At 68.1% G+C, this 57,240-nt stretch carries 53 protein-coding genes, 4 tRNA genes and 1 riboswitch (1 of these 58 only partly in view); of the genes, 46 read left to right on the top strand and 11 right to left on the bottom strand.

Going from position 1 to position 57,240, the window contains the following annotated elements; translation table 11 throughout:
• The 3 genes from Q1K09_RS09105 to Q1K09_RS09095 form a co-directional block, all read left to right on the top strand.
• Positions 1-953, top strand: partial view of a heavy metal translocating P-type ATPase gene (locus tag Q1K09_RS09105; RefSeq protein WP_054682432.1) — the 3' portion only. Its footprint begins 1,006 nt before the window's first position; 953 of the gene's 1,959 nt are visible here — the last part of the coding sequence; its start codon lies beyond the left edge, outside the window; it ends in the stop codon at positions 951-953.
• 5 nt (positions 954-958) lie between these two features.
• Positions 959-1,687: a VIT family protein gene (locus Q1K09_RS09100; RefSeq protein ID WP_270106768.1), complete on the top strand. Its 729-nt coding sequence runs from the start codon at positions 959-961 to the stop codon at positions 1,685-1,687.
• 334 nt (positions 1,688-2,021) lie between these two features.
• Positions 2,022-3,164: a S41 family peptidase gene (locus tag Q1K09_RS09095; protein ID WP_300344926.1), complete on the top strand. Its 1,143-nt coding sequence runs from the start codon at positions 2,022-2,024 to the stop codon at positions 3,162-3,164.
• 36 nt (positions 3,165-3,200) lie between these two features.
• Here the strand turns inward: Q1K09_RS09095 and Q1K09_RS09090 are convergent, their stop codons facing one another.
• The 3 genes from Q1K09_RS09090 to Q1K09_RS09080 all read right to left on the bottom strand — a co-directional run bounded on the left by Q1K09_RS09090 (position 3,201) and on the right by Q1K09_RS09080 (position 4,768).
• Positions 3,201-3,530, bottom strand: a complete 330-nt coding sequence (locus tag Q1K09_RS09090; protein ID WP_300344924.1) for a type II toxin-antitoxin system HicB family antitoxin — start codon at positions 3,528-3,530, stop codon at positions 3,201-3,203.
• Positions 3,527-3,784 (bottom strand): toxin HicA, encoded by a 258-nt coding sequence (locus Q1K09_RS09085; protein ID WP_300344921.1) that lies wholly within the window; start codon positions 3,782-3,784, stop codon positions 3,527-3,529. The genes Q1K09_RS09090 and Q1K09_RS09085 overlap by 4 nt, the downstream gene beginning before the upstream one ends.
• A gap of 282 nt (positions 3,785-4,066) precedes the next feature.
• Positions 4,067-4,768 (bottom strand): lysophospholipid acyltransferase family protein, encoded by a 702-nt coding sequence (locus tag Q1K09_RS09080; protein ID WP_300344941.1) that lies wholly within the window; start codon positions 4,766-4,768, stop codon positions 4,067-4,069.
• A gap of 88 nt (positions 4,769-4,856) precedes the next feature.
• Between Q1K09_RS09080 and Q1K09_RS09075 the strand changes: the two genes are divergently transcribed.
• The 3 genes from Q1K09_RS09075 (at position 4,857) to Q1K09_RS09065 (ending at position 8,647) form a co-directional block, all read left to right on the top strand.
• Positions 4,857-5,216 carry a hypothetical protein gene (locus Q1K09_RS09075; protein WP_300344919.1) on the top strand — a complete coding sequence of 120 codons (360 nt, stop codon included), beginning with the start codon at positions 4,857-4,859 and terminating at the stop codon, positions 5,214-5,216.
• A gap of 119 nt (positions 5,217-5,335) precedes the next feature.
• Complete coding sequence (locus Q1K09_RS09070; RefSeq protein WP_300344916.1) at positions 5,336-7,168, top strand: long-chain fatty acid--CoA ligase; 1,833 nt, start codon at positions 5,336-5,338, stop codon at positions 7,166-7,168.
• A 78-nt stretch (positions 7,169-7,246) separates the two neighbouring features.
• Positions 7,247-8,647 carry a class II 3-deoxy-7-phosphoheptulonate synthase gene (locus tag Q1K09_RS09065; protein ID WP_300344939.1) on the top strand — a complete coding sequence of 467 codons (1,401 nt, stop codon included), beginning with the start codon at positions 7,247-7,249 and terminating at the stop codon, positions 8,645-8,647.
• Positions 8,648-8,686: 39 nt separating this feature from the next.
• Here Q1K09_RS09065 and Q1K09_RS09060 read toward each other — a convergent pair whose 3' ends face one another.
• Positions 8,687-10,228 (bottom strand): protein kinase, encoded by a 1,542-nt coding sequence (locus Q1K09_RS09060; protein ID WP_300344914.1) that lies wholly within the window; start codon positions 10,226-10,228, stop codon positions 8,687-8,689.
• A 58-nt stretch (positions 10,229-10,286) separates the two neighbouring features.
• Positions 10,287-11,387, bottom strand: coding sequence for a polyprenyl synthetase family protein (locus Q1K09_RS09055; RefSeq protein ID WP_300344912.1), 1,101 nt, complete (start codon positions 11,385-11,387; stop codon positions 10,287-10,289).
• 17 nt (positions 11,388-11,404) lie between these two features.
• Here Q1K09_RS09055 and dinB point away from each other — a divergent pair, with 17 nt between their 5' ends.
• The 25 genes from dinB (at position 11,405) to Q1K09_RS08930 (ending at position 42,156) form a co-directional block, all read left to right on the top strand.
• Positions 11,405-12,598: a DNA polymerase IV gene (gene dinB, locus Q1K09_RS09050; RefSeq protein WP_300344909.1), complete on the top strand. Its 1,194-nt coding sequence runs from the start codon at positions 11,405-11,407 to the stop codon at positions 12,596-12,598.
• Between the two features lie 156 nt (positions 12,599-12,754).
• Positions 12,755-13,162, top strand: a complete 408-nt coding sequence (locus Q1K09_RS09045) for a DUF3040 domain-containing protein (RefSeq protein WP_300344907.1) — start codon at positions 12,755-12,757, stop codon at positions 13,160-13,162.
• A 481-nt stretch (positions 13,163-13,643) separates the two neighbouring features.
• Positions 13,644-14,075, top strand: a complete 432-nt coding sequence (mraZ, locus tag Q1K09_RS09040; RefSeq protein ID WP_300344905.1) for a division/cell wall cluster transcriptional repressor MraZ — start codon at positions 13,644-13,646, stop codon at positions 14,073-14,075.
• A 152-nt stretch (positions 14,076-14,227) separates the two neighbouring features.
• A complete protein-coding gene (gene rsmH, locus Q1K09_RS09035; RefSeq protein ID WP_300344903.1) occupies positions 14,228-15,232 on the top strand; it encodes a 16S rRNA (cytosine(1402)-N(4))-methyltransferase RsmH in 1,005 nt (334 codons plus the stop codon).
• Complete coding sequence (locus Q1K09_RS09030) at positions 15,229-15,870, top strand: hypothetical protein (protein ID WP_300344901.1); 642 nt, start codon at positions 15,229-15,231, stop codon at positions 15,868-15,870. Before rsmH ends, Q1K09_RS09030 begins: the two co-directional genes overlap by 4 nt.
• Before the next feature lie 16 nt (positions 15,871-15,886).
• On the top strand, positions 15,887-17,653 hold the full coding sequence (locus tag Q1K09_RS09025) for a penicillin-binding protein 2 (RefSeq protein WP_300344900.1): 1,767 nt from the start codon (positions 15,887-15,889) through the stop codon (positions 17,651-17,653).
• Complete coding sequence (locus Q1K09_RS09020) at positions 17,647-19,305, top strand: UDP-N-acetylmuramoyl-L-alanyl-D-glutamate--2,6-diaminopimelate ligase (RefSeq protein ID WP_300344898.1); 1,659 nt, start codon at positions 17,647-17,649, stop codon at positions 19,303-19,305. The genes Q1K09_RS09025 and Q1K09_RS09020 overlap by 7 nt, the downstream gene beginning before the upstream one ends.
• Entirely contained in the window at positions 19,302-20,762 is a 1,461-nt protein-coding gene (gene murF / locus Q1K09_RS09015; RefSeq protein WP_300344896.1) for a UDP-N-acetylmuramoyl-tripeptide--D-alanyl-D-alanine ligase, read from the top strand. Before Q1K09_RS09020 ends, murF begins: the two co-directional genes overlap by 4 nt.
• Positions 20,759-21,865 (top strand): phospho-N-acetylmuramoyl-pentapeptide-transferase, encoded by a 1,107-nt coding sequence (gene mraY / locus Q1K09_RS09010; protein WP_300344894.1) that lies wholly within the window; start codon positions 20,759-20,761, stop codon positions 21,863-21,865. Before murF ends, mraY begins: the two co-directional genes overlap by 4 nt.
• A 91-nt stretch (positions 21,866-21,956) precedes the next feature.
• A complete protein-coding gene (murD, locus tag Q1K09_RS09005; protein WP_300344892.1) occupies positions 21,957-23,492 on the top strand; it encodes a UDP-N-acetylmuramoyl-L-alanine--D-glutamate ligase in 1,536 nt (511 codons plus the stop codon).
• Between the two features lie 11 nt (positions 23,493-23,503).
• Complete coding sequence (gene ftsW / locus Q1K09_RS09000) at positions 23,504-24,922, top strand: putative lipid II flippase FtsW (protein WP_300344891.1); 1,419 nt, start codon at positions 23,504-23,506, stop codon at positions 24,920-24,922.
• The gene (locus tag Q1K09_RS08995; RefSeq protein WP_300344890.1) at positions 24,919-26,013 is read left to right on the top strand and encodes a UDP-N-acetylglucosamine--N-acetylmuramyl-(pentapeptide) pyrophosphoryl-undecaprenol N-acetylglucosamine transferase; all 1,095 of its coding nucleotides are present in this window, start codon (positions 24,919-24,921) and stop codon (positions 26,011-26,013) included. Before ftsW ends, Q1K09_RS08995 begins: the two co-directional genes overlap by 4 nt.
• Positions 26,010-27,416 carry a UDP-N-acetylmuramate--L-alanine ligase gene (gene murC / locus Q1K09_RS08990; RefSeq protein WP_300344888.1) on the top strand — a complete coding sequence of 469 codons (1,407 nt, stop codon included), beginning with the start codon at positions 26,010-26,012 and terminating at the stop codon, positions 27,414-27,416. The genes Q1K09_RS08995 and murC overlap by 4 nt, the downstream gene beginning before the upstream one ends.
• Entirely contained in the window at positions 27,413-28,177 is a 765-nt protein-coding gene (locus Q1K09_RS08985; protein ID WP_300344885.1) for an FtsQ-type POTRA domain-containing protein, read from the top strand. Before murC ends, Q1K09_RS08985 begins: the two co-directional genes overlap by 4 nt.
• Positions 28,178-28,516: 339 nt before the next feature.
• The gene (gene ftsZ, locus Q1K09_RS08980) at positions 28,517-29,725 is read left to right on the top strand and encodes a cell division protein FtsZ (protein ID WP_300344883.1); all 1,209 of its coding nucleotides are present in this window, start codon (positions 28,517-28,519) and stop codon (positions 29,723-29,725) included.
• Between the two features lie 37 nt (positions 29,726-29,762).
• Positions 29,763-30,461, top strand: coding sequence for a polyphenol oxidase family protein (locus Q1K09_RS08975; protein ID WP_300344881.1), 699 nt, complete (start codon positions 29,763-29,765; stop codon positions 30,459-30,461).
• A complete protein-coding gene (locus tag Q1K09_RS08970; RefSeq protein ID WP_300344878.1) occupies positions 30,461-31,180 on the top strand; it encodes a YggS family pyridoxal phosphate-dependent enzyme in 720 nt (239 codons plus the stop codon). The genes Q1K09_RS08975 and Q1K09_RS08970 overlap by 1 nt, the downstream gene beginning before the upstream one ends.
• A gap of 49 nt (positions 31,181-31,229) precedes the next feature.
• Positions 31,230-31,856 carry a cell division protein SepF gene (gene sepF, locus Q1K09_RS08965; protein ID WP_300344875.1) on the top strand — a complete coding sequence of 209 codons (627 nt, stop codon included), beginning with the start codon at positions 31,230-31,232 and terminating at the stop codon, positions 31,854-31,856.
• Positions 31,857-32,187: 331 nt separating this feature from the next.
• Positions 32,188-32,484, top strand: a complete 297-nt coding sequence (locus Q1K09_RS08960) for a YggT family protein (RefSeq protein WP_300344872.1) — start codon at positions 32,188-32,190, stop codon at positions 32,482-32,484.
• Between the two features lie 138 nt (positions 32,485-32,622).
• Entirely contained in the window at positions 32,623-33,555 is a 933-nt protein-coding gene (locus Q1K09_RS08955) for a DivIVA domain-containing protein (protein ID WP_300344869.1), read from the top strand.
• A 23-nt stretch (positions 33,556-33,578) separates the two neighbouring features.
• Positions 33,579-34,136: a signal peptidase II gene (locus tag Q1K09_RS08950; RefSeq protein WP_300344867.1), complete on the top strand. Its 558-nt coding sequence runs from the start codon at positions 33,579-33,581 to the stop codon at positions 34,134-34,136.
• Positions 34,133-35,083 carry an RluA family pseudouridine synthase gene (locus Q1K09_RS08945; protein ID WP_300344864.1) on the top strand — a complete coding sequence of 317 codons (951 nt, stop codon included), beginning with the start codon at positions 34,133-34,135 and terminating at the stop codon, positions 35,081-35,083. The genes Q1K09_RS08950 and Q1K09_RS08945 overlap by 4 nt, the downstream gene beginning before the upstream one ends.
• Positions 35,080-38,607, top strand: coding sequence for a DNA polymerase III subunit alpha (gene dnaE, locus Q1K09_RS08940; RefSeq protein WP_300344862.1), 3,528 nt, complete (start codon positions 35,080-35,082; stop codon positions 38,605-38,607). Before Q1K09_RS08945 ends, dnaE begins: the two co-directional genes overlap by 4 nt.
• A 77-nt stretch (positions 38,608-38,684) precedes the next feature.
• On the top strand, positions 38,685-39,188 hold the full coding sequence (gene nrdR, locus Q1K09_RS08935) for a transcriptional regulator NrdR (RefSeq protein WP_300344860.1): 504 nt from the start codon (positions 38,685-38,687) through the stop codon (positions 39,186-39,188).
• A gap of 172 nt (positions 39,189-39,360) precedes the next feature.
• Positions 39,361-42,156, top strand: a complete 2,796-nt coding sequence (locus tag Q1K09_RS08930; protein ID WP_300344858.1) for a LuxR family transcriptional regulator — start codon at positions 39,361-39,363, stop codon at positions 42,154-42,156.
• Positions 42,157-42,165: 9 nt separating this feature from the next.
• Here Q1K09_RS08930 and rpe read toward each other — a convergent pair whose 3' ends face one another.
• The 6 genes from rpe to Q1K09_RS08900 form a co-directional block, all read right to left on the bottom strand.
• Entirely contained in the window at positions 42,166-42,846 is a 681-nt protein-coding gene (rpe, locus tag Q1K09_RS08925; protein WP_300344856.1) for a ribulose-phosphate 3-epimerase, read from the bottom strand.
• Positions 42,824-44,416, bottom strand: coding sequence for a transcription antitermination factor NusB (locus tag Q1K09_RS08920; protein WP_300344854.1), 1,593 nt, complete (start codon positions 44,414-44,416; stop codon positions 42,824-42,826). Before Q1K09_RS08920 ends, rpe begins: the two co-directional genes overlap by 23 nt.
• Positions 44,409-45,431: a methionyl-tRNA formyltransferase gene (fmt, locus tag Q1K09_RS08915; RefSeq protein ID WP_300344852.1), complete on the bottom strand. Its 1,023-nt coding sequence runs from the start codon at positions 45,429-45,431 to the stop codon at positions 44,409-44,411. Before fmt ends, Q1K09_RS08920 begins: the two co-directional genes overlap by 8 nt.
• Positions 45,432-45,438: 7 nt before the next feature.
• Positions 45,439-45,909, bottom strand: coding sequence for an NUDIX domain-containing protein (locus Q1K09_RS08910; protein WP_300344850.1), 471 nt, complete (start codon positions 45,907-45,909; stop codon positions 45,439-45,441).
• A complete protein-coding gene (gene def / locus Q1K09_RS08905; RefSeq protein WP_300344848.1) occupies positions 45,906-46,439 on the bottom strand; it encodes a peptide deformylase in 534 nt (177 codons plus the stop codon). Before def ends, Q1K09_RS08910 begins: the two co-directional genes overlap by 4 nt.
• Before the next feature lie 88 nt (positions 46,440-46,527).
• Entirely contained in the window at positions 46,528-47,391 is an 864-nt protein-coding gene (locus tag Q1K09_RS08900) for a cytochrome (RefSeq protein WP_300344845.1), read from the bottom strand.
• A 147-nt stretch (positions 47,392-47,538) separates the two neighbouring features.
• Here Q1K09_RS08900 and Q1K09_RS08895 point away from each other — a divergent pair.
• The 15 genes from Q1K09_RS08895 (at position 47,539) to Q1K09_RS08820 (ending at position 57,208) form a co-directional block, all read left to right on the top strand.
• A tRNA-Gly gene (locus Q1K09_RS08895) sits at positions 47,539-47,612 on the top strand.
• Between the two features lie 11 nt (positions 47,613-47,623).
• Positions 47,624-47,694: transfer RNA gene (locus tag Q1K09_RS08890), tRNA-Cys, on the top strand.
• A gap of 37 nt (positions 47,695-47,731) precedes the next feature.
• Positions 47,732-47,803 (top strand) — tRNA-Val (locus tag Q1K09_RS08885).
• A gap of 1 nt (position 47,804) precedes the next feature.
• Positions 47,805-47,881: transfer RNA gene (locus Q1K09_RS08880), tRNA-Gly, on the top strand.
• Positions 47,882-47,946: 65 nt separating this feature from the next.
• A riboswitch (FMN riboswitch) is annotated at positions 47,947-48,071 on the top strand.
• A gap of 11 nt (positions 48,072-48,082) precedes the next feature.
• Positions 48,083-49,168, top strand: coding sequence for a bifunctional diaminohydroxyphosphoribosylaminopyrimidine deaminase/5-amino-6-(5-phosphoribosylamino)uracil reductase RibD (ribD, locus tag Q1K09_RS08875; RefSeq protein ID WP_300344843.1), 1,086 nt, complete (start codon positions 48,083-48,085; stop codon positions 49,166-49,168).
• A gap of 1 nt (position 49,169) precedes the next feature.
• Complete coding sequence (ribB, locus tag Q1K09_RS13080) at positions 49,170-51,239, top strand: 3,4-dihydroxy-2-butanone-4-phosphate synthase (protein ID WP_366909247.1); 2,070 nt, start codon at positions 49,170-49,172, stop codon at positions 51,237-51,239.
• Positions 51,236-51,739, top strand: coding sequence for a 6,7-dimethyl-8-ribityllumazine synthase (gene ribH, locus Q1K09_RS08860; protein WP_300344841.1), 504 nt, complete (start codon positions 51,236-51,238; stop codon positions 51,737-51,739). Before ribB ends, ribH begins: the two co-directional genes overlap by 4 nt.
• 5 nt (positions 51,740-51,744) lie before the next feature.
• Positions 51,745-52,008, top strand: coding sequence for a phosphoribosyl-ATP diphosphatase (locus Q1K09_RS08855; RefSeq protein ID WP_300344838.1), 264 nt, complete (start codon positions 51,745-51,747; stop codon positions 52,006-52,008).
• Between the two features lie 26 nt (positions 52,009-52,034).
• Complete coding sequence (gene hisG / locus Q1K09_RS08850; protein ID WP_300344934.1) at positions 52,035-52,907, top strand: ATP phosphoribosyltransferase; 873 nt, start codon at positions 52,035-52,037, stop codon at positions 52,905-52,907.
• A gap of 28 nt (positions 52,908-52,935) precedes the next feature.
• On the top strand, positions 52,936-53,700 hold the full coding sequence (hisF, locus tag Q1K09_RS08845; protein ID WP_300344835.1) for an imidazole glycerol phosphate synthase subunit HisF: 765 nt from the start codon (positions 52,936-52,938) through the stop codon (positions 53,698-53,700).
• The gene (gene hisI, locus Q1K09_RS08840) at positions 53,697-54,020 is read left to right on the top strand and encodes a phosphoribosyl-AMP cyclohydrolase (RefSeq protein WP_300344833.1); all 324 of its coding nucleotides are present in this window, start codon (positions 53,697-53,699) and stop codon (positions 54,018-54,020) included. The genes hisF and hisI overlap by 4 nt, the downstream gene beginning before the upstream one ends.
• A gap of 2 nt (positions 54,021-54,022) precedes the next feature.
• Positions 54,023-55,678: an anthranilate synthase component I gene (trpE, locus tag Q1K09_RS08835; protein WP_300344831.1), complete on the top strand. Its 1,656-nt coding sequence runs from the start codon at positions 54,023-54,025 to the stop codon at positions 55,676-55,678.
• On the top strand, positions 55,666-56,145 hold the full coding sequence (locus tag Q1K09_RS08830; protein WP_300344828.1) for a Trp biosynthesis-associated membrane protein: 480 nt from the start codon (positions 55,666-55,668) through the stop codon (positions 56,143-56,145). The genes trpE and Q1K09_RS08830 overlap by 13 nt, the downstream gene beginning before the upstream one ends.
• Positions 56,142-56,768, top strand: coding sequence for a Trp biosynthesis-associated membrane protein (locus Q1K09_RS08825; protein WP_300344825.1), 627 nt, complete (start codon positions 56,142-56,144; stop codon positions 56,766-56,768). The genes Q1K09_RS08830 and Q1K09_RS08825 overlap by 4 nt, the downstream gene beginning before the upstream one ends.
• A gap of 107 nt (positions 56,769-56,875) precedes the next feature.
• A complete protein-coding gene (locus Q1K09_RS08820) occupies positions 56,876-57,208 on the top strand; it encodes a 2-dehydropantoate 2-reductase N-terminal domain-containing protein (RefSeq protein WP_300344822.1) in 333 nt (110 codons plus the stop codon).
• Positions 57,209-57,240: the final 32 nt, after the last annotated feature.

Here is a 57,240-nt window from a genome sequence, read left to right as displayed (position 1 = left end):
TCGAACGCCTTCTGCCCGCCGACCGCGCCAGCGAAGACGAGCTGCTGCGTTTCGCAGCCTCAGCGGAGGTGTACTCCTCTCACGTGCTTGCGGACTCCGTCGTGCAGGCCGCGAAACAGCACGGCTTGTCGCTCGTCGAAGCCGAACATGCCGAGGAGATCGCGACAAACGGAGTCGCGGCTGTGTTCCGCACTCCTGACGCACCTGAGGCAGTGACGGTTCGTGTCGGCAAGCCCTCCTGGGTGCGCCACTCCGCGCCGGACCTCGTGCTGGCAGACCTTGCTCCAGGGGAACTCGCAATCTACGTCTCAGTCGATGGCCGTTTCGCCGGAGCCATCGTCATGCGCGACCAAGTGCGCGAAGAAGCAGCCCAGGCTCTCCGTCAGCTGAGCGCACTCGGTATCGAGCGTACGCTCATGGTCACCGGAGACGTTGCAGCCACCGCCGAACCCATCGCGCGGCGCCTTGGAATCAGCGAGGTGCACGCGGAGTGCCGCCCCGGCGACAAAGTTCGCATTGTCAGTAGCGTGCAGCCCCGCCCGCTCATCATGGTCGGTGACGGCCTCAACGATGCCCCGGTGCTCGCTGCTGCGGATATTGGCTTCGCAATGGGGGCGCGCGGTGCAACCGCAGCATCGGAGTCTGCGGACATCGTGAACCGCTACGACACGCTCTCGGCCCTGCCGCGCGCGGTGAGCATCGGCAAGGACACCGTGCGGATCGCACTGCAAAGCATCTGGCTCGGCATCATCATCAGCGTCGGCCTCATGCTCATCGCCGCCTTCGGGTTCCTCCCAGCACTCCTCGGCGCGTGGCTGCAAGAAGTCGTTGACCTGGTGGCCATCCTCGGCGCACTCCGTGCAGTCGGCCCACGATCTGAGCGAATCACACGATCATCACCAGTCGCATCGACGGAACAACTTCACTTCAGCACGACCCAAGACAGGAAATGAACAATATGGCATCCGACTCAAGCACCACGCCGCATCCCGGCGAAGCCCACCTGCAGAACGTGGGCCAACGTTTGAACTGGCTACGTGCAGGGGTGCTCGGCGCAAACGACGGCATCGTCTCTACCGCGGGTGTCGTCGTCGGTGTCGCTGCCGCTACACCAAACAACGTACTGGCAATCGCGACGGCCGGTATCGCCGCCGTAGTTGCCGGGGCGTTCTCAATGGCTGGCGGAGAGTATGTTTCGGTGAGCACCCAACGCGACACAGAGAAAGCGCTCATCGCAAAAGAACGGTGGGAGCTCGAAACCATGCCCGAGGAGGAGCTTGAAGAACTCACCGAGCTCTATCGACAGCGGGGCCTCTCAGATGACCTCGCACATCAGGTCGCGGTGCAGCTTACCGAGACGGGCGCTCTCGCCGCTCACGCAGAGGTCGAACTCGGAATCGACCATGAAGAGTTCACAAGCCCGTGGGCAGCCGCCGTGTCATCGTTCATTGCGTTCGCCGTTGGAGCGCTGATCCCACTCATCATGATCTTGCTCCCCGTCGGCGGACACCGAGTTTGGATCGCAGCCATCGCAGTTGTGATCGGCCTCTTCCTCACCGGTTGGATCAGCGCTGCGCTCGGTGGCGCGCCGCGCGGTCGCGCAATTCTCCGGAACGTGGTCATGGGCTCAGCGACCATGATCGCCACATACGCCATTGGGGCACTCTTTGGCGTGGCCATCGGATAGGCCGCTTCTCGTGATCCGGCCCGCTTTCATGTGCTAACTCATGTGCTACCGACGCTGCTAGGTTGTGAATCGCGGTGCAGTTATCCACAGGTGGGCCTCGCAGAAACCGCGGAATCATGCGGCAGAACGCCGATTCACGATTTCGTGTGCGAGGGGGAACGGATCCGTTCAAATCCCCCCTCGCACACAGCCCTGACCTGGGGTTTATTCTCCAGGCAGGCCCCGAGGAAACACTCGGGGTGATACGCGTGGCTCAGAGCAGCAGATGAAGGTCCCGATCTTCACCGAGAGGTGAGGGCCGGGACCTTCGTCGTGTTCATCAGGCTTCCCCGCCGTGCCGGTGGGCCCTGCGCTGGTCAGCAGGGCGGGCCGGCCGGAGGACTTCAGCCTCACCCTGCAGCTGCTGCACACGCTGGCCCGCTCACCTGACACCACCCTCGCCTATGAGGAAGTCTCCGACTACGAGCAGGTCCTGGACCGCATTGACGAGGAAGTCATCCACACCTATCCGTACTGGCGGCTGCGCGGCCTGGGCCCCGAGGAGTTCCGCTCCTGCCGCCCGGAAGCCACTGCCAGCGGGCAGCCTTGGGTGTCCGAACAGTTTTGGTCTGCAGTGCAGCGCTGGGTCGCCGCGCTGGGCGACGCTCATACCGCAGTGATCGGACCGGGGGTTCGTCGTCCTCCCTACAGGGCTCTGATGACCGACGGCGGCGCCCGTCTGCTCAGCGTCCCAGAGGGCTCTGCCGCATACACGGCGGGAGTACGAGAGGGGTGGACCGTGGACTGCGGTGACCCCGGCCATTGGCTGAGCACAGTGGGCGCCTCCCCGCAGCACCACGCTCAGGTGGCAGCTCGCCGCTTCCTGGAAATGACGACGCCGCGGCGCCGCTTCACCGCCCGCAGCCCAGAGGGCGAGCAGGTTTCCTGGACGGAGGCGCCCCAGCAGCCGGAGCCTTTCGTGATCACGGAGGGGCCGCTGATCGCGATTTCCCGGTTCGACGGCGAGACTCCTGAGCTGTTTCGCGAGGCATTGCAGACCCGCCCCGGGGAGCCGGAGATCACAGTGGACCTGCGGGGCAATGCGGGCGGCAGCCTGGTGGCCGCCGACCAGTGCCGGCGGATGCTGCTGCGTGAGACTGGTGTCTACGGCAGTCTGCGCTACTCGGACGGCTGCTGCGGGCTCTCTGAACCGTACCCGCTGCGGGTGGAGGCCACCGATGCAGGCTTCTGCGGTCAGTTGCGGGTGCTGGTGGATGAGATGACCTATTCGGCGGCTGAGGACTTCCTGCAGCCGCTGGTGGGTCTGGACTGGGTGCGGCTCGAGGGCGGGCCTACCGGCGGGGGAGCAGGTCGGCCCCGTACCATCCCCCTGATGGAGGGATACACCCTGCGGTCAGCAGTGCCGTCACCTACACAGCAGCCGGGCACCCCATCGACTTCCACGGGATCAGGGGAGGTTGAGCCTGAAGTGCGCTGAATCCAAGCGTGCACACTCTGCTGGTGGAGCCTCGTCTTAGGTTCCGACGAGGCGCTTTGAAGCGAGTCGGTTCAGGGAGACGTTCTGCTCCGCTGCTTCCAACGCCAGTTGCCGGTGCAGCTCAGGAGGAATCCTGACTTGGAACTTGCCGGAGAAGGTGCGCTCTGCGATGGGCTCAGGAGGAGTTTCCCCCGATTCCTGCATGTCGACAAGGACATCGGCCACCAACTGCCGGATGCCACGGAAAGCGGCTTCCTGGTCGGTATCCAGCCATGACAGGCTGGGCATCTCAGCCACGGTGCCCACATACTCCTGATCCTCTGGGGACCAGCTGACACGGTACGTATAGTGTTCGGCTTTGCTCACGAGTCCTCCTTCAGCTTCTCGATCGCTTGCAGGACTTGCCTGACCTGGTACGGCTTGGCTTTGTCCTTAGTGGGCTGGATGTTCACACGGGGATCACCCCGCCACGGGGTTCGGTAAACCCGGTGTGAGGTTCCGGACTGCCGCGGTTCCCCGAAGTAGTGATCACACACCTTCGTGAGATCAGCAAAACGCACACCGGCTGGATTCCGCCGCATCGCGGCCAGCAGTTTAGCGATCTTGGCATCACTCGCCATGGAATAACAGTATCACTAGTGACACTATTCCGGTTTGGGCAGTGTTGCCGCATGAAAAGTTTGGACACGTGGACGCGCGGAGTGCCTAAGCAGTCGACGCCGTGGGAGCCACTGGCTCTCGGGCCAGAGCTGTCCCTGGGTCGGTCATATGACGAACGCGGACAAGCCCCGCTTCGGCGGATCGTCGAGCCCACGGAGGCGAGCATCGACTAAGTTCGCGTCCTCGCATGATGGCGTTGGGCGCCAGTGGTGAGCATCGCCTCTCGGGCGATTCTCGGCGGCTCAGCCGCGCTCGCGCTCAGCCTGCTGCGCCATCCGGCGCTTCGCCTCGGAGGCATAGGTGTCCACGTACTCCTGCCCGGAGAGCCGCATGATCTGGGACATGATCTCATCGGTGACCGCGCGCTGAGCGAACCGGTCCTCGGCATTGGCGTAGTAGGAGTCGAAGGACATCGGCTCGCCGATGATCATGCCCACCCTGCGCACCCGCGGCACCATCTTGTCGATCGGCTGGACCTTATCGGTGCCGATCAGCGCGATCGGAATCACCGGCACCTGGGCGCGCAGCGCCAGCTTCGCCACTCCGAGCTTGCCGCGGTGGAGCCGACCGTCCGGGCTGCGGGTGCCCTCCGGGTAGATCCCCAGCAGGTGGCCGTCGCGCAGCGCCTGCAGCCCGGCGTCGAGGGAGTCCGCTGAAGCTCGTCCGCCGGAGCGGTCCATGGGGATCTGGCCGGTGATGTCGAAGAACCAGCGGCTCCACATCCCGGAGATCCCCCGGCCCTTCCAGTAGTCGTTCTTCGCCAGGAACCGCACCTGACGGGGCACCACCACGGGGATGAAGACAGAGTCGGAGAAGGACAGGTGATTGGAGGCCAGGATGGCCGCGCCCTGCTGGGGAATATTGTCCAGCCCTTTCACCCAGGGGCGGAAAGCCGTGTTCACCACCGGCCCGACCACGAACCGTTTGGCGGTGCTGTAGAACAACGACGAGGCCACGTGCAGCTTCTCCCTCTTCTGATGGGGCGGACAACCGGTACTACTGTAGGCCACAGCGGCCCGCTAAGCTGGTGTTATGAGCAGACGACGCGACGACGGCGCCGGCTACCGCAGAACCTCCCAGCCTCAGCCAGGCCGCCCCATACCCAAGAACCTGGGTCAGCGCGGCCCCCGGGACTATACCCTGGCGGAGGAGGACGACTTCCGCCCACCGAACCCGAAGAACCCGCTGGCCGGAGCCAAGCCCGCAGTGGTGATCGGGGCGGCGCTGGTGCTGCTGGGCATCCTGGCGCTGATCATCTTCCCGTTCCTGCCGGTGAGCTTCCCCAGCTGGACCACACCGGCGCTGATCGCAGTGGTGCTGCTGGGCATCGTCATCCTCTTCCTGCAGATGCCCTCCAAGCGCAGGGGTGCTGGGGACGGCGCACAAGTCTGAACCGACCCTGGACGCTCGGTGGACAACCTTTGGCGGCGCTGGATAGTGTGAACTGAACCACAAGCGACTGGCTCGCCGGGCCGCCGGCGCCCGCGACGACGACCTGAGGAGTTGGACCTTTGAAGGAGTACGCTGTCCCCGCCGCCGTCGAGGTTGAGCCCGATCTCAACATCACCGATCTGCTGGAGCGGCAGGTCAAGCAGGACCCGCAGAACGCCCTGTTCGGACGTCAGCTGAGCCCTGGAACCTGGACTGACGTGACGGCATCCGAGTTTCGTGACGACGTCGTCGCTCTGGCCAAAGGCCTCATCGCCAAAGGTGTGGAGACAGGCGACCGGGTCGCGATCATGGCCGCCACCCGCTACGAGTGGACGCTGCTGGACTTCGCCATCTGGTACGCCGGAGCCGTGACGGTGCCCATCTATGAGACCTCCTCGCCCTCCCAGATCGCCTGGATTGTGGAGGACTCCCAGGTCAAGGTCGTCTTCGCCGAATCCGAGCCGCACATCAAGGCTGTGGACCGGGCCGTGGCCCAGGAGAAGCTGGACGTGGTGGAGCATCTGCTGCAGATCGAGGGCGAGGACCTCGACGAGCTGCGCAGCGCAGGAGCACAGATCGACGACGCCGAGGTGGAGTCCCGCCGCAGCGCCGCCGGCCTGAGGGACCTGGCCACCATCATCTACACCTCCGGCACCACCGGGCGCCCCAAGGGCTGCGAGCTGACCCACGGCAACTTCGCCGAGCTCAGCCTCAATTCGATGGCCTCGCTGGGAACAGTGATCAACCGCGACTCCTCCACTGTGCTGTTCATCCCGCTGGCTCACGTCTTCGCCCGGTTCATCTCAGTGCTCTGCGTAGCCTCCGGCGCCCGGGTGGGCCACACCTCCGACATCAAGCAGCTGGTGGACGACCTGGGCACGTTCCAGCCGACCTTCCTGCTGGCCGTGCCGCGGGTGTTCGAGAAGATCTACAACGCCGCCATGATGAAGGCCGAGGCAGACGGCAAGGGCGCAATCTTCGCCAAAGCCGCACAGACCGCGATCGACTACTCTGCCGCCAAGCAGGACGGATCCGTCGGCTTCGGGCTGAAGCTCAAGCACGCAGTCTTCGACAAACTGGTCTACTCCAAGCTGCGCGAGCGGATGGGCGGCCAGGTCACCAACGCCGTCTCCGGCGGCTCGCCGCTGGGCCGCCGACTGGGCCACTTCTTCAACGGCATCGGCGTCCACGTCATGGAGGGCTACGGCCTCACCGAGACCACTGCGCCGCTGACGGTCAACACCCCGGAGAACTCCAAGATCGGCACCGTGGGCCAGCCGCTTGCCGGCTGCGCGGTGAAGATCGCCGACGACGGCGAAGTGCTCGGAAAGGGCGTGTGCGTCTTCACCGGATACCACAACCGTCCTGAGCTGGCTGAGGAGACCTTCACCGAGGACGGCTGGTTCCGCACCGGCGACATCGGCACTCTTGATGAGGACGGCTTCCTCACCATCACCGGCCGGAAGAAGGAGATCCTGGTCACCGCTGCCGGCAAGAATGTCTCCCCGGCTCAGCTGGAGGACCAGATCCGGGCCGACGCCATCGTCTCCCAAGTGGTGGTCGTCGGCGACGGCAGACCGTTCGTCGCCGCCCTGATCACCCTGGATCCGGAGACGCTGCCGGCGTGGCTGGAGCGCAAGGGCATTCCCACCGATACTCCGATGGCTGAGCTGATCAAGCACCCGGAGATCGTCCAGCACGTCCAGTCGGTGGTGGACAAGGCCAATCAATCAGTCTCCCGGGCCGAGTCCATCCGCGAGTTCCGGCTGCTGGAGGAGGACTTCACCATCGAGTCCGGGCACCTGACCCCCTCGATGAAGATCCGGCGCGCCGATGTGATGAAGGACTACGCCGAGGTGGTCGACCAGCTCTACGCCGAAGCTGCCGAGGCGCGCTCCGGCGGGACGGAGTGACCGGCTCTCAGCATCTGGAACGGCGCTGGAACGCATTAGGCGGCCGGTCGGCCGGACGCTTACGCTAATGACGTGACTATCGCTGACGAGCACCGTGCTGAGACCCCGCTGCCGGCCCCCGGAGAGATCCTCCACTCGGGCGCGGCTGAGTATCCGGGTCTGGACCAGTGGCGCAGCCTGCCGCTGAAGCAGCAGCCTGACTGGCGCTCGCACCCGGACTTCGACGCCGCCTACCAGGAGCTGTCCTCGAATCCGCCGCTGGTCTTCGCCGGCGAGGTGGACAAGCTGAAGGCCCGGCTGGCCAAGGTGGCCGCCGGCGAGGCGTTCCTGCTGCAGGGCGGGGACTGCGCAGAGACCTTCGACGGAGTCACCGCCGATAAGATCAGCGCTCGGGTGAAGACCATCCTGCAGATGGCCGTGGTGCTCACCTACGGGGCCTCGCTCCCAGTGGTGAAGATGGGCCGCATGGCCGGCCAGTACGCCAAGCCGCGCAGCTCCGACACTGAGACCCGCGGCGGAGTGACCCTGCCCAGCTTCCGCGGCGAGATCGTCAACGGGTTCGACTTCACCGAGGAGTCCCGGATCCCGGACCCGAAGCGGATGGTGACCGCCTACCACAAGTCGGCCTCCACGCTGAACCTGGTGCGCGCCTTCACCGAGGGCGGATTCGCCGACCTGCGTGCAGTACAGCAGTGGAACAAGGGCTTCATGGAGAACCCCGCCCATGCCAAATACGAGCAGATCGCCGGCGAGATTGACCGCGCCGTACGGTTCATGGACGCCTGCGGAGTGGAGTTCGACGGCCTGAAGCGCACCGAGTTCTACGCCGCTCACGAGGCGCTGCTGCTGGACTACGAGCGCGCTCTGACCCGCATCGACTCCCGCACCGGACAGCCCTACGTCACCAGCGGTCACTTCGTGTGGATCGGCGAACGCACCAGAGACCTCGACGGCGCTCACGTGGACTACCTCTCCCGGGTGCGCAACCCGCTGGGAGTGAAGCTGGGCCCCACCACCACCCCGGAAACGGCGCTGGCGCTGATCGACAAGCTCGATCCGCAGCGCGAGCCGGGGCGGCTGACCTTCATCTCCCGCATGGGAGCCGCCAATGTGCGTGAGAAGCTTCCCCCGCTGGTCGAAGCGGTGCGCGACGCCGGCGCCCAGGTGGTGTGGGTGACCGACCCGATGCACGGCAACACCATCACCGCCAAGAACGGGTACAAGACCCGGCGCTTCGACGACGTGATGGACGAGGTGCGCGGCTTCTTCGAAGTGCACCGTGCCGCGGGCACCTACCCGGGCGGCCTGCATGTGGAGATGACCGGAGACGACGTGGCTGAATGCCTGGGCGGATCCGATGTGATCGACGAGTCGGCCTTCGACGCCCGCTACGAATCACTGGTGGACCCGCGGCTGAATCACAAGCAGTCCCTGGAGATGGCCTTCCTGGTGGCGGAGGCGCTCACCCAGGTGACCTAGTGCCCTGCATCAGGCCGCCGGGCGGGCTGTCTGCAGTACCTATTCGGCAGTGTCGCCCAGCGCAGGGATGATCGCATCATTGATGCCCAGCTGGTAGGCGATCAGCATCACCACAGCCAGCACAATCATCACCAGCGCGAGGGCCACGCCCTGGCGAGCAGGGGCCGGAGTGGCCAGCTGATGCAGCGGACGCTGGCGCTCACGCTTGTCCGCCCGCGGGTCATAGCTGCGCTGCGGCGCTGAGGCCGCCGGCTGAACGGCGGTGTCCGGATCCTGGACGCTCAGCCGCGAAGGCAGCGGCACTTCGGCCACCGTCTGCCGGTCCTCCACGGAGAGCGTGGCCCACTGCTGGGTCTCCGGTGCGCGCGGACGCGGCGGGGAAGCGGCCGTCTGATCCAGCGCGGTGGTGACGTCCTCCTCCCAGTCGCCGTCGTCGGCAGTGGGGAAATCCTCCCCGCCCAGAGCCGCAGTGGCATCTGGGTCGGTCTCCTCCGGGCCGGCTGCACCGGCTTCCGTGCCCGGTTCGGCGTCGTCCCCTGCTGGGTGAGAGTCAGCAGCCTGCCCATCGTCCGGCAGATCCTGCGGGTGCATCGCCTCGGTGGGGCCGCCGTCGGCATCAGCAGCGGCGTCCGCGGCAGGGTCAGCCGCAGAGGCCGGCATGACCGCCGTGGCCGAATCGGCCTCCTGAGCAGCCTCCGGGTGGTGCCCGCGGTGCTTGGCAGCCGCGCCGTCGAAGTCCAGCTGCTCCTCGGTCAGCTGCGCGCGGGTGGTCTCCAGAAGCTCCAGCAGCTCATCGGCGTTCTTCGGCCGCTCATCCGGGTCCGTGCGGGTGGCCTGACGCACCAGATCATCCAGCGGCTCCGCCAGGCCCGGCACATAGGCCGAGGGGGCAGGCACTGTGGAGTTGACGTGCTGGAAGGCCACGCGCACCGGAGAGTCCCCGGTATAGGGCTGGACGCCGGTGAGCATCTCATAGAGCAGGATCCCCACCGCGTAGATGTCGGCACGCTCGTCGGCGCCCTCCCCGGAGAGCAGCTCGGGGGAGATATAGGCCACCGTCCCCATCAGCGTGGAGGTCCCCGAATGGTGAGTGGCAGCCCGCGCCAGGCCGAAGTCTGCCAGCTTGATCCGCCCTGCCGGAGACACCAGCACATTCTCCGGCTTGATGTCCCGGTGCACCAGACCGGCCCGGTGGGCGGCGCTGAGTCCGGAGAGAATGGCCTGGGCGTAGGCCAAGGTGAGCCGGGGGGTCATCGGCCCGCGCTTCAGCAGGGTGCGCAGGGTGGCCCCGGGTACGTACTCCATGACCATATAGGCGGTCTCGCGGGTCTGACCCTGGTCGAGGACCTGGACCACGTTCGGGTGGGAGATCAGCGCGGAGTTCCGGGCCTCCTGCTCGAAGCGCTGCACCACCTTCCGGTCCTCTGCCAGATGAGGGAACAGAACCTTGATCGCAACCTCCCGGTGCAGCCGAAGATCGCGGGCCAGATACACCGTGGACATGCCGCCGCGGGCCACGCGCTTGTCGATCGCGTAGCGCCCATCGATCACGGAGCCGATCCAGCTCTCCTCGGTGCTCATTGCATCAGGGTACCGAAGCCGCCGCCGTGCCCGCCGCTGCGACGTGCAGCCGGCAGGCCTAGGTGGTGCGGCTCACCAGGCGTTCGGCGATCTCATGGAAGTCTGAGATCACGTCCGGATCCACCCCGGCCGCAGAGAGCTGACGAATCTGCGCCATGCCGGACTCGCGCAGCTGGGCGATCGACTCTTCCACCGCCCGTACCGCCCCCGAGTCGGTGAGGATCCGCCGTGCGGCGGCCACCTGCTGCTCTGTCAGGTCGGCTCGGCCCAGCAGAGACGCCAGCTGCTGAGACTGGTCCGCTGGAGCGCGGAAGAGGCCGTAGGCGATCAGCTCGGTGCGCTTTCCCTCGCGCAGATCGTCACCGACCGGCTTTCCGGTCTGGGCAGGATCGCCGAAGACTCCCAGAAGGTCATCGCGCAGCTGAAACGCCTCACCCAGCGGCAGCGCTGCGGCGGCAAGCTGCTGAGACAGCTGAGTGCCGCCTCCGGCCAGTGCGCAGCCCAGAAGCACCGGATACTCGCTGGAGTACTTGGCCGCCTTGTAGCGCAGCACATTGCGGGCTCTGCGCACGGCCTCCTCCTCCGATTCGGCCGGCCGGCTGACCTCGGCCAGCACATCCAGGTACTGGCCGGTGATCACCTCGGTATGCATCCGCCCGAACAGGCCCCGGGCCTGACTGTCCGGAGTGGTGCCGGCCCGCTCTGCAGCGGTCAATGCTTCGGAGAACGCCTCCGAGGCCCAGGCTAGGGCCAGATCGCCGGAGAGGATCGCTCCGGTGGTGCCGAAGTGCGCGGCATCGCCGCCGAGGTGCTGGCGGGCGTGCAGCTGCTCAAAGCGTCGATGGGTGCTCGGCTGCCCCCGGCGAGTGGCTGAGCGGTCGATGACGTCGTCGTGGATCAGGGCGGCGGCTTGGAAGAGCTCCAGCGCCACACCGAGCAGCTCGGCTGCGTCCTCCCCGGCGCCCCGGGAGGAGCTGCTGCTGCGCCAACCGATCCAGCCCAGCAGCGGACGAAGCTTCTTGCCTCCCGCAGTCAGGCTGAGCAGGGCGTCGGCCAGCGGCGCGGCCTCCTCAGAGACCTCCCGGACCTCCGCCCGGCGCTGGGTCAGGAAGTCCTCACAGCGGTCATTGACCCTGCGCACGAAGTCTTGTCCGATCACGGGACTACCCTATCCGTATGGGCCGAGCGCCGATCATCGCGCACGCAGATATGGACGCCTTCTATGTGGAGGCTGAGCTGCTGGACAAGCCCGAGCTGCGCGGCCGCAAAGTCATCGTCGCGGGGGAGGGCCGCTCCGTGGTGCTCTCTGCCTCCTACCAGGCCCGGCAGGACGGGGTCCGTTCGGCCATGCCCCTGAGACGTGCCGTTCAGCTGAGTCCCGAATCGGTGGTCATACCGCCCCAGATGCACCGGTACCGCAGCCTCTCGGCGCAGATCATGGAGTACTTCGACACCCTCACCGACCGCAAAGAGCAGGTCAGCGTGGACGAAGCGTTCCTGGACCTCACCGGAGCGGTGCGTCGGCTCGGGACGCCGGAACAGATGGGGCAGATGATCCGGGCCGATATTCGCCAGCGCTTCGGCCTGCCGGTGACCGTCGGGATCGCAGACCGGAAGTTCATCGCCAAGATCGCCTCCACCCGCGCCAAGCCCGACGGACTGCTGCTGGTCCCGCCCGACCAGCGGCTCAGCTTCCTGCACAGCCTGCCGGTCACCGCACTGTGGGGGGTCGGCGGCCGCACTGCCGAAGCCCTGCACCAGATGGGTCTGCGCACCGTAGAAGACCTGGCCGTGACTCCGCGTGAGACGCTGCAGCGCAGATTCGGGGCCACCGGGGAGCAGCTGCATGATCTTGCGTGGGGACACGACCCGCGCCAGGTGGAGCCGGAGCGGACGGAGAAGAGCATCGGCGCTGAGGAGACCTTCGCCGAGGACATCTCCTCCACCGATCAGCTGAGCGTCGAGCTGCTGCGGCTCAGCCATAAGGTCGCCTCCCGGCTGCGCGCCGCCGGTCTCCGCGCCGGCACCGTCAGCCTGAAGCTGCGCTGGCGCGACTTCACCGCGCTGAGCCGGTCCCACGCGCTGCAGCACCCCACCCAGTCCGCCGCCGAGCTGCACAGCACGGCGCGCTCTCTGCTGCTCGGCCTGGGGCAGCGCCCTCAGCCGGTGCGGCTGATCGGGGTGCGGGCCGAGAAGCTCACCGACGACGACGGCGCCGTCCAGCTCTCCCTGACCGAGACCGGCCAGGACGCCCACGCCGGGGAGCGCCTGGCTGCCGAACGGGCCCTGGACGCGGTGGCCGGCCGCTTTCCGACCGTCAAGGCAGGTCCGGCGTCGCTGCTGCGGTCCCAGGATCGGCGGAGCAGCTGACCAGCAGCCGGCAGACCAGGCGCAGGCTGGAGACCCGCTGGGTGTTGCGTGACACTTTGATCACAGCTTGCGGGCGCGACTATGCCGGTGCAGGGGAGAACGGATAGACTGGACTTCCAAAGAAATCTCAGGATGACCTGACCAAGGAGCGTCACGATGCCACTGTCGGAGCGTGAGCAGCGCATGCTCAGGGAGCTGGAGGAGCAGCTTCAGTCGGAGGATCCCAGCTTCGCCAGCTCGCTGCGGGATGCCCCCGTGGGGAAGTTCAACGTGCGGCATCTGGTGCTCGGCCTGCTGGTGGCGGTTGCCGGCGTCGGCGTGCTGATTCTGGGGATCTACCAGCAGTGGATCCCCGTGGGCATCATCGGCTTCCTCATCATGGGAGCCGGCGTCTACTTCGCCACCACCGGCGGTGCCACCAGCTCGGGCGGCGGCAGCGGAAACGGCAATGGCGGCGGCGGTTCCGGAGGCAGCGGCCCCCGCACATCGGCACCCAGCCCCTCGGGAGGCACTTTCATGACCTCCCTGGAGCAGAAGTGGGAGCAGCGCCGCCAACAGCCCTGAATGCCCTGAGATGAACCGGCGCTGAATCATCAGGCCCCAGAGAGCAGAACCCTGCAGAAACCCCCGCCCCGGCGGGGGTTTTTCTGTGCCGCACGCAGACCGTCACCTCTGAGAGGGACCGGGCTGCGGCAGCGCCTCTCCTCGAGGCCCCTCCACATCCCACCACTCACCCCGCAGCCCCTCAGTCCACGTGTCTGCGCCCCGCCGCCTCAGTCCCTCCACTTCCCTCCACCTGTGCCCCGCACGCCCGCAGAAAGCAAGTCTGCGCTCCGGCCGAGCCGCTTTCGGGGCTGCGTGACCCGGAGGCCACCCCACATGCCCCCACTGCCCACCCCTTGCCAAAACCCCAGGTCAGAGCGCTGAGAGTCCCTCTCGTGCGGGACGAAGTGGCGACCCAGAGGATCTGTTGGTTGGAAAGTGGGGGGAAGTGGAGTAAAGTGGAGCGCGATGGGAGACCGGCTGAGCGAGGAGGTCACGTGCCATGTTCCTCGGCACTTACACGCCTCGCTTGGACGACAAGGGTCGCCTGATCCTTCCGGCGAAGTACCGGGACGAGCTCTCTGAAGGGCTCGTTCTGACTCGCGGGCAGGAACGTTGCATCTACGTGTTCAGCACTGATCAGTTCGCGGCAGTGCATGAGCAGATGCGCCAGGCGCCCCTGACATCCCGTCAAGCACGTGACTACATCCGCGTGTTCCTCTCCGGGGCCTCCGACGAGACCCCGGATAAGCAGGGCCGGATCACCATCCCCCCGGGCCTGCGGGAGTACGCCGGACTGGACCGTGATGTCACGGTGATCGGCGCGGGAGACCGTGCCGAGATCTGGGATACCGCGGCCTGGAACGCCTACCTGGAGGAGAAGGAATCGGAGTTCTCGTCCACCGACGAAGACGCCATCCCCGGACTCTTCTGACAACCGCATACGGGCCCCTGAGGTGCGCCTCCTTACCGCTGCGGGCGTCCTGACTTCACTTCCCCGATGTCAGGCCGCACCAGCGGTGGGGGAGCAGGCTTCAGGGTCCTTTACAGCTGGCGAACCAGTACCACTGCGAGGAGAGACAGTCCATGGGCGAGCGTGCAGCCGCAGACCGGCACATCCCGGTCATGCGCGATCGCTGCACCGCCCTGCTGGCAGAGGCCTGCACCCAGGTCGCCGCCTCCGGCGCGCAGCCGGTGGTCTTCGACGCGACCCTCGGCCTGGGCGGCCACACCGAAGCGCTGCTGAAGGCCCACGCAGACTGCCGGGTCATCGGCGTAGACCGGGACCCCCAGGCGCTGCAGATCGCAGCCGACCGGCTGCACAGCTATGGCCCACGCTTCCAGGCCGTGCGGGCGGTCTACGACGAGATCGTCGAGCTCACACAGGACCTGGCCGAGGGCCAGGCGCCGGCAGGCGTGCTGTTCGACCTCGGCGTCTCCTCCCTGCAGCTGGATGAACCAGAACGCGGATTCGCCTACTCCTACGATGCGCCCCTGGATATGCGCATGGACGCGGGCCCAGACTCCCAGGATGAAACAGCGGCGCAGCTGCTGGCCCGGGCCGATGAGCAGGAACTGCGCCGCATCCTCTCCGAATACGGCGAGGAGCGTTTCGCCGGCCGCATCGCCCGGCGCATCGTCGAGGCCCGGCGCCAGCAGCCGGTGACCACCACACAGCAGCTGGCCCAACTGGTCGATTCCGCCATTCCGGCCGCCGCCAAACGCAGAGGCGGCCACCCGGCCAAGCGCACCTTCCAGGCGCTGCGCATCGCGGTCAACCGGGAGCTGGAGGTCCTCACACGCGCCGTCGACGCCGCACTGGATGCGGTAGCGGTAGGGGGACGCGTGGTGGTGCTCAGCTACCACTCCCTGGAGGACCGGATCGTCAAACAGGCCATCGCCGCACGCACAAAATCTTCGGCCCCACCGGGCCTGCCGGTGGAGCTGGAGGAGCACCGCCCCACCTTCACCAGCCTCACCAGAGGCGCCGAACCCCCCGGCGCTGAGGAGATCGCCGCCAACCCCCGGGCCGCCTCGGCCAAGCTGCGGGCGGCAGAAAAGATCAGACCAACATCAAGGAGCAGAGCATGAGCGTTCTCCCGGTCACCGAGCTTCGCCCCGCTCGCACACAGGAGGGTTCAGCTCGCCCCAGTCAGGACGACCGCCCGGCGCTGAAAGCGCTGCCGCGCGTTCGGGGCCGCCAGAAGGGCCTGATCGCCGCCGTGCTGGCTCTGCTGCTGGCGGCTCTGGCCGCCGTGCTGGTGGTCAACATCCACGTGGCCAATACCCAGTACCGAGTCGTGCAGATGCAGAACGAGCACCAGTCCCTGGTCCATGAGAATGAGATGCTCACCCAGCAGGTGCAGCACCGGGAGTCGCCGCAGTCGCTCTCCAACGCCGCCGCCACGCTCGGGATGGTCATGCCCGCCGCAGCCGGGACCTTCGATCTGGAGACCTCGGAGCTGGTCAACGGGGCAGAGGAAGCCTCCTCCCACAACCGGCCCACCAACTTCGTCTCCACCCCGGCCGCTCCTGGAGCCGAGGCGATCGCACCGGTGGATATCAGCGACCAGGTCGACGGCGCCCCCACCGGACTGCTCGGCGCGGGCGCGTTGCACACGCTCAACGCCTTCGACGGCGGGCAGAATGGAGCAGGCGTCGAGACCGCAGAGTCCGGCGGCGCAGCAGACACCGGCGGAGGCACCATCCCCGCCCCGCGGCTGAACTGAGAAAGAAGGAGGACCCATGAACCGGATCCTCTCCTTCCGCATGCGGATCGGCCTGGCCATCGTCCTGGCCATGCTCATGGTGCTCAGCGGACGGCTGTTCCACCTGCAGGGGCTTGATCCGGCAGGCTATGCCCAGGAAGCAGTCTCCGCCCGTCTGCACACCGTGGAGGTGCCCGGGACCCGCGGGGACATTCTCGACGCCCAGAACCGCGTGATGGCCACCGCAGTGGAGCACTATGACATCGTTGCGGATCCGCGGATCACCGGTGACTACACCATCTATGACGAGCAGATGGACCTGCAGCGCCCCGTGACGGTCGAAGAGACCGCCGCCGAGCTGGCCGAGCTTCTGAGCGAGGACCGCCAGGAGATCCTGGAGAAGCTCACCGACGATGACACCCACTATTCGGTCATCGCCCGCTCCGTCACCCCCGAGACCCGGCGCAAAATCATGGAGCTGCAGGCCCCCGGCATCTATGCCGAGCCCGTCTCCCAACGGACCTATCCCTCCGGGGCGGTGGCCGGCTCCATCATCGGATTCATGGGCGCCGACGGCCCGCTGGAAGGCCTGGAGAGGGCCGCGGACGACCGGCTCAGCGGCGAGCCGGGGCAACGCATCTACGAAGTCGGGGCCGACGGGGTGCGGATCCCCACCGCCACCTACGAGGAGATCCCCGCCCAGGACGGGCAGGACATCCGCCTCACCCTGAACCAGGATCTACAATGGTTCGCCCAAGAGGCCATTGCGGAGAAGACCGCCGAATACAACGCCCAGTGGGGCAATGCCACCGTGGCCGATCTGCGGACCGGGGAGATCTTGGCCATGGCGGACTCCGAAACCGTTGACCCAGCCCAGCCGGGGCAGTCTGATGAGCTCTTCCGCCGTCCGCTGGCGCTGACCCAGGCCTTCGAACCCGGCTCCGGCGGCAAGTCCATCACCTTCGCCATGGCCCTGGAGGAGGGCGTCGTCGAGCCCGAGGACGCCTTCGACGTGCCGGACCGCTACACCGTCGACGGCGAAACCATCCAGGACGCCCGGCCCCATGAAGAGTTTCCGATGACCGCCGCCGGCATCTACGCACGTTCCTACAACACCGGCACGGTGATGATCGGCAACCAGGTCGACGAGCAGACCCGATACGAGTATCTGCGCAGAGTCGGTTTCGGCGAACCCCTCGACATCGGTATGGGCATCGAGGCGCCATCGCGTCTGCGCAGCCCGGAGGAGTGGGACAACCGGCAGCCGTTCACCACTCAGTTCGGTCAGGGGTACACCGGCTCGGTCCTGCACATGGTGCAGCTGTACCAGATGATCGCCAACGACGGGGTGAAGAAGCCGCTGTCCATCATCGACGCCTACATCGACCCCGACGGCACCGAGCACCCGGTGCAGACTGAGCAGGAGCGCATCTTCTCCTCCGAGACCTCCGAGGAGATGCTGCGGCTGATGGAGGGCGTGGTCGACTACGGCAGCGGCCGCGGCGCAGCGATCGAAGGCTACCGGGTCGGCGGCAAGACCGGCACCGCCCAGGCGGCGGGGGAGTCCGGCGGGTTCGACGGCTTCACCGTCAATTTCATCGGCGTCGCGCCCTTGGACGATCCGCAGTACCTGGTCTCGGTGACCGTGCACCGCCCCGAGGGGCGATTCGGTGACTGGGACGTGACCGACACCTTCTCAGAGATCATGGGCTACACACTCGCCAGCTACGACGTCCCGCCCTCGGGAGCCGAATCAGAGTCCTATGATGGATTCGTGGGAGACAGGCAGGAGTACCCGTGGTGATCGGCGAGATCACCGGCCCGGGGTCACATGTCGGCGAACTGACGGACCAGCTGCGAGCCGCAGGCTATGACCCCATCCTGACTCCGGTCGCTGAGTCGGCCGACCGCACCTTCGTCACCGGCGCAGCCATGGCCCCCCACCTCGTGAAGTCCGGCGACCTCTTCGTCGCGGTCACCGGGGCGCGAGCGCATGGTGCAGATTTCATCGACGACGTCGTCGCCCGCGGTGCCGCCGCCGTTCTCACCGACGCCGCAGGGGTGGCCAAAGTCCGTGAGGCACTCGGCTACCGGCTGCCGGTGATCGAGGTCTCCCACGTCCGCGCGGCCGCCGGCCCGGCGGCAGCGGTCATCTACGGAACCACCGCGCACTCCGACCCCGCGCTGTTCGGGGTCACCGGCACCAACGGCAAGACCACCACCACCTACTTCCTGCGCAGCCTGCTGGCCACACTGCTCACCCCGCGCGGGCGCAGCACAGGGCTGATCGGCACTATTGAGATCGCCGCCGGCGCAGAACGCATCGCCTCAGAGATGACCACTCCGGAAGCGGTCCAGCTGCACGGGCTGATGCATCAGTTCCGCACCAAGAACGTCGCCGCGGCGGCCATGGAGGTCTCCAGCCACTCCATCAGCTACCAGCGGATCTCCGGGCTGTACTACGACGTCGCCGGATTCACCAATCTCACCCAGGACCACCTGGACCTCCACGGCACCATGGAGGACTACTTCGCCGCCAAAGCCGAGCTGTTCCGGCGCAGCCGGACCCGCACCTCCGTGATCACAGTGGACGACGCCTGGGGCCACCGCATGGCCGCCGAGGCCACCGGACACGTGGTCACCCTGGCCACCGCCGCACAAGCCGCAGCCCCGATGGGTGTCAAAGCCCACTGGCAGGTCGCCGACGTCACCGCGCAGGGACTCGGCAGCGCCTTCACACTGGTCAACCAGCGCACCGGGGAGCAGATCCGCACCTCCACCGCCCTGCCGGGAGAGTTCAACGTCTCCAATGCGGCACTGGCCGCGGTGATGGTGCTGGAGGCCGCCTCCAGCACCGACCGCCCCCAGGAGTTCACGCGCCAAGAGGTGGTGGAGGCCCTGCACAGCGCTGCACCCTTCCATATCCAGGTGCCCGGCCGTATGCAGGTCATTGCCGAACGGCCGGCCGCCATCGTGGACTTCGCGCACAATCCCGACGCGATGATCCGCACCCTGCAGGCCGTCCGTCGGCCCATGGCAGAGCAGGGTCGCGGCAAGCTCATTCTGGTCATCGGCGCGGCCGGCGAACGCGATGTGAGCAAGCGTCCCACCATGGGAGGGATCGCAGTGCGCATGGCCGACCACGTGATCATCAGCGATGACGACCCGCACGGCGAGGATCCGGCGGAGATCCGCGCCGGGCTGCTGGCCGGTGCCCGGGACGCCATCGCCACCGGAGAGCTGACCACCCGACTGGAGGAGATCTCCCCGCGCGCCGAGGCCATCCGCGCCGCCGTGGCCGCCGCGGGTGAGCAGGACACCGTGCTGCTGGCCGGTCGCGGACACGAGGACCACCAAGACGTGGCAGGATCCCGGGTGGACATCGACGACCGTGTGGAGCTGGCCCGCGCCCTGCGCGCCCGCGGCTTCACCACCATCAGTGAGGACACCGCATGATCGCTCTGACCGCCGCTGAGATCGCCGAGGCCGTCGGAGGCACCCTGCGCGGAGTCGACCACCCCGAACGGCTGAGGGTCAGCCACGCCGACACCGACTCTCGGAATATGGCTCCCGCAGCCCTGTTCATCGCCAAGCCCGGTGAGACCACCGACGGCCACCGGTTCATCGATGATGCCCGCGCATCCGGCGCCGAGCTGGTGCTGGCCGAGCGCGCCACCGATGATCCCTCCGGCGCCCCGCACCCGGCAGTGATCGTCGACGACGTCGTCGTCGCCATGGGGCGCCTGGCCGCTGAGATCGTCCGCAGGATCCGCGCCCACTCGCCGACCACCGTCATCGGGATCACCGGCTCCTCCGGCAAGACCACCACCAAGGACCTGCTGGCCGCAGTGCTGGGACCGTCCGGGCCCACGGTCGCGCCCCAGGGCTCCTACAACTCGGAGGTCGGGGTGCCGCTGACAATCTTCGGCGCCGAGCTGCAGACCCGCTACCTGGTCATTGAAATGGGCGCCGACGCACCGGGCAATATCGCCGAGCTGTGCCAGATCGTCCGGCCGGACATCGGTGTGGTGCTGATGGTCGGCTCCGCCCACGCCGAACGCTTCGGCGGGGCGGACAAGATCGCCCAGACCAAAGGTGAGCTGGCCGAAGCGGTGCCGGCCGACGGAGATGTGGTTCTCAACGCCGACGACGCCCAGGTGGCAGCCATGGCGCTGCGGGCCTCCGCCGGCATCACCTGGTTCGCCGTGGAGCCGGCCGCCGGCGGGCGCGGTGACGTCACCGCGCATCAGGTCCAGCAGCTGTCCGACGGCCGTACTGAGCTGATCCTGAGATTCGACCAGCCGGGCCGCACCGACTGGCGAATCACCACCGGGCTCATCGGCACCCACCACGTCACCAATGTCCTCGCCGCCGCCGCCGCGGCCTGGCGGGCCGGCGTCCCCGCTGAGCAGATCGCCGCGCGGCTGGAGGGGCTGGGGGCCGCCAGCCGGTGGCGGATGGAGCGCACCGAGATCGACTGGGACGGACAGCCGAACGCCATCACGCTGATCAACGACGCCTACAACGCCAACCCGGAATCCATGCGGGAGGCGCTGCGCACCCTGGCCAGCATCGCCCGCACCAGCGGTCGGCGCAGCGTGGCGGTGCTCGGCGGCATGCTGCAGCTCGGGGACGCCTCCACCATGGCGCACCACCAGGTGGGGGAGACTGTGGTGCGGCTGAACATCGAGCTGACCCTGGTGGTGGGGGAGACCGCCTATCCGCTCTACCGGGGCGCTGTCGCCGAGGGATCCTGGGGCTCGGAGGTCCATTGGGTAGAGACCGCCGAGGAGGCCGAGGCCTGGCTGCGCACCGCGCTGCGACCCGGGGACGTCGTGTTGTTCAAGTCCTCGCACGACGCCGGGCTTAGACTTCTGGGAGATACTTTCGCCGCAGAGGAAGGAACTGAGTGATCGCCGTCGTCATCGGTGCTGCCCTCGGGCTGATCCTCACCCTCCTCGGCACCCCAGTATTCATCCGTTTCCTCGTCAGACGCGGATACGGCCAGTTCGTCCGCGATGACGGACCCACCAGCCACCACGTCAAGCGCGGCACCCCCACTATGGGTGGGGCAGTGATCATCCTTGCGGTCATCCTCGCCTACGGAGCCACCCACGGGGTGCTGATGCTCACCAGCGACGTCGCCCGCGGCCCCACCGCCTCCGGCCTGCTGCTTCTGCTGCTGATGGCAGGCATGGGCGTGGTCGGCTTCTTCGACGACGCCGCCAAGATCACCAAGAAGCAGTCGCTGGGGCTGACCCCGTGGGCCAAGATCCTCGGTCAGGGCACCGTCGGAGTGCTCTTCGCCGTGCTGGCCCTGCAGTTCCCCGACAGCCGCGGCATCACCCCGGCCTCCACGGCCGTGAGCTTTGTGCGGGAGACCGCCCTGGACTTCGCGGTCTTCGGCACCGTCATCGGGGCCATCTGCTTTGTGATCTGGGCGAACCTGATCAACACCGCGGCCACCAACGCCGTCAACCTCACCGACGGGCTCGACGGACTGGCCGCTGCGGCCACCGCCATGGTGACTGCCGCCTATACGATCATCTCCATCTGGCAGTACAACCAGACCTGCGGCGGCCTGCGCGCGGTGGAGTCAGTCTGCTACAGCGTGCGCGACCCGATGGACATGGCCACCGTGGCTGCCATCATCACCGGCGCACTCATCGGATTCCTCTGGTGGAACACCTCCCCGGCGAAGATCTTCATGGGTGACACCGGATCACTGGCGCTGGGCGGGGCCCTGGCCGGATTCGCGATCCTCACCCACACCCAGCTGCTCTTCGTGATCCTCGGCGGACTGTTCGTGATCATCACCTGCTCGGTGATCCTCCAGGTGGCCTACTTCAAACTCACCGGCGGCAGGCGGATCTTCCTGATGGCGCCGCTGCAGCACCACTTCGAACTCAAAGGCTGGGCCGAAGTCACCGTGGTGGTCCGGTTCTGGATCATCGGCGCGCTGGCCGTGGGCCTGGGCCTGGCGATCTTCTACGGCGAGTGGGTGCTGACACAATGACGTTGTCAGGACCCACGAGTAAGCGATGCTGCCGGGCCCCGCGCCGCGCCCTGCGCGGACGCGGGACGCAGCTGAGCGGGGTGCTGACACAATGACGATGACCAGCCTTCCTGAGCTGCACGGCTGGGACGGCCCCTGGGCTGGCCTGCGCGTGGCCGTCACCGGCCTGGGAGTCACCGGATTCTCCGCCGCCGATACGCTCGTCGAGCTGGGCTGCCGGGTGGTGGTGGTCGACGGCGAAGCCACCGAGCAGAAGCAGATGGACGCCGAAACTCTGCGGATCGTCGGCGTGGCCGATATCCGTTTCGGCGACGACGCGGCCTCCACGCTGCCGCTGATCGACGGGAAGGCCCCAGAGCTCATCGTCACCTCCCCAGGATGGCGCCCGGACTCAGCGCTGATCTCCTCCGCCGCGCAGGCGTCTATCCCGGTGTGGTCCGATATTCAGCTCGCCCGCCGTCTCGGGCCCCGGCCCGGGGCGCGCAGCCCCGAGTGGCTCACCCTCACCGGAACCAACGGCAAGACCACCACTGTGACCCTGCTGGAGGCTATGCTGCGGGCCGACGGCCGCCGGGCCGCAGCCTGCGGCAATATCGGCCTGCCCATCCTGGACGCCATCCGGGACCCTGAAGGATTCGACGTGCTCGCCGTCGAGCTCTCCAGCTTCCAGCTGCACTACACCGAACCGCTGGGCGCGGCCGCGGCAGCGGTGCTCAACATCGCCGAGGATCACGTGGACTGGCACGGCGGCTTCGAAGCGTATGCGGCCGACAAGGCCCGGATCTACGAGGGGACCCGCATCGCCTGCGTCTACAACGCTGAGGACCCGGTCACCGAGCAGATGGTGGCCGGCGCGGATGTGGTCGAGGGCTGCCGGGCCATCGGGTTCACCACAGACACCCCCGAGGTCTCCATGGTCGGGCTGGTCGACGACATTCTGGTGGACCGGGCGTTCCTGGCTGAACGCCGCCACCAAGCCCTGGAACTGGCCACCCGCGCCGACTTCGGGCCGCTGGCGCCCAAACACCTTGTGGCCAATGCCTTGGCCGCCGCTGCGCTGGCACGGGCAATCGGCGTCGCACCGGAATCGGTGCAGCGGGCCATCGCGGAGCACCAGCCCGGTGAGCACCGGATCCAGCCGGTGGCCAAGGCCGACGACGTGCTGTGGATCAACGACACCAAAGCCACCAACCCGCATGCGGCGGCCGCCTCGCTGGCCAGCTTCACGCAGGTGGTGTGGATCGCCGGGGGCCTGCCCAAAGGCGTGGACTACGAGCCGCTGGTGCGCAGCGTCGCCGACCGGTTGGCCGCTGTGATCCTGATCGGCACAGACTCCTCCCAGCTGCGCTCCAGCCTTGAGCGACACGCCCCCGCAGTGCCGGTGATCGGCTCCGGCGTGCAGGAAGATGAGACGCAGGCAGAATCAGTCCTGCGCTCCGCCGACGGACGGACCGCCATGCGCGCAGCAGTGGCCGAAGCCGCACGCATCGCCCGCCCCGGGCAGACGGTGCTGCTGGCGCCGGCGGCAGCGTCCATGGACCAATTCGCCTCCTACGCTGACCGCGGGGAGGCCTTCATCGAGGCGGTGGCAGAGCTGATGGAGCGCAAAGGATTCAGCACCGACTAGGGAGGACCCGCATGGCGAAGCGACCACCGCGGCTACCGTCGAACCCCTCGCCGCCGAAGGCCTCCGCAGTGCTGACTCCACCGAGCGCGGACTCACCGGCCGAGCCCACCGGGCCGATCAGCCGCGAGCACCTGCAGCTGGTGGAGTCCGACGGCTCGGCAGGACGGGCGTGGAAGGCCGAACGTGCCCAGCGCCGCACCGAGCGCATCCGGAAGATCTGGGACTTCTTTGAAGGCGGCAATCCCTACACCAACTACTGGCTGGTGCTGGGAGCCACGCTTGCGCTCGCCGCCGTCGGCCTGACCATGGTGCTGTCCTCCACCTCCGTCGACGCCGACGGGCAGGCCTTCACCACTGCCACCAGGCAGGCGGTGTGGGCGATGATCGGGTTGGTGGGCATGGTGACCATCACCTATGTGCCCACCCGCTGGCTGGGCACGATCGGGTGGATCCTCATGCTGGTCTCCGGGGTGCTGCTGATCCTGGTGGCCTTGTCGCCGCTGGGACACACCGCCGGCGGCTCCACCAACTGGATCCGGATCGGACCGGTCCAGGGCCAGCCCTCCGAGCTGGCCAAGCTCGCGCTGGTGCTGTGGGGTGCGGCTGTGCTGGCGCGCAAAGGCTCCCTGATCAAGCATTTCACCCACTGGATGATGCCGTTCGTGGCCCCCGGTGCGCTGGCCGTGCTGGTGCTGGTTCTGGCCGGCGGCGACCTGGGCACCAGCATCATCATCATTGTGCTGGTCGGCGCCATGCTCTTCGCAGCCGGTGTGGCCATGCGCTACTTCCTGGCCGCGGCGGCCTTTGCCGCCGTGGCAGTGGCCGCACTGATGTGGATCACGCCCTACCGGATGATGCGTGTCTACGCCTGGCTGGGCCTGAACTGCGACCTGCCGGAGGAGCCCTGCTACCAGACCCAGCAGGGGTTCTACGCCCTGGCCTCCGGCGGGTTCTGGGGTGTGGGGCTGGGACAGTCCCGGCAGAAGTGGGCCTACATCCCGGAGGTGGAGAACGACTTCATCTTCACCATCATCGGTGAGGAGCTGGGCCTGCTGGGCACCTGCCTGGTGCTGGGCCTGTTCGCAGTGCTGGTGGTGGGAGTCTTCCGCATCGCCGCCGCCAGCAGCGACCGGTTCGTGAAGTTCGTCTGCATGGGCATCGTCGCCTGGCTGGTCGGACAAGCCTTCATCAACATCGCCATGGTCACCGGGATCATCCCCGTGGTGGGCGTTCCGCTTCCATTCATCTCCTACGGCGGCTCAGCCCTGACCTGCGCCATGATCGCCGTCGGCGTGGTGCTCAACTTCGCCCGCCGGCAGCGGATCGAGGCCACCGCCGGAACACGCGGCAAGCGCGGGTCCGCCAAGCGCTCTACACTGACAGCGCCGAAGAAGTCCGCGCAGCGATCCCGAAGGACACCCACTCAATGACAGTACTCTCCGTCGTGCACGCCGGCGGTGGCACGGCAGGCCACGTCAGCCCCATGCTCGCCATCGCCGCCGCAGTACAGCGCCTCCACCCGGAGGCCGAGCAGGCGATGATCGGCACCGCCGAAGGCCTGGAGACCCGGCTGGTCCCACAGACCGGCTACGAGCTGGACCTGATTCCCAAAGTCCCGATGCCGCGCCGCCCCAGCCGGGACCTGCTGCGCTTCCCCGCACGGTTCCGGGCCGCAGTGGACTCCGCGGCCGATATCCTGCGCCGACGCCAGGCAGATGTGGTCATCGGAGTGGGCGGATACGTCTGCCCGCCGGTCTATCTGGCCGCCGGGAAGCTCAGCATCCCGGTGGTGATCCATGAGGCCAACGCCCGCCCCGGACTGGCCAACCGGCTCGGAGCCCGCAAAGCCGCCTTCGTCGGCTGCGCCTTCGAGGGCACCCCGCTGAAGGGCGCCGAATGGGTGGGCATGCCCATGTCCCGGCAGATCTCCCAGCTGGACCGGGCCGCCGAGCAGGCCCAGGCGCGCCGGGAGCTGGGTCTTGACCCGGAGCGCACCACACTGGTGGTCACCGGCGGATCCTCCGGGGCGCTGCGGCTGAACCAGGCAGTGGCCTCGGCGCTGGAGGACCTGCTGAGCACCGGCGCCCAGGTGCTGCACCTGACAGGACGGGACAAAGCCGTGCGCGGACCGGACGGCGCGGTGCTGCACCGCGAGGGCTACCACCAGCGCGAGTACTTGGACGGCATGCACTTCGCCTATGCCGCCGCCGATCTGATCATCGCCCGCTCGGGTGCCGCCACCGTCAGCGAAGTGGCCGCCGTCGGGCTTCCCGCAGTGTTCGTACCGCTGCCGGTGGGCAATGGCGAGCAGGAGCTCAACGCCCGGGGCCTGGTCGACGCCGGGGGAGCGCTGCTGGTCAAGGACGAGCACTTCACCCGCCCGTGGATCCGCCGCAACATCCTGCCGCTGCTTGAGGATCCGCGGCTGCTGCAGACCATGCAGCGCCAGTCGGCCGAACGCGGCATCACCGACGCCGACGAGCGGATGGCCCGCGCGGCGATCCGGGTGGGCCGCCGATGAGCGAGGGACCGCTTCACCAGCTGGGGCACGTCCACTTCCTGGGTCTGGCCGGCGTGGGCGTCTCCGCTGTGGCCCGGCTGATGCATGCCGCCGGGGTGTCCATCTCTGGGACCGATGCCAAGGATCTTCCGGTGCTGGAGGAGTTCCGCGCCGCGGGAGTGCCGGTGCGGGTCGGATACAGCGCAGCCAATCTGGAGTCCATCGCAGCCGAGGCCGGTCACCCGATCGGCACGGTGGTCGCCTCCTCCGTGGCCACTGCGGGAAACCCCGAGTACGACGCCGCGGCGGCCGCCGGCTGCCGTCTGCTGCACCGCTCCGAGGGACTGGCCGCCTGCATGGCGGACAAACGCGCGGTGGCCGTGGCCGGCACGCACGGCAAGACCACCACCTCCTCGATGACCGCGGTGATGCTGCATGCCGCCGGCCAGCAGCCCAGCTTCGCCATCGGGGCAGTGGTGGCCGGCTTCGGCACCAACGCGCAGGCCGGGGCAGGGGACTGGTTCGTGGCCGAGGCCGACGAATCCGACGGCTCCCTGCTGAACTATTCCCCGGAGATCGCAGTGGTCACCAATGTGGAGCCCGACCACCTGGACCACTACGGCAGCGCTGAGGCGGTCGACCAGGTCTTCACCGACTTCACCGAACGGATCCGCGACGGCGGGGCACTGATCCTCTGCGCCGACGACGACGGCGCCCGCGACCTGCACCAGCGCACCGCGGCTGCCTTGGCGGCACGAGGAGTGCGCATTCTGACCTACGGCACCGCTGAGGACGCCGATCTGCGGCTGAGTCAGGTCCAGCCGGACGGGTTCGGCCAGGCGGCGGTGCTTCATCACGGCCAGCACCGGGCTGCTCTCCAGCTGGACGTGCCGGGACTGCACAATGCGCTCAATGCCGCGGCCGCGGTGGCCGTGGGAACCGCCGCGGGTCTGCCGCTTCAGCGGTGCGCCGAGGCAGTAGCGGCCTTCCGCGGCAGTTCGCGCCGGTTCGAGCTGCGCGGGGAGGTCGCCGGGGTGCGCGTCTACGACGACTACGCCCACCACCCCACAGAGGTGACCGCTGTGCTCAGCGCAGCTCGCAGCGCCGCCGGGTCCGGCAGAGTCCACGCAGTCTTCCAGCCGCACCTGTTCAGCCGCACCCGCGACTTCGCCGCCGAGTTCGGCGCGGCCCTCGACGCCGCAGACACCGCCGTCGTGCTGCCAATCTATCCGGCACGCGAAGAGCCCATCGCCGGGGTGAGTTCCGAACTGCTGGGACATCCGGTGCTCGAACCCCGGGAAGCGGTGGTGCAGGTGGCAGCCGCCGCGCAGCCCGGAGACGTCGTCCTGACCCTCGGAGCCGGTGACGTGACCCAGCTGGCCGGAGACATCACCGCAGCCCTGGAAGGGCCCCGCGCTGCATGAGCCGGCAGAACCCCGACTCTCCGCTGGAGTTCCCGGAACCGGAGAACGTCACCGCGCGCCGACGCCGCAGACGCTCGCTCATCGCCCTGGCCGCCGCGCTGGTGGCTCTGCTGGGTGCGGTCGCAGTGCTCTACTTCTCCCCGCTGCTGCCGGTGCGGCAGATCGAGGTCAGCGGCAATGAGCTGCTCACCGACGCCCGCGCCGAAGAGCTGCTGGGAGATCTCTACGGCCAGCCGATGCCGCAGGTCGGCACCGGGGATGTGCGCCAGCGGCTGGCCGGGGAGAACGCCGTCTCCGAGGTCACCGCGCGCTTAGAGCTGCCGGCCACAGTGCACGTAGAGATCACCGAGTACCCGCCGGTGGCCGAGGTGCACGCCGGCGACGATGTGGAGCTCTACAACGAGCACGGCGAGGTCATCCGCATCTTCAGCGGCGCTGAGCAGCTGGAGGCCGGCGACTACGCCACCCCGGAGATCTCCGCCCAGGCGGCGCTGGATGACCAGACGGTCTTCGAAGCCATCGTGGCCGTGCTGGGGCAGCTGCCTGAGGACGCTCGCCGGGAGATGGAATCTGCCACCGCCGAATCCATCGACTCGGTGCAGCTGCAGCTCAGCGACGGCCGCACCATCGTCTGGGGCAGCCAGGAGCGCGGAGAGCAGAAGGCGGCGGTGCTGCAGGCCATCCTCGCCTCCGAGGAGGAGGACTTCCTCACCGCGGAGGTCATTGACATATCCACGCCGTCCACACCGGTTACCCGCTAAACCCAGGCACTGCGGGTAGGGTGGGCGCCAGTGCAGATGCACCGCAGACAGCGGCGGCTCAGGTTCAAGTTCAACTTGAACCTTGCTGGTCGATAGGACAGAACAGAAGAATGAACCGTGTCACGAAGGCTCCGGCTGGCATCAGGCGGACTGTGCGACGTCTCCGGTGGCAGGCCAACCCCTGCTGCTGCAGCGCTGGCGAGGCATCCGCGAACTGCCTCGGCTCCCGCGGCAGCGCACTGGAGACGGGCAGAGACAGTGAGGAGTCGCGCACGCCGCTCACGCCGGCTGGGGTCTTCGTGCATGATGCGACTCTCGAGAGCTAAGGGACATACTCACGTGGCAACACCGAACAACTACCTGGCCGTGATCAAGGTCGTCGGCATCGGAGGCGGCGGCGTCAACGCCGTCAACCGCATGATCGAGGTGGGCCTGCGCGGTGTGGAGTTCATCGCCATCAACACCGATGCCCAAGCCCTGCTGATGTCGGATGCCGACGTGAAGCTCGACGTCGGCCGTGAGCTGACCCGAGGACTCGGCGCCGGCGCCAACCCTGAGGTCGGCCGGCAGGCCGCCGAGGACCACTCCGAGGAGATCGAGGAGGTGCTGCGGGGGGCCGATATGGTCTTCGTCACCGCCGGAGAGGGCGGCGGCACCGGCACCGGCGGCGCGCCCGTGGTGGCTCGCATCGCCCGCAGCCTGGGGGCCCTGACCATCGGCGTGGTCACCCGTCCCTTCACCTTCGAGGGCCGCCGCCGCGCCACCAGCGCCGAGGCCGGCATCGAGGCGCTGCGCGATGAGGTCGACACGCTCATCGTCATCCCCAACGACCGGCTGCTGTCCATCTCGGACAAGAACGTCTCCGTGCTCGACGCCTTCCGCTCCGCCGACCAGGTGCTGCTCTCCGGTGTGCAGGGGATCACCGACCTGATCACCACTCCGGGGCTGATCAACCTGGACTTCGCCGATGTGAAGTCGGTGATGCAGGGAGCCGGCTCCGCGCTGATGGGCATCGGATCGGCCAATGGCGAGGACCGCGCGGTCAAAGCCGCCGAACTGGCCATCGCCTCCCCGCTGCTGGAGGCCAGCATCGACGGCGCCCACGGCGTGCTGCTCTCCATCCAGGGCGGCTCGGATCTGGGCCTGTTCGAGATCAACGAGGCGGCCCGCCTGGTGCAGGAGGTCGCCCACCCGGAGGCCAACATCATCTTCGGCGCGGTCATCGACGACGCCCTCGGCGACGAGGCCCGGGTCACCGTCATCGCTGCCGGCTTCGACCAGGCCGATGCGACGTCCAAGCCGGCCCCCGCAGCTCCGGCCGTCGGGGCTTCCCCGGCCCAGCCGCAGCGTCCGGTCGCCCCGGTGGCAGGAGCCACCTCCGGCGCCGCCGCAGTGCCGCCCTCGGCATCCTCCCAGGACACTGCGCCCCAGCAGCGCGTCTCCCCGGCCTCGGCCCCGGAGACCGAGGAGGAGCTGCCGGAGGTCGTCGAATCCGACTACACCGGAAAGAACGACGACGACCTCGACGTCCCCGACTTCCTCAAATAAGACTTCCGGCGAGAACCTTCCCATCGCAGGAGGCGACGTGGGCTCACCCTTCTGGTGGGGCGAGACCGCCGGTGAGCTCCACGTCGCCTTCACGTCTGCGGCCGCCGGGAACCTGGGCAGCCACGTGGGCTCCGACGCCGAGGAGAACCGCCTCCGGCTTCAGAAACAGATGGGGATAGCGCCCGGATCACTGCGGTTTCTGAACCAGGTGCACTCTGCCGATGTGGTCGACGCAGAAGTGCCGGGAGTCCCCACCGGGGACGCATGGATCAGCCGTGAGGCACACCCCGCCCTGGCCGTGCTGGTGGCCGACTGCCTGCCGGTGCTCTTCAGCGCCGTCACCTCCTCAGGCGGCAGGCTCACCGGGGCGGCCCACGCAGGACGCCCCGGTCTGGTCGCCGGCATCCTGGAGAACACCCTGGAGGCGCTGCGCCGGGAAGGTGCCGAGCAGCTCACCGCCTGGATCGGTCCCGGAGCCTGCGGCAGCTGCTACGAGGTGCCCGCGGAGATGCATCGGGAGCTCACTGCTGACCGGCCCGCCCTGAGCTCGCAGACCAGCTGGGGAACCCCTGCCCTGAACCTGCGGGCCGAAGCCGTCCGAGTCCTGAACGCAGCAGGAGCCGAGGTGGTCGACGTCGCCGGCTGCACCATCGAAGATCCCCAGCTCTTCTCCCACCGGCGCAGTCAGCGCACCGGGGAGCCGGCCGGACGCATCGCCGGTGTAATTTGGAGCTGATGGACTCCCGAACTGAGCAGCTGCAGCAGAACCTGGCCGCCGTCGTCGAACGCATCCAGCGAGCCTGCGAAAGTGCCGGCCGCACCGAGCAGCCAGAGCTGATTGTGGTCACCAAATACTTCCCGGCCGCCGACGTCCGACGCCTGCACAGCCTGGGGGTGACCCAGCTGGGGGAGAACAAGGATCAGGAGGCCGCTGAGAAGGCCGCAGAGACCGCCGACCTTCAGCTCGACTGGCATTTCATCGGCCAGCTGCAGAGCAATAAGGCCAAATCTGTGGCCCGCTACGCCTCCGCAGTGCATTCGGTGGACCGGTTGAAGCTGGTCGGCGCCTTGGAGAAGGCGGTGACCCGGGCCCAGGCGGAGGGGCACCGCAGCGGGGAGCTGGACTGTCTGGTGCAGGTGGACCTGCGCACCCCGACGCCGGAGGACGCGCGGGGCGGAGCGGCGCCGGGTCAGGTTCCGGCCATCGCCGAGGCGATCGCCGCAGCTGACGGGCTGCATCTGGCCGGACTGATGGCCGTCGCGCCGCTGGAGGAGAACCCGGAAGCAGCCTTCCAACGGCTGGTCGAACTCTCCGAGCAGCTGCGCACCGAGCACCCGGAGGCCACTGCCCTCTCTGCCGGTATGAGCCAGGATCTGGAGCAGGCGGTGGCATGTGGAGCGACACACCTGCGGATCGGCCGCGATGTCCTCGGGGAAAGACCCTATGCCAGGTAGTCTCAATCACGCGCAGTGACAATGACCCAACCTTCCCCAGGAGAATCTCATGGCCGGTGCACTGAAGAAGACCATGATCTACCTCGGCTTGGCCGATGGTGACGACTACCAGGAGGAGAGCTTCGGCAGCGAGACGGGCGCTTCCTCCGCTGCGGAGAAGCCGCGCAGCAGTGCGGCGGCCGCTCCGCGCAGCTCCGTGCAGGCCGCCGCGCCGGCAGCTCAGCAGCCCAGCGGCTCTGTGGTCTCGCTGGCTGACCGTACCGCGCCTGCGGCTGAGGAGAAGCCGCAGAACAGCTACAACAGCACCAACCTGGCCGTGGATCCGGATTACCGGGCGCCGGTGACCCCCATCAAGCGTGCACCTTCCTCCCGCGACGAGAGCTCCCCTATGCGAAAGATCACCACAGTCCACCCCCGGTCCTACAACGACGCCAAGATCATCGGTGAGTCCTTCCGCGAGGACATTCCGGTGATCATGAATGTCACCGAAATGGGGGAGGCCGAGGCCAAGCGGCTGGTGGACTTCGCCGCAGGGCTGGTCTTCGGACTCGGCGGCTCGATCGAGCGAGTCACCAATAAGGTCTTCCTGCTGACTCCGAAGAACGTGGAGGTCCTGGCCGAGGAGAAGGCCGCCGCCGAGCCGGAGAAGAGCTCCACCTTCTTCAACCAGAGCTGATCTGCGTCGGCTCCTACAGCACCGGGTGCCCGATCCTGCGCGCCACGGGGCCGGTCCCGGGTCTCAGAGGCCTGCAAGGCTGCCCGCCGCCGGGAGCAGCGCCGTCGGGTGTGAAGCTCGGCGCCAGCCGAGCCAGAAGCAAGCGGGATCTCTCCGCCGCCGGGACCAGCGCTTCAGGTGTGAAGCTCGGCGCCAGCCGAGCCAGAAGCAAGCGGGATCTCTCCGCCGCCGGGACCAGCGCTTCAGGTGTGAAGCTCGGCGTCAGCCGAGCGAGAGGCGAGCGGGGTTTCCCCGCCGCCGGGACCAACACTGTCGGGTAGGCTAGTCGCCCGTGGACCTCATCACTGCACCGATCTACATCCTGCTGACCATCTATCAGTACGCCCTGATCATCCGGATCATCTTCAACGTCACCGAGTCATTTGCGCGGCACTGGCGGCCCAAGGGTCTGGTCCTCGTCCTGGCAGTGGGCATCTACACGGTCACCGATCCGCCGGTGCGCTGGCTGCAGCGGCGCATCCCCCCGCTGAACCTGGGCGGGGTTGCGCTCGACGTCGGGTTCATCATCCTGTTCCTGGCGGTTATCATCGCCAAAGTCATTGTCGCCTCCATCGGTGGGGCAGGCTGAGCCGCCGCTGACGGTTCAGTCTGACTCGTGAACCCTCACTTGAAGGTTCAGGTCGAGACCTGCGCCGCCGGGTAGGTATTCTGAGGCGCGAGACTGCAAGCAGCCCGCACGGCCACTGATGATGAGGTGACGCTTTCTATGGCTCTGACGCCAGAAGACCTCCTGAACAAGGAGTTCCCGGAGACCAAGTTCCGCCCCGGCTACGACAAGGACGAGGTGGACGACTTCCTCGACGAGGTCGTCGTCGAATGGCGTCGCCTGATCCAGGAGAATGAGAACCTGGCCGCCGAAGTCGCGTCCCTGCAGGAGCAGCTGGACAATGCGCCGGGATATGTGGAGCCCGATGAGCTCAACGACGCCGGACTCTCCGGCTACGCCGGCACCTCTGCGGAGGTGACCGGCACCATCGAGGCGCAGGAGGACGAGGAGTCCGAAGAGCAGCCGGCCGGGGATCCGGAGGTCACTGCCTACCCCGAATACGCTCTGGGCACCCGTCCCGCCCAGGAGCGTCCCGCCGCCGAGGCTGCGGCCGAGCAGCCGCAGACCGACGCTGCCGAGACTCAGGCCGGTGCTGGCACCGATCAGCCGGCCGCCGAGGCGGCAGGTGTGCTGGCCATGGCTCAGAAGCTCCACGACCAGTACGTCGCTGAAGGTGAGCAGACCCGGGCGCGCTACATCGCCGAGGGTGAGGCCAAGCGCTCCGAGCTGATCGCTGAGGGCGAGTCCAAGCGCGAGGAGCTCATCAACGAGGGCACTACCAAGCGCGATGAGCTGGTGGCCGAGGGGGAGCGTACCCGCGAGGAGTACATCACCGAGGCCGAGCGCCGGCGCAGCGAGATCGTCACCGAGGCCGAGACTCGCGCGGAGAACATGATCGAGGAGGCCGAGCTGACCTCCACCCGCACGCTGAATGCGCTGGAGAAGAAGAAGTCCGATCTGGAGGCCCGCGTCAGCGAGCTGACCAGCTTCGAGCGCGACTACCGCGCCCGACTGAAGGACTACATCGAGTCCCAGCTCAACGAGCTCAACGCCAAGGGGTCCATCGAGAAGGAAGCCACCGGCGCAGAGTAGAGCCGCAGAGTAGACTGGAGGAGATGTCCTCCTCCCAGACCACGCCGAGCCGCAGGACCGCGACCCTCCTCTTCGCAGGGGTCGCGGTCCTGGCTTTTGTCCTGGACCAGGCCACCAAACGGTGGGTGGAGACCAGTATGACCCTCGGCGAGCAGATAGATGTCCTTCCGCCGGTGCTGTTCTGGCGCTACCACCTGAATCCGGGGGCGGCCTTCTCCATCGGTACCGACCACACCTGGATCTTCACCCTGGTGCAGCTGGCTGTGCTGTGCCTGGCGCTGTGGTACGCCCGCCGGCTCGGCGGGTCCTGGCTGTGGGCGCTGGGCCTGGGCGGACTCGCCGGCGGCGTGACGGGGAATCTGACCGACCGGCTGCTGCGTCCGCCGTCGCTGGTGGAGGGCCGCTTGGAACAGTTCGGTCAGGGCCATGTGGTGGACTTCATCTCCGTTCCGCACTTCGCCATCTTCAACATTGCCGACTCCTTCATCGTCTGCTCCATCATTGGTCTGTGCGCTCTGATGCTCTTCGGCGTGGGAATGGACGGTCGCCGTCATACCGCCGAGCAGAAGGAGGCGGAGTGAGCGAGCAGCTGCAGGTTCCTGAGCACCTGGCCGGCAAGCGGGCCGACGCCGTGCTGGCTGCGCTGCTCGGGGTCTCCCGGACCGAGGCCGCCGAGTGGATCTCCGCTGACCGAGTGTGCTGGGCGGTGGACCGGACCCAAGGCAGAGCCGCCGGCACACCGGTGAAGAAGTCGGAGAAGCTGCCGGCCGGGGCGCAGATCGCCGTCGACGCCCCCGCGGAGCAGGACCCGCACGAGATCACAGTGGAGGCTGTGGACGAGATGACTCTGCTCTACGAGGACGCCGATATCGTCGCGGTGGACAAGCCCGTCGGAGTGGCGGCCCACCCCTCACCCGGATGGCGGGGCCCCACTGTCATCGGGGGGCTGCTGGCCGCAGGCGTTCGCATCAGCACCTCCGGAGCCCAGGAGCGCCGCGGCATCGTCCACCGGCTCGACGTCGGCACCTCCGGAGTGATGGTGGTGGCGAAGTCCGAGCGGGCCTACACAGTCCTCAAAGACGCCTTCCGTCAGCGGACCCCGCAGAAGACCTACCACGCCCTGGTCCAGGGGCTGCCGGACCCCCATGAGGGCACCATCGATGCGCCCATCGGACGCCACCCGGGTCACGACTGGAGATTCGCGGTGATCGAGGGCGGCCGTGAGGCCCGCACCCACTACCGGCTGCTGGAGGCCTACGGCCGGGCCAGCCTGATGGACATCACCCTGGAGACCGGCCGGACTCACCAGATCCGGGTGCACTTCTCCGCGCTGGGACACCCCTGCGCCGGAGACCTCACCTACGGCGCCGACCCCCAGCTGGCCAGTGACCTGGGACTGACCCGGCAGTGGCTGCACGCAGTGCAGCTGGGCATCACCCATCCGGTCAGCGGCGAACAGATGACGTTCCGCAGCGACTACCCCGCAGACCTCGCCCAGGCCATCGACATCCTCGGAGGTTCCCCGTGAGCAGCAGCTTCGTACACCTGCACAACCACACCGAGTACTCCATGCTCGACGGCGCGGCGAAGATCGACGACCTCTTCGCCCGCACCCAGGAGCTGGGCATGCCGGCGGTGGCCACCACCGACCACGGATTCATCTTCGGCGCCTACGAGTTCTGGAAGACCGCGCAGAACTACGACGTCAAACCGATCATCGGCCTGGAGGCCTACCTCACGCCGGGAACCCACCGCAGCGACCGGACGCGGGTGAAGTTCGGCGACGGCGTCGACGACGTCTCCGGAACCGGCGCCTACACCCATATGACCATGTGGGCGGAGAACACCGCCGGGATGCACAATCTCTTCCGGGCCTCATCGCTGGCCTCCATCGAGGGCTACTTCTACAAGCCCCGCATGGACCGGGAGATCCTGCAGACCTACGGCAAGGGGCTCATCGCCACCACAGGATGTCCCTCCGGGGAGATCCAAACCCGCCTGCGCCAGGGTCAGTACCAGGAGGCGAAGAAGGCCGCCGGAGAGTTCCAGGAGATCTTCGGCAAGGAGAACTTCTTCTGCGAGATCATGGACCACGGCATCGAGATCGAGCGGCGGGTCCGCACTGAGCTGATGCAGCTGGCCAAGGAGCTGAACCTCCCGCTGGTGGCCACCAATGACCTGCACTACACCCACCCCCACGACGCCAAGGCGCACGGGGCGCTGCTGTGCGTGCAGTCCAACTCCACCTTGGATGATCCCAAGCGCTTCAAATTCGACTCCGAAGAGTTCTACCTGAAGTCCCCGGACCAGATGCGCGAGCTCTTCCGGGACTACCCCGGGGCCTGCGACAACACGCTGCTGATCGCTGAGCGGTGCCAGGTGGAGTTCAACGAATCGGCGTCGTACATGCCGCGGTTCCCGGTCCCGGAGGGGGAGTCCGAGGAGTCCTGGTTCATCAAAGAGGTGGAGAAGGGCCTGGCCTACCGGTATCCGCACGGCATTCCCGATGAGGTGCGCAGCCAGGCCGAATACGAGATCGGCGTCATCACTCAGATGGGCTTCCCCGGCTACTTCCTGGTGGTGGCAGACTTCATCAACTGGGCCAAGGAGAACGGCATCCGGGTGGGGCCCGGGCGCGGCTCCGGGGCCGGGTCCATGGTCGCCTACGCCATGCGCATCACCGACCTGGACCCGCTGAAGCACGGACTGATCTTCGAGCGGTTCCTCAACCCGGACCGGGTTTCCATGCCGGACTTCGACGTCGACTTCGACGACCGCCGCCGCAGCGAAGTCATCGACTACGTGGTGAAGAAGTACGGCGACGAGCGGGTGGCGATGATCGTCACCTACGGCACCATCAAATCCAAGCAGGCGCTGAAGGACGCCGCGCGCGTGATGGGTGAGCCCTTCGCCACCGGTGAGCAGCTGACCAAAGCGATGCCGCCGGACGCGCAGGGCAAGCCGATGCCGCTGAGCGACACCTATGACAAGGACGGCAAGCGCTACAACGAAGCCGGGGAGCTGCGCGAGCTGCTCGACGGCGACCCGCGGCTGAAGGAGATCTTCGACGTCGCCACCGGGCTGGAGGGCCTCAAGCGCCAGTGGGGGGTCCATGCCGCCGGAGTCATCATGTCCTCAGACCCGCTGATCGACATCATCCCGCTGATGAAGCGTGAGCAGGATGGGGCGATCATCACACAGTTCGACTACCCCACCTGCGAGACCCTGGGCCTGATCAAGATGGACTTCCTGGGGCTGCGGAACCTCACGATCATCTCCGACGCCCTGGAGAACGTGAAGCAGAACAAGGGCGTGGAGATCGACTTGGAGACCCTGGACCTCGACGACAAGCCCTCCTACGAGCTGCTGGCCCGCGGAGACACCCTCGGGGTCTTCCAGCTCGACGGTTCGGGCATGCGCTCGCTGCTGCGCCAGATCCGCCCGGACAACTTCGAGGACATCTCGGCCGCACTGGCTCTCTACCGCCCCGGCCCCATGGGTGCCAACAGCCATATCAACTACGCGCTGCGCAAGAACGGCCACCAGAAGGTCTCGCCGATCCACCCGGAGCTCGCCGAGCCGCTGGCGGACATCCTGGACACCACCTACGGGCTGATCGTCTACCAGGAGCAGGTCATGGCGATCGCCCAGAAGGTGGCCGGATACTCCCTGGGCCAGGCGGATCTGCTGCGCCGGGCGATGGGCAAGAAGAAGAAGGCCGAGCTGGACAAGCAGTATGAGATCTTCTCCTCGGGCATGGCCGAGCGCGGCTACTCCCAGGAGGCGATCACCACGCTGTGGGAGATCCTGCTGCCCTTCTCCGACTACGCCTTCAACAAATCCCACACCGCAGCCTACGGCCTGGTCGCGTACTGGACGGCCTACCTGAAGGCCAACTATCCGGCCGAGTATCTGGCCGCCCTGCTGACCTCGGTGGGGGAGAACCGGGACAAGCTGGCCATGTACCTGGCCGAGGCCCGCCGCATGGGAATCACCGTGACCCCGCCGAGCATCAACGAATCGGACCTGACCTTCACCCCGGTCGGCGACGACACCATCCGCTTCGGCATGGGCGCGGTGCGCAATGTGGGGGCAAACGTGGTCGCCGGTATGGTCTCCGCCCGGCAGGAGCAGGGCAGATACGAGTCCTTCAGCGATTTCTTCAAGAAGGTCCCCATGCAGGTGTGCAATAAGCGCACTGTGGATTCGCTGATCAAAGCCGGAGCCTTCGACGAGCTGGGCCACACCAGGCGCTCCTTGGTGGCCGTCCACGAGCAGGCGGTGGACCAGGCGGTGAAGCAGAAGAAGGACTCCGAGCAGTACGAGACCGACATCTTCGGAGCCTTCGCCGCAGACAACGGCGACGCCGAAGACTTCGACACCATCAACGTTCCTCAGCTCCCCGAATGGGACAAGATGGACAAGCTGGCCTTTGAGCGGGAGATGCTGGGCCTCTACGTCTCCGATCACCCCCTGCAGGGTCTGGAGCGCACCCTGGCCAAGCACGCCGACCGGTCCATCGCCTCGGTGCTCAGCGAGGACGGGCCGCCCGACGGAGCGACGGTGACTGTGGCGGGAATGATCACCTCGCTGCAGCGGAAGATGGCCAAATCGGGGAATCCCTATGCCCGTGCGGAGATTGAGGATCTGGTCGGCTCCCTGGAGGTCATGTTCTTCGGCAAGGTCTACCAGGCGGTCTCCATGGTGCTGGCCGAAGACCTGGTGGTGACGATCAAGGGCCAGGTGGACCGGCGGGAAGACGGCGGCGTGGTGCTCAAAGCGCTCGACGTGACCGCGCTGGACACCCAGGAGGACGGTGCCGCCGGGCCGGTGGTGCTGACTATGCCGGTGCAGAAGGCCACCGAGAAGATGGTCACCGAGCTGGGGGTCACGCTGCGGGCCCACCGCGGAAGCTCGGCGGTGCATATCCGGCTGCTCTCCGGGGACAAGGTGGAGGTGCTGCGGTTGGGGGACAGCTACCAGGTGACCCCCTCACCCTCGCTCTACGGGGACCTCAAAGTGCTGCTGGGCCCAGCCTGCCTGGAGAGCTGACCCCCAGATATTGCGTCCGAAACGTTGTTCGGCACAATATGTAGTGGATAGACTGTGGGTAGGGAGAGGAGGCCCGCATGTTCTGTCCGTACTGCCGCCACGACTCATCGCGTGTGGTGGACTCGCGCACCCTGGATGACGGATCCGGTATCCGCCGCCGGCGCCAGTGCCCGCAGTGCACGAAGCGGTTCACCACTGTGGAGACCACCTCACTGAGTGTGATCAAACGGTCCGGCGCCGCCGAGCCGTTCGACCGCGCCAAAGTCATCAACGGAGTGCGCAAAGCCTGCCAAGGCCGTCCGGTCACTGCCGACGACCTGGCGGTGCTGGCGCAGGAGGTCGAAGAGACCATCCGCGCCTCAGGCAACGCAGAGGTGGACGCCAACGACGTCGGACTGGCCATTCTGGGGCCGCTGAAGCGGCTCGACGTCGTCGCCTACATGCGCTTCGCCTCGGTGTACCGCGGCTTCGAGGATCTGGATGATTTCGAAGCCGCCATCGCCGAACTGCGGCGTGAGGAGCTGGAGGCGTCCTCCGGCGGCGGAGCCAAGGTGGTACAGCCGCGCTTCGGTTTCCGGTAGACTCTCATCGAAGGCCGGTGGTGGTCTCTTCAGGGGAAGGTTGAGACCACCGCCGGTTTTCTTGTCTGCCTCTGGCCGTAGGATGGGTTCACGTAACCCCTGGGAGCGCAGATGGCGACACTGCACGCATTCGTCGGCCGCACGGCCGAGCTCGCCGCTCTGCGCCGCTGAGGTGCAGTCCAAGCACGAGCCGCGCTTCGTGCTCATCGAAGGGCCTCCCGGCATCGGGAAGTCTGCGCTGCTGAATGAGGCAGCCCGGCAGACCGGGTGGTGGCGGGTAAACGTCTACCTCGACCCCGAGGATCAGCACACTCCCGGCTACGGGGCTGTTCACCTGCTGCGCACCCCGCAGCGCTACCAGGCTCCGCAGGACAAGGACGAGCTCTTCCGCTGGGTGCAGGTCGCCGCTGATGCGATCAGTGAACCCATAGTGGTCGCCTTCGAAGACCTGCAGTGGCTGGATCCGATGAGCGCCGACATCATCTACCAGTCGGTGCGCGAAACTGAGTTCGTCCCCATGTTCAACCTGGTGACCATGCGCGCGAGCTGCCGCAGTGACCTGACCCGCTTCCGCCGTCTGGCCCAGACCGAAGGGGAGGCGCTGCATATTGTGCTCAAGCCGCTCAGCGTCTCCGAGATCCAGGAAGTCATCATCGGTCACACCGGGCTTCCGGTGAGCGAGCGGCTGTGCGCCCGCATCCAGGAGGAGATCTCCGGATTCCCCTTCTTCGTCGCCCACGTGGCCCAGTGGCTGGCCGATGAACCGGCCGGCCGGGGACGCCGGCTCACCGACGCCATCGCCGCAGTGGGCTCCGAGGCAGGCCCGGCCGAGCAGATGGCCCAGACCATGGCTGAGCAGCTGGCGCTCTATGAGCCGGGGGTCAGGGAAGCTCTGGAGTTCATTGTGCTCAGCGACGACGGACTTACTCCTGCTCAGCTGCATCAGCTGCTGGATGTCCCGCCGGACATCGCGGGGCTGGAGGGCACCTGTCTGCTGGCCGGCAGGGGACCGCGGCGCCGACTCCGCCTGCAGCACCATGTCATCGCAGATGGGATCCGGACGCAGCTGCAGCCGCACCGGCGAGCGGAGATGCACCGTCGTCTGGCGCAGGTGGTGCCCGAACCGCTGCTGCAGTCTGCGGCGGCGCTGCAGCTGGAGCTGCAGCTTGGCTCGGCAGCGCCGGAGGCCGCCGAGCAGCTCACCTCCGAGCTGCTGGCCCGCGCCGAGCAGCGCGACTGCGGCCAGGCTCTGCGCTGCGCTCGGGCGGCCATGGGCATCAGCACAGAGGAGCACGTGGTGCAGACCTTCGTGCGCACCGCGCTGCGGGCCAAGAGCATCGAGGACCTGCGGCTGGCCGAGCATGCCCTGACGGACCTGCCGCCCGGAGCGCTGCGATCCGGCGTGGCCGCCCTGCTGCACTTTGCCGCCGGAGATCTGGATGCCGGCTATGCAGAGCTGGAACGCGTCAGCGATCTCAGCAGCGATTGCGTCGACACTCTGGTGGTCTTTGCCGAAGCCGTGGCCTCGGCCGGGCAACGCAGCGCTGCCCTGGGCACCTTCGGGCGCAGCTGCGACCTGCTGAAGGCCGCCTCCAGCGCGCTGGCCGCCGCCGAGGCGCAGGTGCGCTCGCCCACGCTGCTGGCTGACCTGCGAAATGTTCACCTGATCATCGAGATGTGGCACCAGCTGGAGGCCGGATTCCTCACCGCCGGAGCGCAGGACCGCCTGAGCGCCCTGCTGCAGCAGGTCTCTGCGGATGCCTCCACCCGCCGGGCGCTGGTGACACAGCGGGGACTGCGCGGGGCCCTGCACCGCCAGACCGGCTCCGGAGCCGCCGCCGTGGAGGACCTCACCTGGGTGCTGCAGCGCGCCGAGCACCTGGACGAAGGTTTGGCCACCTATGTGCAGGTGCAGCTGGCCCATATCTACTTCGACGCCGGCCTGTGGGGGGAGGCCCACACCGCAGCCGCCGGTGCCGCCGAAGAGGTGCTGGGAGAATCCGAGGACGTGCTGTCTATGGCGGCCTACAGCATCGGGGCGCTGGTGCCCCATGCCCGCGGTGAGGGCGCAGCCTGGGAGCGCGTGCTCGACGTCGTCACCTCCATCGGCAAGGAGTACGGAGCCATCGCCCAGGCGCCGAAGCACTACACCTTGACCTGGGGAGCGTTGGCGGCCGGTGACCACGAGCGCGCCGCGGCCCATCTGCTGCGGCTGCACAGCACGGCCCGCTGGTGGCGTTCAGGCATCACCTCAGCAGTGCTGCTTGCCCGCGCGCAGTACTATTCGGGCTGTGTGGCCGAGCTGGCTCCCCAGCTGCTGGAGCTGCCTGCTGCCGCTGCGGCGGGTTCGGAGTCCCTGACCCGCTACGTCACAGAGCATATTCGCGGTCTGCGGGCCGCCGCCCAGGACGCTTCCCGGGCGTGGGACCACCTGGGGGCAGCGCTTGAGGCGATCAGTGCCCAGCCGCCGATCCGGCCGGGGCTGCTAGTCGGCGACGGCGGAGGCTACCGCATCTACCGGGCGCTGCTGGCTATGGACTGCGCCCAGCTGGTCATTCGTCACCGCGCCGAGCTGGCCCGGCACGTCGCCTCGGTCGAGGTGCTGGCAGGCTGGGCCCTGCAGCTGTGGCGCAGCTGCGGAGCAGAGGGGCTGGCCGACCAGACAGAGGAGATCATTCGCGAGCTCACCGGGATCCGGCCCCCACGCCCCCAGGCGGCACCCCGCCGAGCACCGGCCGGCCTGCCGGAATGGATCAGCGAGGAGGCCATGGCCTCGCTGCAGATCCTCACCTCCCGGGAGCGTGACATCGCGCTGATGGCTGGTGAGGGGCTGTCCAATAATGAGATGGCCGAGCGGCTGGTCATCTCGGTGCGCACAGTGGAGTCGCATATGAGCAGCATCCTGGCCAAGCTGCGGCTGTCCTCCCGGCGGGAGCTGTTCAAGCTCCTGCTGCCGCAGTCGCTCTAGCTGAGCGGCTCAGCCGGCCAGCTGGCGCAGCTGAGCCACTGCCCGGTCCGGGTCCTCACTGCCGAACACCGCCGAGCCGGCTACGAATGTGTCCGCGCCGGCCTCTGCGGCCCGCAGAATAGTGTCCCGGCTAATCCCGCCGTCGACCTGCACTGCAACCGATCCGCCCAGATCGTCAACAGCCCGGCGGGCCTGGGCGATCTTGGCCAGCATCTCCTCCATGAACGCCTGGCCGCCGAATCCCGGCTCCACCGTCATGATCAGCAGCATGTCGAGCTCGCTGAGCACATCCAGATAGGGGTCCAGAGCCGTGGCGGGCTTCAGCGCCATGGCCGCATGGGCGTCGTGGCTGCGCAGCGTGCGGGCCAGCTGCCGCGGACGGGCGGCGGCCTCGGCGTGGAAGGTCACCGACTCGCACCCAGCCTCCGCGTAGCCCGGAGCCCAGCGGTCGGCGTCGTCGATCATCAGATGAATGTCCAGCGGCAGATCGGTGGCCGCACGGATCGCCTTGACCACCGGCAGGCCCAGGGTCAGATTGGGCACGAAATGGTTGTCCATCACGTCCACATGCACTGCGTCAGCCGAGGGGATGCGGCGCAGCTCACCGGCCAGGTTGGCGAAGTCGGCGGAGAGGATGCTGGGATGGATCGCAGTCACGCTGGGAATCCTACTCGGCCTCGGCGGCGGCATCGCGGCGCAGCAGCGCGAAGAACATGGCGTCGGTACCGTGGATATGCGGCCACAGCTGCACGCAGCGGGAGACGACATCGTCCTGGCCGGGATTCGCCGTCGGCGGCAGAGCGCCGGTCCCTGACGGTTGGTTCGTCGTCTGCTGAGCTTCAGTCTCCTGCCGCGGTGGGTTCCCCGGCTGCCGCACAGCGCCGGGACCTGCGACCTCGTCCATCACCTCATGGGCGTCCAGCAGGGTGAGATCGCTGCGCCGGCGCAGCAGGTCCTGGACCTGCACCACCGTCTCTGCTGCATGCGGGGAGCAGGTCACATAGGCCAGCAGACCGTCGGGGGCCAGCACCCCGGCGGCGGCGTCCAGCAGCTGCTCCTGCAGCAGGGTCAGCTCTGCGAGGTCTCCTGGCTGGCGCCTCCAGCGGGCCTCCGGGCGGCGGCGCAGCGCACCCAGTCCGGTGCACGGGGCGTCCACGATGATCCGGTCGAAACTCGTGCCCAACTGCGCGATGTCCCGGCCGTCGCCGGTGCGCACCGCCCAGGCCGCAGCATCCACCGGAGTCAAGGCTTTGCGGACCAGCTCGGCACGGTGGGCGGCCGGCTCATTGGCGGTCAGATGAGCGCCGTACTCCGCCGCCAGGGCACCCAGCAGCGCGGCTTTTCCTCCGGGACCGGCGCACAGGTCCAGCCAGCGCTCACCGGGGAACACCGCAGGCTCGGCCAGTGCGCGGGCGATCCATTGCGAGCCGATGTCCTGGACCCGCAGGGCACCTTCCCGGACGCCGTCGAGCCGTCCGATATCGCCTCCCCGGTAGACCAGAGCGCCCTCCAGCAGCTCGGAGTCGGCGGCTCCGGCCTTCCGGGCAGCCTCAGCGGCCTGGGCCCCAGCATCATCCGGGAGCCCCGGGAGCCCCACCAGGTGGACCTCCGGCGCGGCGTTGTCGGCCTCCAGCAGCGCCTGCAGCTCACCGGCTCGCCCGTGCATCTTCAGGGACTGGCGCAGGGCGCGAACCACCCAGACCGGGTGTGCGTGGCGCAGCGCCAGGGATTCCAGCTCGCTGGAGTCTGCGGTGAGTTCGGCCAGCCAGTCCCCCCAGCTCTTGTCGCTCACCCGGCGCAGCACCGCGTTGACCAGCCCGGAGGGCCCGGCGCCGATCCGCTCGCGCACCAGGGCCACCGTCTCATTGACCGCCGCGTGGGTGGTCACCCGCATGGCCAGCAGCTGGTGGGTGCCCAGCCGCAGGGCGTCCAGCACCGGGGGGTCCAGCCGGTTCAGCTCCCGGTCCACGCAGCGGCTGAGGATCGCGTCATAGGTCCCCTCGGCCCGAAGCGTGCCGTAGGTGAGTTCGGTGGCGAAGCCGGCGTCGCGTTTGTCCAGCCGTGCCCTGCGCAGCTGTGAAGGAAGCACCAGATTGGCGTAGGCGTCATCGCGGGCCACCGCGCGCAGCACCTCGAAGGCCACCAGACGGGCGGGGTCGGCGCGGCGGGTCCGCTGGGAGGGAGCCGAGCGGCTGTAGCGGCGCGGACCGGAGCGGCTGCGCTGACGTCCTTTGGCATTGCGTCGGGGATTCTCAGGCATCGGCGGCGCCCCCTAACTGGACCGGCTCCTGCTGCCCGCGCAGCCAGTCCGCTGCGTTCATCATCTGCTTGCCGGCTGGCTGCACCTGGGTGAGGACCACTCCCGCGGCGTCGCCTGCGGTGAGCACCACGGCTTTCTGCCCGGGTTCGCGGTCTGACTCCAGCAGCGCCACCGCGCCCGGCTGAGCAGGCACCGCGCTCTGGTAGCGGCGCACCGGGCCGAGTTTGAGCCGGTCCTCACCGTGGAGGGTCCACGCCCCGGGCTCTGGGATGGTGGCGTTGGTGCGCCGGACGATCTCCTCAGCACTGTGGGAGGGGTCGATGAAGCCATCCCGGCCGGTGAGCTTGGGCGCATAGCTGGGTTCGCCGGCCTGGGGCGCCGGCTGGGAGGCACCGGCCAGCAGCTCTGGCAGCAGTGCGAGTATCAGAGAGGTCCCCAGGTCGGTCAGCTCGGTGAGCACGGTTCCGGCGGAGGCGGCCTCCGGAATCGGGTAGTCCACCATCCCGTGGATCGGGCCGGTGTCCATACCGCGCTCCAGCTGGAAGACGGTGGCGGCGGTGCTGTCCTCGCCGTGGAGCAGGGCGTGTTGCACCGGTGCGGCTCCGCGGTACTGGGGCAGGCGGGAGTAGTGCAGATTGACCCAGCCGCGGGGGAGTGCGTCCAGGGCCGGTTGGGGCAGCAGGGCCCCGTAGGCGACGACGACGCCGAGCTGGGCTCCGGTGGTGGAGATCTCGGCGGTGACGGCGTCGTCGACCCGATCGGCCTTCAGCACCGGGATGCCGGATGATTCGGCCAGCTGCGCTACCGGAGACGGGGTGAGCCTGCGCTTTCTGCCCACCGGCGCGTCGGGGCGGGTCAGCACCGCGGCGATCTGCACGCCGTGGTCCAGCAGGCCCTGCAGAGCTTCGGCGGCGATGCCCGGGGTTCCGGCGAACAGAACCGGGGAGCCGGCCAGCTGATCGGCGGTGACCTCGGAGGCTGCAGCGGCGACGCTTTCGGCGGTGAACTGTCTCATCGTGGGTCTAATCTACCGGCGGGAACCCCAGGCTGGTGACGGCGGGGAGGCTGCCGCGCCCGAGTTCGGTGAGCACATAGTGCTCATGGGGGACGACCGGCTCAGGCAGGTCGTCAAGACCGAACCAGCCGAGGTCGGCGGCTTTGTGCGGTTCCTGGATTGCCGGGGTCCCCGTCCAGGTGCGCACGGCGAAGAAGATATCGATGCGTTCGTCGATGGGCTGGCCGTTGCCTGCGCTGCGGTGCAGTACGGTCAGCGGCAGGTGGTGCTGGGCGCGGATGCGCACGCCGAGTTCCTCGTGGGCCTCGCGCACGGCTGCCGCGTGGATGCTCTCGCCGGCCTCCACATGCCCGGCCGCGCCGGCGGCCCAATGCTCATCCATATAGCCGGTGCCGCGGCGGTAGGACAGCAGCACCCGCTGGTGGTGGTCGGTGAGCAGAACGTAGGCGGCGGGTATCACCTGGTACCGGCTGGTCACGGGGTGGTCTCCAGGGAGCGCAGTGCCCGCATGGCCTCGCGCCGGCGATCGCCGGTGAGGCGGTCAATGAACAGTGTGCCGTCCAGATGGTCCACCTCGTGCTGGAAGCAGGCGGCCAGCAGGTTCTCGGCCTCTTCACGGATCGGCTGACCGGTCTCATCCACCCCGGTCAGCACCGCGTGGGGATGGCGGCTGACCGGTCCGTGAACGGGGCCGCGGACGGACAGGCAGCCCTCGCGCACTACGGCGTCCTGACCGTCAGCCTCGGCGCGCGGAACGAACCCGGGCGGGCCGGAGAGCTCCAGCTGCGGGTTGATCACCGCACCCCGGCTGCCCTCCACATCCCAAGTGAAGATCCGCAGCCCGATACCCACCTGGGGTGCCGCCAGGCCGATGCCGGAGGCATGGTCCATGGTGGCGAACATATCCGCAATCAGCGTGCGTATCCGGGAGTCTGTGGGGTCCTGCACCGCTGAGGCTGGGGTGCGCAGCACAGGATCGCCGATCTGGCGGATGGTCAGTACGGGCATGCCCGAATTCTCTCATGCGAGGGGGCGCTCCCAGCGCGGCCGGCACCTCCGCCGGTGCTCAGTCCCGGCCCAGCGCCTCCACCGCTGCCTACACTCCTGCTGGCACCTTCACCGGCGGCGGACCGATCGGCTTGAGCGGTCTGCCGGCCTCGGTCACCGCGCGGGAATGCTCCCACACCTGCCGCAGCGCCCAGAACTTTCGCCAGTGCGGACGCAGGCACTCCGGCTGCGCCTGGGCAGGGACCACCTCCGCCTCGGAGATCGCCACCGCCAGCAGCACCGGATCGTCGTCGGCGTAGGGCCACGGCTCCCACGTGCCCGCGGCAGCATCCACCAGCATCTCCTCGGCACGGAACCCGGCGACCAGCTGCATCACCACCGAATCGCTCATCGGCTTCGCCCGCCCCTCACGGGTGAGCCCCTTGGTCTTGAAGTCGAGAATGCACCGGCGTCCACCGATCTCCGCCAGCAGGTCCAACGTCCCCGCATAGCCGACCGTGTGGTTCCACACGGTGACCTCCGCAGCGATGGGCTTCACCCCGTAGAGCTCCCACCATTCGTCGAACCGGTCGGCGTAGGCCGCCTCACCATGCTGGCTCAGAACCTGCCGAGCACCCTCGGGGTCCGCCGGCTGGCCCAGGACCTCCAGCGCTTTCTGCTCCGCATAGGCGTGCACCCGGTCTCCGCGCGCCGCCGCGGCATCCCGGAAGCGCTCCGCCGCCGAGGAGGCGTGGCGGGCCAGCGCCCGCAGATCGGCAGGAGACCCGACGGCCCCGTTGAGGCGGGTGTCCTTGATCAGCTCCGAGGCCGCCATATGCCCGGCCCACCCGGTGAGATCCTTCGCCTCCTGGCCGATCACTGTGGTGATGGAGGGGACCTCCGGCGGGCTGGTCAGCGACCGTGCGTACATCCGGCCGAACTCGGTGGCGTGGGCAAGCTGGGGGTCTGTCATAGTGCCACCAGTCTCCCACGCGGCTGTGAGGCTGAGGCGGACCTTCCCGCCGCGCCGGGGAGGAGGAGCGCGATTGGACGAGCCCCGCACACCTGAGTTAGAGTTTCATGTTGTCGAAACGGCCGGTTGCGGCCGCTTAAAGACACTGCGGATGTAGCTCAGCTGGCTAGAGCATCACCTTGCCATGGTGAGGGTCGCGAGTTCGAATCTCGTCATCCGCTCGCGGGAGCCCGGTGGGGTGGCCGAGTGGCGAGGCAGCGGCCTGCAAAGCCGTATACGCGGGTTCGATTCCCGTCCCCACCTCGCTGGGCCCTTAGTACGGGCCCGCACAATTGCATAGGCGCGATTGGCGCAGCGGTAGCGCGCTTCCCTGACACGGAAGAGGTCACTGGTTCGATCCCAGTATCGCGCACGCGGACGTAGCTCAGCTGGCTAGAGCATCACCTTGCCATGGTGAGGGTCGCGAGTTCGAATCTCGTCGTCCGCTCCACGCAGAGACGCCCCGGAATCCTCCGATTCTGGGGCGTCTCTGCGTTGTGTGGCAGGATAGTTCCTACGTGCTTACGGGATCGGTGAAATTCCGAACCGGCGGTGATAGTCCGCGACCCGGTGCGCACCGCACCGGCTGAACCGGCGAAAATCCGGTACCGACAGTCACAGTCTGGATGGGAGTGGCACAGAAGGAGAAACATTGGGCACTGCCCTCAGCTCAGCCGTCCATGAAACGCATATGCGCACCGCGCTGCAGGCCGCCGAACTCGGCCACCGCGGTGCCAACCCCCTGGTGGGAGCGGTCATCGTCGACGACGACGGCACCGTAGTCGCCACCGGGCATCACCGCGGGGCCGGCACCTTTCACGCCGAGCGCGACGCCGTCACCAAGGCGCTTGAAGCCGGAGTCACCGACTTCAGCCGCACCACCCTCTACACCACCTTAGAGCCCTGCACCCGGCAGGGCCGCCAGCCGGCCTGCACTGAGCTCATCGCAGAGACCGGCATTTCCGCAGTGATCTGCGGCACCACCGACCCCAGTCCCAACGGCGGGGGAGCCCAGCAGCTGGCCGCATCCGGAGCCGACGTCGCCGTCGGAATCCTCCAGGAGGAGGCGCGCCGGCTCAATCACCGGTGGAACAGGGCCCAAAACCAGCACCGCCCCTTCGTCACGGTGCATCTGGCCCAGAGCATCGACGCACGGATCGCCGCCGCCGACGGAACCAGCCAGTGGATCACCTCCCGCACCTCGCGGCGCCACACCCACCGCATCCGGCAGCGGGTCGACGCCGTGCTGGTGGGCACCAATACGGTCACCGTGGACGACCCGCGGCTCACCGCCCGCGACGACGACGGCGCAGAGACCGCCCAGCAGCCGCTGCGCTGCGTGATGGGGCACAGCCGGACCCCGGCTTCAGCGGCGCTGACCAAGGATCAGCCCGAAGGGCAGGGCTGGCGGCAGCTGCGCACCCGCGACCCCCTGCAGGCGCTGCAGCAGCTCGGCGCCACCCTCCACCGCGGCTATCCGGTCAAGCATGTGCTGGTCGAAGGCGGTCAGAGCATCCTCTCCGCCTTCTTCGCCGCGGACCTGGTGGACGAAATCTTCGTCTACACCGCCCCGCTGATCCTGGGTGCCGGGCGCTCCAGCCTCGGAGACATCGGCGTCACCACCCTGGAGACGGCCCCACGCTTCCGACTGGACCCCGCCGACGGCGGCCCGGTCACCGTTATGGACGACGACGTCTGCATCCACCTCGCACCGGCCGAGCCGGAAGGAGATCACTGACATGTTCACCGGAATCATCACCGGCACCGGCCAGGTCATCGAGCGCGGCCCCGATCCCACCAAAGGCGTGGAGCGGCTTACCTTCGACGCGCCCGGCCACACTGAGGGCCTGCAGCTGGGCGGCTCCATCGCCGTCAACGGGGTCTGCGTCTCTGCAGTGGAGATCCAGGGCGAGCGGCTGACCGTGGAGCTCATCCCCGAAACCCTGAAGCGGACCACCTTCGCCGAGACCACCCCCGGAGACCGGGTGAACCTGGAGCGCTGCCTGCCCGCCGGAGCCCGCCTGGACGGCCATGTGGTCCAGGGCCACGTGGACGGCATCGCGCAGCTGATCGACCGGGACCTCAACGACGGCCGACACCGGTTCAGCATCCCGGAGCATCTGGCCGGCTATATCGCGGAGAAGGGCTCCATCGCCGTCGACGGGGTCTCCCTGACCGTCACCGCGGTGGGCACCGAGAGCCAGGCGGCCTGGTTCGAGGTCGGTCTGATCCCCACCACCCTGGCTGAGACCACCCTGGGGGATAAGCAGATCGGGGATGCGGCCAATATTGAGGTCGATGTCCTGGCCAAGTACACCCGCCGCATGCTCCGCCTGGCCGCAGGCGCCCAAGGACTCGGCGCAGATGCGGCCACCGACGGCGAAGAGCCGGATACCACGCCCGCCGGTGGAACGTCGGACGAGTCACCCGGCAGGTCGTTGGACCGGTCGCACGCCCGCAGCGCACAGGAGCAGCCCCTGCCGTCGCTGCCGAAGCCCACCACACCAGCCCCGGTGCTGGACCCCATTGAAGTGGCGCTGAACCAGCTCGCCAAAGGACGCCCGGTGGTGGTGGTCGACGACGCCGACCGGGAGAACGAAGGAGACCTCATCTTCCCGGCCGCGGCCGCCACCGGGGAGCTGATGGCCCTGACCATCCGGCACACCTCCGGGGTGGTCTGCGTGCCGATGACCTCCGAACGCGCCGCCCACCTGGGACTGCCCCCCATGGTGGCGAACAACACCGACCCCAAGGGCACCGCCTACACCATCAGCTGTGATGCGGTGACGGTGACCAGCACCGGCATCAGCGCCGCCGACCGCAGCATCACCGCCCGGGTGCTGGCGGATCCGGCCAGCACCGCGGAGGACCTCACCCGTCCGGGCCATATGTTCCCGCTCATCGCCGATCCGCAGGGCGTGCTGGGCCGGGAGGGCCACACCGAGGCCGCCGTGGACCTCTGCCGGCTCGCCGGCTACCCCGGGGTGGGGATCATCTGCGAACTCACCCACGACGACGGCACCATGATGCGGCTGCCGGCCCTGCGGGAGTTCGCCGACACCCACGACCTGGCGCTGATCAGCATCGCGGACCTGATCGAGTACCGCGGCGGGACGGCCAAGCCCGATGCGGTCCGCGAGTCCTACCTCACCTCCTGGGAGGTCCCGCGCCAGGAGGCTGCTGCGCTGGTCACCGGAGGCCCGCGGGTCACCCTCCCCACCGACTTCGGCATCTTCACCGCCCAAGTGTGGATCGAGCACGCCACCGGGCACGAGCACATCCTGCTCTCCGCCCAGCAGGCCGATGCGGAGAACCCGCTGGTGCGGCTGCACTCTGAGTGCCTCACCGGGGATGTGCTGCACTCCCACCGCTGCGACTGCGGCAGCCAGCTGGCCTCCGCCCTGGAGACCATCGACGCCGAAGGCGGACACCTGCTCTACCTGCGCGGCCACGAGGGCCGCGGCATCGGCCTGGCCAATAAGCTGCGGGCCTACAAGCTGCAGGAGGAGGGCGCCGACACCGTAGAGGCCAATGAGATGCTCGGCCTGGCAGCAGAGCTGCGCGACTTCACCGGTGCGGCCGCCATCCTGCACTCCGCCGGGATCTCCAGACTGCGGCTGCTGACCAACAACCCGGCCAAGGTCCAGGCGCTCTCGGCCACCGGCCTGAAGGTCACCCACGTCCCCTCCAACGGCGTCGTCCACCCGGACAATGCCCGCTATCTGCGCACCAAGCGGGACAAGATGGCCCATATGCTCGACCATCTGGCGCTGAACGAACAGAACGAGAACATCAAGGAGCGACCATGAGCGGTGCTGGAGCCATCACCATCGACCCCGCTGAGCTGGAGCAGCTGCGCCGGTGGGCAGAGGGAAGGAAAGTTGCCGTCATCGCCTCCCGCTGGCACACCACAGTGATGGACGGCCTGATCGCCGGAGCCGAGAGGTTCCTCACACCCCTGGGGATCACCCCCACCCTGCTGCGCGCGCCGGGCAGCTTCGAACTGCCGCTGCTGGCCGCTGAAGCGGCAGCCGAGCACGACGCCGTCATCGCCCTCGGGGTGGTGATCCGCGGCGGAACCCCGCACTTCGACTACGTCTGCTCCGCTGCCACCGACGGGCTGAATCGTGCCGCGCTGAGCACCCGCACACCCATCGGATTCGGGCTGCTCACCTGCGACACCGAGGACCAGGCCCTCGACCGCGCCGGGCTGGAGGGCTCCGGGGAGGACAAGGGATACGAGGCCGCGCACGCCGCGGTGGCCGCCGCCGCCGAAATCGCGAAGCTCCGCGGTGAAGGCATAGGCTAGAGGCCGTGAAAACATTCGAGGATCTCTACGCCGAACTCTCCAGGAAAGCCCAGGAGCGCCCCGCCGGATCCGGCACTGTGGCCGCACTGGACGCCGGAGTCCATGAGATCGGCAAGAAGATCGTCGAAGAGGCCGCCGAAGTGTGGATGGCCGCCGAGCACCAGAGCCGCGAGGACACCGCCGAGGAGATCTCCCAGCTGATCTACCACCTGCAGGTGATGATGCTGGCCACCGGGCTGAAGCCCGAGGACGTCTACCGCTACCTGTGAGAGAGACCATGACAGACAACCGCACCATGCTGCGTGTGGCGGTGCCCAATAAGGGCTCGCTCTCCGAGGCCGCGATGGCCATGCTCTCCGAAGCCGGCTACCTGCAGCGCCGCGACCGCAAAGAGCTGGTCCTGGTGGACGAGGAGAACGGCATCGAGTTCTTCTACCTGCGCCCCCGGGACGTGGCGGTCTACGTCGGCTCCGGGATCCTGCATCTGGGCATCACCGGCCGTGACCTGTTCCAGGACGCCCGCGTGGAGACCGGCGCCGAAGAGATCATGGGGCTGGGCTTCGGCCGCTCCACCTTCCGGCTGGCCGGGCCCCACGGCCGCTTCTCCCGCGCCGAGGACCTGGCCGGACGGCGCGTGGCCACCTCCTACGATTCGCTGCTCAGCCACTGGTTCCAGACCCAGGGCATCCCCGATGTGGACGTGGTGCACCTGGACGGTGCGGTGGAGTCCGCAGTGCGCCTGGGCGTGGCCGATGCCATCGCCGATGTGGTGGAGACCGGCAACACGATCAAGGCAGCCGGTATGGAGATCTTCGGTCAGCCGGTGATGCACTCCGAGGCGATCCTGATCTCCGGGCGCGGGGCAGCCACCGACGACGACGCCGCCATCGAGCGGGACACCCAGCGTCTCATCCGCCGCCTGCAGGGCGTGCTGGTGGCCCGGCAGTACGTGATGATGGAGTATGACGTCCGCCGCAGCGACCTGGAAGCCGCCATCGAGGTGACCCCCGGACTGGAGTCGCCCACCATCTCCCCGCTGGCCGATGAAGGATGGGTCGCAGTGCGCTCCATGGTGCCGGCGACCAAAACCAACCAGCTGATGGATGAGCTCTACGAGATCGGCGCCCGCGCCGTCGTCGTCTTCTCCATCCACGCCTGCCGGGTGTGAGACAGCAGAAGCAGAAAGGGGAACGCCGATGAGTCTGGCGGTGCGAGTCATCCCCTGCCTGGACGTCGACGCCGGGCGGGTGGTCAAGGGCGTGAACTTCGCCGATCTGCGCGACGCCGGAGACCCGGTGGAGCTGGCCCACCGCTACAACTCCGCCGGAGCCGATGAGCTGACCTTCCTGGACGTGACCGCCTCCACCGCCGAGCGGGAAACCACCTATGAGGTGGTGACCCGCACTGCGGAGGAGGTCTTCATCCCGCTGACAGTCGGCGGCGGGGTGCGCAGTGTGGACGACGTCGACCGGCTGCTGAAGGTCGGAGCGGACAAAGCCTCCATCAACACTGCGGCGGTGGCCAGGCCTGCGGTGATCAACGAGATCGTCGCGCGCTTCGGCAACCAGGTTCTGGTGCTCTCGGCCGATGTGCGGCGAAGCGACCAGACCCCCTCCGGATACGAGGTCACCACCCACGGGGGCCGCCGCGGCACCGGCATCGACGCCCTGGACTGGTGCCGGGAGGCCTCCGAGCGCGGAGTGGGGGAGATCCTGCTGAACTCCATCGACGCCGACGGCACTCAGGACGGATTCGACACTGAGATGATCGCCGCAGTGCGCGCGGTGACCACTGTCCCACTGATCGCCAGCGGCGGAGCCGGAGCCCCCGAACACTTCCCGCCGGCGGTGGAGGCAGGGGCCGACGCCGTGCTGGCGGCCAGTATGTTCCACTTCGGGCCGGCCGATATGATCGCCCGCGTGAAGGATGCGCTGCGGCAGGCAGGACACCCGGTGCGATGAGCCTGCCAGAGATTCGATACAACGACGACGGCCTGGTGCCCGCCATCGCCCAGGACGTTGAGACCGGTGCGGTGCTGATGCTGGCGTGGATGAATGCCGAAGCGCTCAGCACCACCCTGCGCACCCGGCGCGGCACCTACTTCTCACGCTCCCGCAGACAGCTGTGGGTCAAAGGCGAAACCTCCGGACACGTGCAGGAAGTGGTCTCGGTCAGTCTGGACTGCGACGCCGACACCGTGCTGCTGCAGGTCCGCCAGACCGGACCGGCCTGCCACACCGGGTCCGCCACCTGCTTCACCGACCGGCAGATCGAGGCCTGAGCATGCAGCAGTTCGGCATCGTGACCCCCACTGAGGATCAGTTCCTCAAGCTGGCGCAGGAGCACCGGGTCATTCCGGTGTCCCTGCGGCTGCTGGCCGACTCCCACACCCCGCTGAGCATCTACCGCGCGCTGTCCGTCGACTCCACCGGCGCCGGGGCCCCCGGCACCTTCCTGATGGAGTCCGCCGCCCCGGGAGCCGCCTGGGACCGGCACAGCTTCATCGGGGTCGCCTCTGCGGCCACGCTGACCGAACGTGACGGCAAGGCCGTGTGGCTGGGCACCCCGCCTGCCGGAGCGCCGAGCGAGGGAACCACCGCCGAGGTGCTCCGCGACACCCTGGAGTTCCTGGGCCGGCGCAGCTTCACCGAGGAGCTGCCCCACCTGGCCTCCGGGATGGTCGGCTACGCCGGGTGGGACGTAGTGCGCCACTGGGAGAAGCTGCCCCACCCGCCGCAGGACGATCTGGGGCTGCCCGAGCTGGCGATGAACCTGGTCTCCGATCTGGCCGTCCACGACAACCGCGACGGCACCGTCACCCTGATAGCCAACGCGATCAACCGCGACGGCAGGCCCACCGGCGCAGCAGCTGCCTATGCGGACGCAGCGGCCCGGCTGGAGGCGATGCGCGCCAAGCTGGCCCTGCCGGTGGCGCCTGAGGTGGTCACCGCCCCGGCCGACTGGGACCAGCTGGTCGAGCAGGACCTCAGCAGCCGTGTGCGGCACAGCTGGGACCAATCGCAGTACTTGGGGGTGCTGGGCAAAGCCAAGCAGGCCATTGTGGACGGGGAAGTCTTCCAGATCGTGGTCTCCCGGCGCTTCGAAGTGGACACCGACGTCGACGCCCTGGCTGTCTACCGGATGATGCGGCTGCTGAACCCCAGCCCGTACATGTACCTGATGAACTTCGCCACGCCCGACGGGGAGCCCTACCAGGTGGTCGGCGCCTCCCCGGAGGCGCTGGTCACCGTCGACGCTGAACGCCGCGCCGTCTCCCACCCGATCGCCGGGACACGGCCCCGCGGCGCCACCCCGGCAGAGGACAGAGAGCTGGCCGAGGACCTGCTGGCCGATGAGAAGGAGCGCGCCGAGCACATCATGCTGGTGGACCTGGCCCGCAACGACCTGGCCAAGGTCTGCGTCCCCGGCTCGGTGGAGGTCACCCAGTTCATGGCGGTCGAGCACTTCAGCCATGTGATGCACCTGACCAGCCATGTCCAGGGCACACTGGCCGATTCGGCCACCTCCTACGACGTGCTGGCCGCCACCTTCCCGGCCGGGACACTCTCCGGAGCCCCCAAACCCCGGGCGCTGCAGCTGCTCGACGCCTGGGAGCCCACCCGCCGCGGGGTCTACGGGGGAGTGGTCGGCTACTTCGATCTCTCCGGACGCATGGACGCCGCCATCGCCATCCGCTCCGCCGTACTGGCCGGAGGCACAGCCTATGTGCAGTCCGGCGGCGGCATCGTGGCAGACTCCGACGACGACGCCGAACGGCAGGAGACGGTGAACAAAGCCGCCGCGCCGCTGCGCGCCGTCCTGGCGGCAGCCCGCCTGGTGCCGGAGACCGGAGCTGAGCGTGGCCACGCCCCAGGTGACAGCCCCCAGCAGCCCGTATCCCACCCCGCCCGTGAAGGAGTCCAGCAGTGGCAGAACTGATAGGCCGTCTGGCGTACTTCTTCCAGCGGCGCAATACGATCCTGGTCATCCAAGCAGGCGCCATCCTGCTGCTGGGATCCTCCCTGTTCACCTGGATCAGCACCGGGGACCTGAGCCTCTCCGGTGCGGATATGGCTCCGCTGGTGCGCACCCTCGGCGTGGTCGCCGTCATCGCCGGAGTGCTGGTGAGCATCGCCCGCCGCTGGATCCGCGGCCTGCTGGGCGCAGTGCTGCTCGGCGGGGGAGTCATCGCGCTGATCGCCGCTCTGCTGGCGCTGCTCAACCCGGCAGCCGCCGCGGCGCCGGCGCTCTCCCGGCTCGGCGAGCAGGCAGCTGCCTACAGCACCGGAATCGGGCTGTGGGCCGCGCTGCTGGGCAGCTTGGCGGTCACCGCCGGGGCGCTGGGAGTGCTGCTGTTCTCTCCCGGCTGGGAGGACGAGACTGGCGAGAGCAGGAGCAGCCGATGAGGCGCCATGCGACCAGTCGGCGGACCGTGGTGCTGGCAGCCCTCATCAGTTCCGCCGCGCTGCTGGCCTCGACCACCATGACTTGGGTCTCGGTCAGCGGCCTGGCCGAGACTGCCGCAGTGGACGCCATGGAGGTCACCGGCGCCCAAGCCGCTGACACCGCAGCCGCCATCGCGCTGGTGGGCCTGGCAGCGGCAGTGGCACTGAGCATCGCCCGGCGCATCGGCACCTGGATCATCGCTGCCGTGATGCTGGCCGCCGCCGGACTGGCTCTGGCCTCCGCCATCGGGGCGCTTACCGACCCAGCCGCCGCGGCAGCCGCCGCCGTCGGGGAGGTCACCGGAACCACCGACGCCGCCCAGAGCTACCAGGTGCAGCCCGGAGCCTGGCTGGCTGCCGCTTCCGCGGCGATGCTGGCCGCCGCCGCTGTGACCGCGCTGCTGACCTCCCACCGCTGGCCTCAGCGGACCTCCACCAAGAAATACAGCCGCACCGCCGCCGCAGCGTCTGCCGAGTCCGCCGATGAGTACGACCTCTGGGACGGACTCTCGGAGGGCGACGACCCCACCGCCGGCGACGGACCGGAGCAGAAACCTGACGCCGGCAGGGCCCCAGAGCGCTGACACTGAGGAGCCGGAGAACGACCTGACGCCGGCAGCCTCGCAACACAGACACTGAGTCGGACAGGAACCGGACGGGTCGTCGCAACACTGAAAGTGAGGAGCCGCTGATGAGCATCCGCCGTGCAGTGATCATCGGAGCAGGGGCAGTCGGCGCCGGCACCGCCGCCCAACTGGCCCTGCACGGGATCGACCACTTATTGATCGGACGCGGGCAGCAGATCCGGCACATTGCCGAGCATGGTCTGCGCTACCGTCGCCCGGACGGTGAGCACCTGGTGCGGCTGAACACCGCCGAAGGGATCGGCGCCGCAGAACTGGACGCCGGGGACCTTGCGGGTTCTATTGATCGTCGCAACGTTTGGACCCTTCAGAGCATAGCAAGGCGTCGAAGAGCTCTAGCGGGGACTGCCCGCCCAGCACCTTCCGTGGGCGCCGGTTGAGCTCGTCCTGGACCGCTAACAGATGCTGCTGG

The organism is Nesterenkonia sp., assembly GCF_029265375.1.
Classification (GTDB): Bacteria; Actinomycetota; Actinomycetes; order Actinomycetales; family Micrococcaceae; genus Nesterenkonia.
Note: the sequence above shows the minus strand (reverse complement) of the source record. Positions and strands in the feature narration are given on the sequence as shown.

What these genes read in the sequence shown, in the direction of transcription:
- Q1K09_RS09100 (WP_270106768.1), top strand. Translation starts at nt 959, where the DNA reads ATGGCATCCGACTCAAGCACCACGCCGCATCCCGGCGAAGCCCACCTG.
- Q1K09_RS09085 (WP_300344921.1), bottom strand. Translation starts at nt 3,784, where the DNA reads ATGGCGAGTGATGCCAAGATCGCTAAACTGCTGGCCGCGATGCGGCGG.
- Q1K09_RS09075 (WP_300344919.1), top strand. Translation starts at nt 4,857, where the DNA reads ATGAGCAGACGACGCGACGACGGCGCCGGCTACCGCAGAACCTCCCAG.
- Q1K09_RS09060 (WP_300344914.1), bottom strand. Translation starts at nt 10,228, where the DNA reads ATGAGCACCGAGGAGAGCTGGATCGGCTCCGTGATCGATGGGCGCTAC.
- dinB (WP_300344909.1), top strand. Translation starts at nt 11,405, where the DNA reads ATGGGCCGAGCGCCGATCATCGCGCACGCAGATATGGACGCCTTCTAT.
- Q1K09_RS09045 (WP_300344907.1), top strand. Translation starts at nt 12,755, where the DNA reads ATGCCACTGTCGGAGCGTGAGCAGCGCATGCTCAGGGAGCTGGAGGAG.
- mraZ (WP_300344905.1), top strand. Translation starts at nt 13,644, where the DNA reads ATGTTCCTCGGCACTTACACGCCTCGCTTGGACGACAAGGGTCGCCTG.
- rsmH (WP_300344903.1), top strand. Translation starts at nt 14,228, where the DNA reads ATGGGCGAGCGTGCAGCCGCAGACCGGCACATCCCGGTCATGCGCGAT.
- Q1K09_RS09030 (WP_300344901.1), top strand. Translation starts at nt 15,229, where the DNA reads ATGAGCGTTCTCCCGGTCACCGAGCTTCGCCCCGCTCGCACACAGGAG.
- Q1K09_RS09025 (WP_300344900.1), top strand. Translation starts at nt 15,887, where the DNA reads ATGAACCGGATCCTCTCCTTCCGCATGCGGATCGGCCTGGCCATCGTC.
- murF (WP_300344896.1), top strand. Translation starts at nt 19,302, where the DNA reads ATGATCGCTCTGACCGCCGCTGAGATCGCCGAGGCCGTCGGAGGCACC.
- murD (WP_300344892.1), top strand. Translation starts at nt 21,957, where the DNA reads ATGACGATGACCAGCCTTCCTGAGCTGCACGGCTGGGACGGCCCCTGG.
- ftsW (WP_300344891.1), top strand. Translation starts at nt 23,504, where the DNA reads ATGGCGAAGCGACCACCGCGGCTACCGTCGAACCCCTCGCCGCCGAAG.
- Q1K09_RS08995 (WP_300344890.1), top strand. Translation starts at nt 24,919, where the DNA reads ATGACAGTACTCTCCGTCGTGCACGCCGGCGGTGGCACGGCAGGCCAC.
- murC (WP_300344888.1), top strand. Translation starts at nt 26,010, where the DNA reads ATGAGCGAGGGACCGCTTCACCAGCTGGGGCACGTCCACTTCCTGGGT.
- Q1K09_RS08985 (WP_300344885.1), top strand. Translation starts at nt 27,413, where the DNA reads ATGAGCCGGCAGAACCCCGACTCTCCGCTGGAGTTCCCGGAACCGGAG.
- Q1K09_RS08970 (WP_300344878.1), top strand. Translation starts at nt 30,461, where the DNA reads ATGGACTCCCGAACTGAGCAGCTGCAGCAGAACCTGGCCGCCGTCGTC.
- sepF (WP_300344875.1), top strand. Translation starts at nt 31,230, where the DNA reads ATGGCCGGTGCACTGAAGAAGACCATGATCTACCTCGGCTTGGCCGAT.
- Q1K09_RS08955 (WP_300344869.1), top strand. Translation starts at nt 32,623, where the DNA reads ATGGCTCTGACGCCAGAAGACCTCCTGAACAAGGAGTTCCCGGAGACC.
- Q1K09_RS08950 (WP_300344867.1), top strand. Translation starts at nt 33,579, where the DNA reads ATGTCCTCCTCCCAGACCACGCCGAGCCGCAGGACCGCGACCCTCCTC.
- nrdR (WP_300344860.1), top strand. Translation starts at nt 38,685, where the DNA reads ATGTTCTGTCCGTACTGCCGCCACGACTCATCGCGTGTGGTGGACTCG.
- rpe (WP_300344856.1), bottom strand. Translation starts at nt 42,846, where the DNA reads ATGCCGCCGCCGAGGCCGAGTAGGATTCCCAGCGTGACTGCGATCCAT.
- Q1K09_RS08920 (WP_300344854.1), bottom strand. Translation starts at nt 44,416, where the DNA reads ATGCCTGAGAATCCCCGACGCAATGCCAAAGGACGTCAGCGCAGCCGC.
- fmt (WP_300344852.1), bottom strand. Translation starts at nt 45,431, where the DNA reads ATGAGACAGTTCACCGCCGAAAGCGTCGCCGCTGCAGCCTCCGAGGTC.
- def (WP_300344848.1), bottom strand. Translation starts at nt 46,439, where the DNA reads ATGCCCGTACTGACCATCCGCCAGATCGGCGATCCTGTGCTGCGCACC.
- Q1K09_RS08900 (WP_300344845.1), bottom strand. Translation starts at nt 47,391, where the DNA reads ATGACAGACCCCCAGCTTGCCCACGCCACCGAGTTCGGCCGGATGTAC.
- ribB (WP_366909247.1), top strand. Translation starts at nt 49,170, where the DNA reads ATGTTCACCGGAATCATCACCGGCACCGGCCAGGTCATCGAGCGCGGC.
- ribH (WP_300344841.1), top strand. Translation starts at nt 51,236, where the DNA reads ATGAGCGGTGCTGGAGCCATCACCATCGACCCCGCTGAGCTGGAGCAG.
- hisG (WP_300344934.1), top strand. Translation starts at nt 52,035, where the DNA reads ATGCTGCGTGTGGCGGTGCCCAATAAGGGCTCGCTCTCCGAGGCCGCG.
- hisF (WP_300344835.1), top strand. Translation starts at nt 52,936, where the DNA reads ATGAGTCTGGCGGTGCGAGTCATCCCCTGCCTGGACGTCGACGCCGGG.
- hisI (WP_300344833.1), top strand. Translation starts at nt 53,697, where the DNA reads ATGAGCCTGCCAGAGATTCGATACAACGACGACGGCCTGGTGCCCGCC.
- trpE (WP_300344831.1), top strand. Translation starts at nt 54,023, where the DNA reads ATGCAGCAGTTCGGCATCGTGACCCCCACTGAGGATCAGTTCCTCAAG.
- Q1K09_RS08825 (WP_300344825.1), top strand. Translation starts at nt 56,142, where the DNA reads ATGAGGCGCCATGCGACCAGTCGGCGGACCGTGGTGCTGGCAGCCCTC.
- Q1K09_RS08820 (WP_300344822.1), top strand. Translation starts at nt 56,876, where the DNA reads ATGAGCATCCGCCGTGCAGTGATCATCGGAGCAGGGGCAGTCGGCGCC.